57 protein-coding genes (2 of these 57 running past the window's edge) are annotated in these 57,171 nt (G+C 61.6%); 35 read left to right on the top strand and 22 right to left on the bottom strand.

The window, feature by feature from the left end; genetic code table 11:
- Positions 1-485, top strand: partial view of a hypothetical protein gene (locus VFO29_10730; GenBank protein ID HET9393976.1) — the 3' portion only. 181 nt of this gene lie to the left of the window's left edge; 485 of the gene's 666 nt are visible here — the last part of the coding sequence; its start codon lies off the left edge, out of view; it ends in the stop codon at positions 483-485.
- Here VFO29_10730 and VFO29_10725 read toward each other — a convergent pair whose 3' ends face one another.
- Genes VFO29_10725 through VFO29_10705 form a run of 5 tightly spaced genes read right to left on the bottom strand, consistent with a single transcriptional unit; the run spans position 486 to position 6,582 of the window.
- The gene (locus VFO29_10725) at positions 486-647 is read right to left on the bottom strand and encodes a hypothetical protein (protein HET9393975.1); all 162 of its coding nucleotides are present in this window, start codon (positions 645-647) and stop codon (positions 486-488) included.
- Between the two features lie 48 nt (positions 648-695).
- Positions 696-3,104: a hypothetical protein gene (locus VFO29_10720; protein ID HET9393974.1), complete on the bottom strand. Its 2,409-nt coding sequence runs from the start codon at positions 3,102-3,104 to the stop codon at positions 696-698.
- A gap of 8 nt (positions 3,105-3,112) precedes the next feature.
- Positions 3,113-4,267 (bottom strand): LptF/LptG family permease, encoded by a 1,155-nt coding sequence (locus VFO29_10715; GenBank protein HET9393973.1) that lies wholly within the window; start codon positions 4,265-4,267, stop codon positions 3,113-3,115.
- Between the two features lie 15 nt (positions 4,268-4,282).
- Positions 4,283-4,756 (bottom strand): transglycosylase SLT domain-containing protein, encoded by a 474-nt coding sequence (locus tag VFO29_10710; GenBank protein ID HET9393972.1) that lies wholly within the window; start codon positions 4,754-4,756, stop codon positions 4,283-4,285.
- A gap of 50 nt (positions 4,757-4,806) precedes the next feature.
- Positions 4,807-6,582 (bottom strand): aromatic amino acid ammonia-lyase, encoded by a 1,776-nt coding sequence (locus VFO29_10705; GenBank protein HET9393971.1) that lies wholly within the window; start codon positions 6,580-6,582, stop codon positions 4,807-4,809.
- Between the two features lie 184 nt (positions 6,583-6,766).
- On the opposite strand from VFO29_10705, the gene mraZ reads away from it, so the two are divergent.
- The 18 genes from mraZ (at position 6,767) to VFO29_10615 (ending at position 25,782) form a co-directional block, all read left to right on the top strand.
- Entirely contained in the window at positions 6,767-7,210 is a 444-nt protein-coding gene (gene mraZ, locus VFO29_10700; protein HET9393970.1) for a division/cell wall cluster transcriptional repressor MraZ, read from the top strand.
- A gap of 15 nt (positions 7,211-7,225) precedes the next feature.
- Complete coding sequence (rsmH, locus tag VFO29_10695) at positions 7,226-8,098, top strand: 16S rRNA (cytosine(1402)-N(4))-methyltransferase RsmH (GenBank protein ID HET9393969.1); 873 nt, start codon at positions 7,226-7,228, stop codon at positions 8,096-8,098.
- Positions 8,099-8,101: 3 nt separating this feature from the next.
- The gene (locus VFO29_10690; GenBank protein HET9393968.1) at positions 8,102-8,521 is read left to right on the top strand and encodes a hypothetical protein; all 420 of its coding nucleotides are present in this window, start codon (positions 8,102-8,104) and stop codon (positions 8,519-8,521) included.
- Between the two features lie 13 nt (positions 8,522-8,534).
- Positions 8,535-10,325 (top strand): penicillin-binding protein 2, encoded by a 1,791-nt coding sequence (locus VFO29_10685; protein ID HET9393967.1) that lies wholly within the window; start codon positions 8,535-8,537, stop codon positions 10,323-10,325.
- Positions 10,322-11,755, top strand: a complete 1,434-nt coding sequence (locus tag VFO29_10680; protein ID HET9393966.1) for a UDP-N-acetylmuramoyl-L-alanyl-D-glutamate--2,6-diaminopimelate ligase — start codon at positions 10,322-10,324, stop codon at positions 11,753-11,755. The genes VFO29_10685 and VFO29_10680 overlap by 4 nt, the downstream gene beginning before the upstream one ends.
- Positions 11,752-13,122, top strand: coding sequence for a UDP-N-acetylmuramoyl-tripeptide--D-alanyl-D-alanine ligase (murF, locus tag VFO29_10675; protein ID HET9393965.1), 1,371 nt, complete (start codon positions 11,752-11,754; stop codon positions 13,120-13,122). The genes VFO29_10680 and murF overlap by 4 nt, the downstream gene beginning before the upstream one ends.
- The gene (locus VFO29_10670; GenBank protein HET9393964.1) at positions 13,119-13,820 is read left to right on the top strand and encodes a coenzyme F420-0:L-glutamate ligase; all 702 of its coding nucleotides are present in this window, start codon (positions 13,119-13,121) and stop codon (positions 13,818-13,820) included. Before murF ends, VFO29_10670 begins: the two co-directional genes overlap by 4 nt.
- A complete protein-coding gene (gene mraY, locus VFO29_10665; GenBank protein HET9393963.1) occupies positions 13,817-14,818 on the top strand; it encodes a phospho-N-acetylmuramoyl-pentapeptide-transferase in 1,002 nt (333 codons plus the stop codon). The genes VFO29_10670 and mraY overlap by 4 nt, the downstream gene beginning before the upstream one ends.
- A gap of 76 nt (positions 14,819-14,894) precedes the next feature.
- Positions 14,895-16,274, top strand: coding sequence for a UDP-N-acetylmuramoyl-L-alanine--D-glutamate ligase (gene murD, locus VFO29_10660; protein HET9393962.1), 1,380 nt, complete (start codon positions 14,895-14,897; stop codon positions 16,272-16,274).
- Complete coding sequence (gene ftsW, locus VFO29_10655; protein ID HET9393961.1) at positions 16,271-17,425, top strand: putative lipid II flippase FtsW; 1,155 nt, start codon at positions 16,271-16,273, stop codon at positions 17,423-17,425. The genes murD and ftsW overlap by 4 nt, the downstream gene beginning before the upstream one ends.
- Positions 17,425-18,537: an undecaprenyldiphospho-muramoylpentapeptide beta-N-acetylglucosaminyltransferase gene (murG, locus tag VFO29_10650; GenBank protein HET9393960.1), complete on the top strand. Its 1,113-nt coding sequence runs from the start codon at positions 17,425-17,427 to the stop codon at positions 18,535-18,537. The genes ftsW and murG overlap by 1 nt, the downstream gene beginning before the upstream one ends.
- A gap of 2 nt (positions 18,538-18,539) precedes the next feature.
- Complete coding sequence (gene murC, locus VFO29_10645) at positions 18,540-19,898, top strand: UDP-N-acetylmuramate--L-alanine ligase (protein HET9393959.1); 1,359 nt, start codon at positions 18,540-18,542, stop codon at positions 19,896-19,898.
- The gene (gene murB, locus VFO29_10640) at positions 19,895-20,842 is read left to right on the top strand and encodes a UDP-N-acetylmuramate dehydrogenase (GenBank protein HET9393958.1); all 948 of its coding nucleotides are present in this window, start codon (positions 19,895-19,897) and stop codon (positions 20,840-20,842) included. The genes murC and murB overlap by 4 nt, the downstream gene beginning before the upstream one ends.
- On the top strand, positions 20,839-21,783 hold the full coding sequence (locus tag VFO29_10635) for a D-alanine--D-alanine ligase (GenBank protein ID HET9393957.1): 945 nt from the start codon (positions 20,839-20,841) through the stop codon (positions 21,781-21,783). Before murB ends, VFO29_10635 begins: the two co-directional genes overlap by 4 nt.
- A gap of 7 nt (positions 21,784-21,790) precedes the next feature.
- Positions 21,791-22,222 (top strand): hypothetical protein, encoded by a 432-nt coding sequence (locus VFO29_10630; protein HET9393956.1) that lies wholly within the window; start codon positions 21,791-21,793, stop codon positions 22,220-22,222.
- Positions 22,222-23,604, top strand: coding sequence for an amidohydrolase family protein (locus VFO29_10625; GenBank protein ID HET9393955.1), 1,383 nt, complete (start codon positions 22,222-22,224; stop codon positions 23,602-23,604). Before VFO29_10630 ends, VFO29_10625 begins: the two co-directional genes overlap by 1 nt.
- A 36-nt stretch (positions 23,605-23,640) precedes the next feature.
- Positions 23,641-24,597 carry a hypothetical protein gene (locus tag VFO29_10620; protein HET9393954.1) on the top strand — a complete coding sequence of 319 codons (957 nt, stop codon included), beginning with the start codon at positions 23,641-23,643 and terminating at the stop codon, positions 24,595-24,597.
- A 9-nt stretch (positions 24,598-24,606) separates the two neighbouring features.
- Complete coding sequence (locus tag VFO29_10615; GenBank protein ID HET9393953.1) at positions 24,607-25,782, top strand: citrate/2-methylcitrate synthase; 1,176 nt, start codon at positions 24,607-24,609, stop codon at positions 25,780-25,782.
- Here VFO29_10615 and alr read toward each other — a convergent pair.
- Both alr and VFO29_10605 read right to left on the bottom strand, forming a co-directional pair.
- Positions 25,779-26,900 (bottom strand): alanine racemase, encoded by a 1,122-nt coding sequence (gene alr, locus VFO29_10610; GenBank protein HET9393952.1) that lies wholly within the window; start codon positions 26,898-26,900, stop codon positions 25,779-25,781. The two genes, VFO29_10615 and alr, sit on opposite strands and share 4 nt — an antisense overlap.
- Entirely contained in the window at positions 26,897-27,289 is a 393-nt protein-coding gene (locus tag VFO29_10605; protein HET9393951.1) for a hypothetical protein, read from the bottom strand. The genes alr and VFO29_10605 overlap by 4 nt, the downstream gene beginning before the upstream one ends.
- A gap of 210 nt (positions 27,290-27,499) precedes the next feature.
- Here VFO29_10605 and VFO29_10600 point away from each other — a divergent pair, with 210 nt between their 5' ends.
- The 6 genes from VFO29_10600 to VFO29_10575 all read left to right on the top strand — a co-directional run bounded on the left by VFO29_10600 (position 27,500) and on the right by VFO29_10575 (position 35,555).
- Positions 27,500-28,537: a carboxypeptidase regulatory-like domain-containing protein gene (locus VFO29_10600; protein ID HET9393950.1), complete on the top strand. Its 1,038-nt coding sequence runs from the start codon at positions 27,500-27,502 to the stop codon at positions 28,535-28,537.
- 15 nt (positions 28,538-28,552) lie between these two features.
- Positions 28,553-30,109 (top strand): hypothetical protein, encoded by a 1,557-nt coding sequence (locus tag VFO29_10595; GenBank protein HET9393949.1) that lies wholly within the window; start codon positions 28,553-28,555, stop codon positions 30,107-30,109.
- Complete coding sequence (locus tag VFO29_10590; protein HET9393948.1) at positions 30,106-32,352, top strand: EAL domain-containing protein; 2,247 nt, start codon at positions 30,106-30,108, stop codon at positions 32,350-32,352. The genes VFO29_10595 and VFO29_10590 overlap by 4 nt, the downstream gene beginning before the upstream one ends.
- Positions 32,353-32,518: 166 nt before the next feature.
- On the top strand, positions 32,519-32,824 hold the full coding sequence (locus VFO29_10585; protein ID HET9393947.1) for a co-chaperone GroES: 306 nt from the start codon (positions 32,519-32,521) through the stop codon (positions 32,822-32,824).
- 20 nt (positions 32,825-32,844) lie between these two features.
- A complete protein-coding gene (groL, locus tag VFO29_10580) occupies positions 32,845-34,524 on the top strand; it encodes a chaperonin GroEL (protein ID HET9393946.1) in 1,680 nt (559 codons plus the stop codon).
- Between the two features lie 71 nt (positions 34,525-34,595).
- A complete protein-coding gene (locus VFO29_10575) occupies positions 34,596-35,555 on the top strand; it encodes a hypothetical protein (GenBank protein ID HET9393945.1) in 960 nt (319 codons plus the stop codon).
- A 51-nt stretch (positions 35,556-35,606) separates the two neighbouring features.
- Here VFO29_10575 and VFO29_10570 read toward each other — a convergent pair whose 3' ends face one another.
- Positions 35,607-36,041 carry a DUF1761 domain-containing protein gene (locus tag VFO29_10570; GenBank protein HET9393944.1) on the bottom strand — a complete coding sequence of 145 codons (435 nt, stop codon included), beginning with the start codon at positions 36,039-36,041 and terminating at the stop codon, positions 35,607-35,609.
- Positions 36,042-36,174: 133 nt separating this feature from the next.
- On the opposite strand from VFO29_10570, the gene VFO29_10565 reads away from it, so the two are divergent.
- The gene (locus VFO29_10565; GenBank protein HET9393943.1) at positions 36,175-36,696 is read left to right on the top strand and encodes a hypothetical protein; all 522 of its coding nucleotides are present in this window, start codon (positions 36,175-36,177) and stop codon (positions 36,694-36,696) included.
- 86 nt (positions 36,697-36,782) lie between these two features.
- Positions 36,783-37,172 (top strand): hypothetical protein, encoded by a 390-nt coding sequence (locus tag VFO29_10560; GenBank protein HET9393942.1) that lies wholly within the window; start codon positions 36,783-36,785, stop codon positions 37,170-37,172.
- Here VFO29_10560 and VFO29_10555 read toward each other — a convergent pair.
- A complete protein-coding gene (locus VFO29_10555) occupies positions 37,153-38,487 on the bottom strand; it encodes an amino acid permease (protein ID HET9393941.1) in 1,335 nt (444 codons plus the stop codon). The two genes, VFO29_10560 and VFO29_10555, sit on opposite strands and share 20 nt — an antisense overlap.
- Positions 38,488-38,540: 53 nt before the next feature.
- Between VFO29_10555 and VFO29_10550 the strand changes: the two genes are divergently transcribed.
- From VFO29_10550 to VFO29_10540, 3 genes are read left to right on the top strand one after another with little or no spacing between them, the layout of a single operon-like run.
- Complete coding sequence (locus tag VFO29_10550) at positions 38,541-38,915, top strand: Hsp20/alpha crystallin family protein (GenBank protein ID HET9393940.1); 375 nt, start codon at positions 38,541-38,543, stop codon at positions 38,913-38,915.
- 17 nt (positions 38,916-38,932) lie between these two features.
- Complete coding sequence (gene lon / locus VFO29_10545; protein HET9393939.1) at positions 38,933-41,359, top strand: endopeptidase La; 2,427 nt, start codon at positions 38,933-38,935, stop codon at positions 41,357-41,359.
- 2 nt (positions 41,360-41,361) lie between these two features.
- Positions 41,362-42,582, top strand: a complete 1,221-nt coding sequence (locus VFO29_10540; GenBank protein ID HET9393938.1) for an alanine--glyoxylate aminotransferase family protein — start codon at positions 41,362-41,364, stop codon at positions 42,580-42,582.
- Here VFO29_10540 and VFO29_10535 read toward each other — a convergent pair.
- The 5 genes from VFO29_10535 to VFO29_10515 form a co-directional block, all read right to left on the bottom strand.
- Complete coding sequence (locus VFO29_10535; protein ID HET9393937.1) at positions 42,515-43,045, bottom strand: CvpA family protein; 531 nt, start codon at positions 43,043-43,045, stop codon at positions 42,515-42,517. The two genes, VFO29_10540 and VFO29_10535, sit on opposite strands and share 68 nt — an antisense overlap.
- On the bottom strand, positions 43,042-45,402 hold the full coding sequence (pheT, locus tag VFO29_10530) for a phenylalanine--tRNA ligase subunit beta (GenBank protein HET9393936.1): 2,361 nt from the start codon (positions 45,400-45,402) through the stop codon (positions 43,042-43,044). Before pheT ends, VFO29_10535 begins: the two co-directional genes overlap by 4 nt.
- On the bottom strand, positions 45,402-46,433 hold the full coding sequence (gene pheS, locus VFO29_10525) for a phenylalanine--tRNA ligase subunit alpha (protein ID HET9393935.1): 1,032 nt from the start codon (positions 46,431-46,433) through the stop codon (positions 45,402-45,404). Before pheS ends, pheT begins: the two co-directional genes overlap by 1 nt.
- Before the next feature lie 291 nt (positions 46,434-46,724).
- On the bottom strand, positions 46,725-47,486 hold the full coding sequence (locus tag VFO29_10520) for an RNA methyltransferase (protein ID HET9393934.1): 762 nt from the start codon (positions 47,484-47,486) through the stop codon (positions 46,725-46,727).
- Entirely contained in the window at positions 47,470-47,682 is a 213-nt protein-coding gene (locus VFO29_10515; GenBank protein ID HET9393933.1) for a hypothetical protein, read from the bottom strand. Before VFO29_10515 ends, VFO29_10520 begins: the two co-directional genes overlap by 17 nt.
- Before the next feature lie 49 nt (positions 47,683-47,731).
- On the opposite strand from VFO29_10515, the gene VFO29_10510 reads away from it, so the two are divergent.
- Together VFO29_10510 and VFO29_10505 are read left to right on the top strand one after the other, a co-directional pair.
- Positions 47,732-48,271: an NUDIX hydrolase gene (locus VFO29_10510; GenBank protein ID HET9393932.1), complete on the top strand. Its 540-nt coding sequence runs from the start codon at positions 47,732-47,734 to the stop codon at positions 48,269-48,271.
- A gap of 94 nt (positions 48,272-48,365) precedes the next feature.
- On the top strand, positions 48,366-48,644 hold the full coding sequence (locus tag VFO29_10505) for a hypothetical protein (protein ID HET9393931.1): 279 nt from the start codon (positions 48,366-48,368) through the stop codon (positions 48,642-48,644).
- Here VFO29_10505 and rplT read toward each other — a convergent pair.
- From rplT to VFO29_10470, 7 genes are all read right to left on the bottom strand, one after another.
- On the bottom strand, positions 48,641-49,000 hold the full coding sequence (gene rplT / locus VFO29_10500; protein HET9393930.1) for a 50S ribosomal protein L20: 360 nt from the start codon (positions 48,998-49,000) through the stop codon (positions 48,641-48,643). The two genes, VFO29_10505 and rplT, sit on opposite strands and share 4 nt — an antisense overlap.
- 1 nt (position 49,001) lies before the next feature.
- Positions 49,002-49,163 (bottom strand): 50S ribosomal protein L35, encoded by a 162-nt coding sequence (locus tag VFO29_10495; protein ID HET9393929.1) that lies wholly within the window; start codon positions 49,161-49,163, stop codon positions 49,002-49,004.
- A 37-nt stretch (positions 49,164-49,200) separates the two neighbouring features.
- The gene (infC, locus tag VFO29_10490; protein HET9393928.1) at positions 49,201-49,773 is read right to left on the bottom strand and encodes a translation initiation factor IF-3; all 573 of its coding nucleotides are present in this window, start codon (positions 49,771-49,773) and stop codon (positions 49,201-49,203) included.
- 178 nt (positions 49,774-49,951) lie between these two features.
- Entirely contained in the window at positions 49,952-51,931 is a 1,980-nt protein-coding gene (locus VFO29_10485) for a hypothetical protein (GenBank protein HET9393927.1), read from the bottom strand.
- Positions 51,928-53,430 (bottom strand): hypothetical protein, encoded by a 1,503-nt coding sequence (locus tag VFO29_10480; protein HET9393926.1) that lies wholly within the window; start codon positions 53,428-53,430, stop codon positions 51,928-51,930. The genes VFO29_10485 and VFO29_10480 overlap by 4 nt, the downstream gene beginning before the upstream one ends.
- Positions 53,431-53,463: 33 nt before the next feature.
- The gene (locus VFO29_10475) at positions 53,464-53,772 is read right to left on the bottom strand and encodes a hypothetical protein (protein HET9393925.1); all 309 of its coding nucleotides are present in this window, start codon (positions 53,770-53,772) and stop codon (positions 53,464-53,466) included.
- A 43-nt stretch (positions 53,773-53,815) separates the two neighbouring features.
- On the bottom strand, positions 53,816-54,148 hold the full coding sequence (locus tag VFO29_10470) for an energy transducer TonB (GenBank protein ID HET9393924.1): 333 nt from the start codon (positions 54,146-54,148) through the stop codon (positions 53,816-53,818).
- Between the two features lie 186 nt (positions 54,149-54,334).
- Here VFO29_10470 and VFO29_10465 point away from each other — a divergent pair, with 186 nt between their 5' ends.
- Positions 54,335-54,784: a tetratricopeptide repeat protein gene (locus VFO29_10465; protein ID HET9393923.1), complete on the top strand. Its 450-nt coding sequence runs from the start codon at positions 54,335-54,337 to the stop codon at positions 54,782-54,784.
- Here the strand turns inward: VFO29_10465 and rocD are convergent.
- On the bottom strand, positions 54,768-56,027 hold the full coding sequence (gene rocD / locus VFO29_10460) for an ornithine--oxo-acid transaminase (protein ID HET9393922.1): 1,260 nt from the start codon (positions 56,025-56,027) through the stop codon (positions 54,768-54,770). The two genes, VFO29_10465 and rocD, sit on opposite strands and share 17 nt — an antisense overlap.
- On the opposite strand from rocD, the gene VFO29_10455 reads away from it, so the two are divergent.
- Positions 56,026-56,883: an alpha/beta fold hydrolase gene (locus tag VFO29_10455; protein ID HET9393921.1), complete on the top strand. Its 858-nt coding sequence runs from the start codon at positions 56,026-56,028 to the stop codon at positions 56,881-56,883. The two genes, rocD and VFO29_10455, sit on opposite strands and share 2 nt — an antisense overlap.
- On the top strand, positions 56,876-57,171 hold the 5' portion of the coding sequence (locus VFO29_10450; protein HET9393920.1) for a DNA-3-methyladenine glycosylase I. 274 nt of this gene lie beyond the right edge of the window; only the first 296 of its 570 coding nucleotides appear in the window; its start codon is at positions 56,876-56,878; its stop codon lies off the right edge, out of view. The genes VFO29_10455 and VFO29_10450 overlap by 8 nt, the downstream gene beginning before the upstream one ends.

The raw sequence follows: 57,171 nt of genomic DNA, 5'->3' as shown, positions 1-57,171 counted from the left end.
CGTATGCGAACGGCTATCTCAACAACTTCGCGAACTATTCGTTCGCGATTGTGGTGGGCGGAAACGGCACGTCTTCACAAGTCCAGGTCATCCAGTACGTTACGCAGTCCGGAACGGCCCCATTACCGACAAATGTTATTTACTCGTCGCTGCAGTTGCAGTTTACACAACCGGCCGCCAATCAATTTATCGTGACCTTCGACCGGAGGTTATTCAACGGCGTTGTCGCGACGCCGACGCCGACCGGTCCGAACCCGAATTTGTGGTACGTCAACTGGTTTACCACCAACGGCACGTTTCAGCCGATCGACGCTCCGGGCTTAGGCGGCCCGCAAGACACCTCGTTTACGTTTCCGCCTTCAGGGACGCCCGGCATCGACGTCAGCACTACCTTCGATCAGCAGTGGACCGCCGTCGCGGGCTGGCCTCAAGTGAATCCGTCCAGCGCGCAGATTATCGGCGGCGAAATCGTTAATACGAAGTAATTACTGCACGTCGCAGGGCGGATGGCCGCAGTTGCAAGCGTCCATCTCGATGCCGCCGCTATCATCGTCCTTGCACGACGCGCTGCAGTATTCTTCGGTCTCCATCTCCGCGGTCAACGTGCAATTGCACAAGTCGTGGGCGCACTCGATCGTCTGTTGCATGGAGTGGGTATACCCAGCCCGAACGGGCTCGCCCTCGGTGGTTCCTGATCAGAAATTTAAACTGGTTGGAATGATCGATCCGGACGTGTTCAAGCCGAATGAGGCGGCGCGCGACGGAAAGGCAAGCAGACTCAACGTGACGTTGACCTGGCGCGCGGCCTGGTTATATTGCACTTGAATGACGTAGCAATCGCCCACGATGTGGCTATACCAGATGCTCTTGTTGATGATGCGTGCCTTGTTCTTCCAGTCGATGTCGCCGATGAATTGCAAGGTCGAGCCGCGCCCGAAGGGCGTCGAGAACTGAACGTTGGTGGTATAGAAGCCTTGGCCCGAACCCGGCGTGAACGCGCCGCCCAACGCCACGTACGACCGGCGGGACGGCCGCATGGTCAGCTGATATTGAACCGGCTGCGCCCGCCGGTTGAAGCTGGTTCCGAAATTGAGTGCGAAGTTGTAGTAGTCGCCGTTAAAGAACCGCAATACGTCCGCCGCATTCTTGTAGTTGAACGACGATTGTAAGTCGAGCTGCGAGAACGGCAGCGACGGCGGCCCGTTATAGTTCGTCTCAGCGTACGTGATCGAGTTGACGATGTGATTTCCGATCGGCGTGGAGAGCGTCATGTTTTGTGCAACGCTCGCCTTCATGTCCCCCGTACCGTAGGCGAACTGATGGACGTTCACGGTCGCGCTGAAGTCGCTGCCCAGGAAGCGATAAAGCGCGGGGCCCATCGTAACGAACAAGTCGGCGCGCGACGTGGAAAGCGGAGTCTGCGGTTCGTTGTAGTTGCCGATCGTGAGTTGCGTGGACAGCGGAAAGATAAAGCGCGGCAAGAAGGCGCGCGGCCGCACCTGCAGCTCCGGCTCTTTGACAAGCCGCGACGGCGTCTTTGTAAACTCTTTGTCGAAGGTGAGCGTATAGTCGGCGGCCCTGTTCGCCCAGTGAAAAACGTCGTTTACCGTCGCCGCCGAACTGTTGCTGATATTGTTCAGCGTTTGGGCTCGCGTCAGGCTGAAGTTGAAACTATTTGTGACCGCGGCACCGTAGATGCGCGTATCCGTAAAGCCGTAATTGTCGGTGCTCGACTGACCCTGGATCGCGCTTCGCGCAAAGCTGTACCCTTGGGAAGAATTCAGCCCCGTATGAGTGACCGCCGCGTTGATCGATTGATTGGGCGGCAGGTTCACGAGCGGCCCGAAGTTGCTCACGTATTGAAAACCGAATCGCCCCTTCAACGTCTGTGAAAAATTCTCGATGTCGGAGGCGTTGATGTTGTAGTTGGGTTTTTGTACGCGCCGGTCGCGGACCAAATAGTAATCAATTGAGGATTGCCGCTTGCCGCTCTTGGCGGCCAGAAACGCGGTGTAGCCCAACGCCCATCCGGTGCGCGAGTAGTATTCGACGCGGTAGTATCCGTAATAAAATTGGTCGCGTCCGAACCCGGGCTTGGCCTTGATATAAAAACCTTGCGTCGAATTGTAGCCGATTTCGGGGAAGAACGACGGCCGCTGACGTTCGTCTTCGACGCGCCGTAACGGAATGATGACCTTCGGCAAATAGAACACCGCGGCAGCGCCGAGCCACAGCACGGCTTTGCTTATGACCATCCGATCGCCGGGATATACGTCGAGCGTGCGGCCGGTCAGGTGGTACCCGGCACGCGGGCGTTCGCACGTGGTGACGTTGGCATAGTCGCCGTGCGCGACGCCGTGCTCGTCCGATTTCAGATCTTTGGCGCTGAAATAGACTAGGCCGCGTTCGACGCCCTGCGAACTCTCGCCATGGCCGTTGATGAGCTCCGCTTGCTGTGTAAGCGCGTCGAACTTTATCACCTCGGCATGGTAGGTCGACGTCTTTGTGTTGTTGATGATGTAGGGGTTGCCCGAGATGGTGATCGTCCGGATGCCGTCCCAGTGCGCTTTGTCGCCGACGAGTATTTCGTCCTGATAGAAAATGTTGACGTTGCCGATGGCGTCGCCGGGCGCGTTTGGTTTAAGCATATTGCCGACGATTTTATCGGCAATGATCGCGCCGTAGCCCGGCTGTAACGTCGGAGCTGCGATCGGGTTCGGCGACGCGGACGGCGTGGGCGATCCGGCGGGCACGATCGATGGCGTGCCCGATGGATGCACGATGTAGACGGGACCGGCGCTGGCTTTTGCCGCCGGCGTCGGCGTCGGAACCGGCGGCGGCGTCACCGGTGAACTGCGCGGGAAGGGAGTCGTATAGATCTGTCCGGGTGTCAGCGGCGCGGGCGCAACTGTTGGACCCGCCGAGGGTGAAGCGGTTGGTGCGGGAGTCGGAGTAGCAGCCGCCACCAGTGCGCTCGTCCGCACAGCGCACGACTGCGCGCTGAGCAATCCCACCACGTTTTCGGCGCGCACGGGTTGGGCGCGCAACGGCATCGGCACGGCGCCGGCGAGAAAGGCCGCGAGGCAAACGATTCCGCGAAACACTGAGGCGCTTAGTGCTCTTCGTACCAAAGCAACGCCAAGCCGCCGACGGCAAAGACGATATTCGGCAACCACGAGGCAAAGTACGGATTCATCTTGCCCGTGCTCGCCAATGCGGCGCCCGCCTGGAGCAGCAAGTAATACGCGAAAAATCCCATGACGGAGAGCGCCATGCCCGTCAGCCGTCCCTTTCGGCCGAAGATGATCGCGAGCGGCAACGCCAGCAGCACCGCAACCAGCGCTGCAAACGGCAATGCAAGTTTACTGGCGAGACTGAGCTCGAGATTACCCAGCGTTTCACCGCCGACGCCTTGAGCGCGCAGCGCCTTCACGCGTGCGCTCAATTGCGCTGAGTTCATCGTCCAGGCGTCGTTGTTTTCGCTGCTCATGAATTCGCCCGCACTCTCCCCCAGCGGCAGACCGACGGTTGCCTGCGAGCGGTCGACCTGCGACGTGAGATAGCCTTGCGGGTTATAAAATGAAAGAATGACGTTGTTCAGTACCAGGGTTGCGCCTTCGATGTGCGCAGTCTTAGCTTGAATCGTCTGGTTCCAGAATCCGCTGCGTCCCGGCTTGAATATCTGCACGTTCGCCATAGTTTTTCCGTCCGGCAGAATGCGGCCGACGTAGAAAACATTGTTCGTATCCGGATCTTTGCGGAAGAACTGCGGTTCGACCGGAAGCGACGACGTGTGGTAAATGATCTGATAGAACGTTCGGGTCGAAAGATCGACCGATCGGGTTGCCACGAATTCGTTCATCAGCCACGCGACGAGAAACGTGGCGAATCCGAAGAGGAGCGGCGTCAGACAGAGACGCCAGAGCGAGATTCCCGAGGTGCGGATCGCATTGATCTCGTTGTCGGCCATCAGCCGCCCGATGCCGAGCAGCGTCGCGAAAAGCGCGGCAAACGGAAAAGCCATCGGAATAGATTGCGGCACGCGAAAGAGTACGTAACGAAAGACTAAGAAGAACGGCGCGTTTTCGGCGAGGATGAACTTCGCCGACAAAAAGAATATGTTGAATCCCCAGAAAAGAAAAAACGCCAGAAACGAGATGACGAACGGCCAGAAAAACTCTTGCAGGATGTACGAATCCAGCAGCGGGAGGCGCAGCGTGCGGAGCGCGTTAAGGGGCGCGGGGCGTGCTCCGGAAATGGAGGCCATCCGCGCTATCGTTCTCTAGTAGTTGCGGTAAGCCGTCAGAACGCGGTCCACGTAGGCTTGCGTTTCGGCGTAGGGCGGCACGCCGTGATACTGATCGACGGCGCCGGGGCCGGCATTATACGCCGCCACCGCCAGCTCAACGTTATTGCCGTAGCGTTTCAAGAGCCGGTGCAAAAAGCGCGTTCCGCAGTCGACGTTTTCCGCCGGATCGAACGGGTTGTCGATTCCGCAGCCCGCCGCTGTGCCGGGCATCAACTGCATCAAACCTTGTGCTCCGGCGCTGCTGATCGCCGACGGGTCGCCGGCGGATTCGGCCATGAGGACAGCGGTCGTAAGACCGGCTGGAACGCCGTTCCGCGCCGAGGCGGCACTCACCAAATTCTGGATCTGCACGGGGCTCAGGGCGTGCGGCGCATAGGGAAGATAACCCGCTCCGCTACAGCCGCCGAGCAAGCTCAGGAATACCGCAGTCCCGAGCAATCTTTTCATGGGTTAGAGGACCCTCTTCTAGATGGTATCGATCCGGCCTTCGACCCTCATTACAACGAGGGCGCCTGCGGGGGCGTTTCGGCCGGGTAGAACTCCGCGGCCGGGTGCTCCCGCATGAAAGCGTATGCCGCTTCGCCCAGAGGCCCCGCGGGCCGGTCAGCCGAGTCCCACGGCACGGCCTTTCGCAGGGCGGTTAACGCTGTGGCGGGCGCGGTTCCGAAGCTCCGTGTCGCGTCTTGCCGTTTGCGCAAGTCCATCCAGTAACTTGCGTTGAGCAGATCGAGCCCCAGTAGTTGCATCGTCGTCTCCACTGCCGAGCGGGCGCGCGCCAGCTTCAGACGCGTATGTCCTTGCAGATCTTCAACGCCGGCGACAATAGCATCGCCGTTGGGCGAAATGGGATTCATCGAATCCGCGATCTGCTGCCAGAGATCGGCGCGCAGGTACGGCGTGAAGGCTTGCATCGGGGGATCGGCCGGCGTGCGGCCGAGCACGTCCGCCGGGCTGACGACAGTAAAGAACGTGTTGGTGAAGCGATCGATGCGCTGCGCGACCGCAACATCCATATTTGCCAGCGCGATTGTGAGCGCTTCGACGCTGTTCGCGAGCGGATACGGATCCCAATTCGCAGTGGACAGTACGTAGCCGTGCTGTCCGTGGCTGTGCGGACCGCCCTTGACGTAGTACTGCATCATCGCCGGCGTGCTCATCTCCCAAGAATCGGTGGGCGAAGCGCCTACGAGCACGGCTGGATTGTGATCGGAAGAGTTCATCTGTAGTTGAAGATCGTCGCGCAGTCGCCCCCACGCTTCCCATGCCGACCCTTGGCGTTGCGGCGATGCTCGCAGGCTTTCCGGATCTTGGATAATGCGCAGCGGATCGCGATCGAAGAGGTAGCTCCCTTTGAGTATGTTCAGAACGCGGTGCGCATCAAAGTTCAACCATTTGAATGGCCGGTTTGCCTGGACGGGCGCTGCAAGCGGCGTAACGGTGCTGTTCATGCCGAGCAGGTCCATCGCATAGATGAGGTCGGCCCATTCCAGCGTGAGGCGCGCATCATTCACAAGTAGTGCAGCTTGCGCGGCCGCATAGGCGTTGGTCGAGGTCAGCGCGCCATCGTCGGCGGCGCCCGGCTGCAGGGGTTTTAAGCCGGCTCGCTCGAGCGCTTGCGCCGCGGACATGCGCACGCCGCGATAGTATGCATCGCCACTGCCGACCATGGTCGCGCCGATGTTGCCCATCGTCGCGAGATCGCCCTCGCCAACCGTGCCCCGCGATTGCACGACCGGCGTCACGCGTTTGTTCAGGAGGTCTTGCAGCATCTGCGTGAGCTGCGGGCTGGCCGCTTCGTACGTCATCGTGTTGACGCGAATTGCCATGATCGCGCGCACGAGTTCTTCATCAGAAATCTCCGGACCATAACCTTGCACTGCACCGCGCCGCAAAGCATCGAGCTGCTTCTTGGCGAGCAGCGCCTTATTTTGCGGCGAGTCCGGATCGCCGCTGAAGATCACCACGTGACGATCGGGCCCGTCGCCACGATTGAACCAGTAGACCGGAACGTTTTCGGTCGCGGCTTCCATCAGCAAGCCGTATGCGTCGGCGGTGCGCTGCTTGGCTTCCGCACTCAGCTGAACGCGCGCACCGTACCGCGCAATCGCGATCACTTGATCGACCGTCAGCGACTTGCCTGTCAGAACGATCGTGCGATCCGCCATGACCGGATCGATCGGAGTATATGACGGAGCTGCCGCGGCCCGCGCTTGCAGCAGAAATCCGGTGAACAGAATGATGGAGCCGATCCTCAAGGCGCGGCTAGCGGGCATATTGCTTCCCGTTCGTTCGAAAAGTTTGCGATAACTGCGGCAACGCGCCGGCGTTTTTATGCGGCAGGCGTATCGAACATCAGTTCGATCAGTAATCTCCAGTGGTTTCTTAATCTTGCCTTCACCCTGCTGAGGGCGTATAGTGGTGCAAAGTGGTGCGTAGTGGTGACCGAGGGAGGGAAGGTTGCACGCGGATTTACCGCGCTTTTCAGGTTCGGTGGAGCATGCCCTTGACGACAAGGGCCGCCTCATCGTGCCCGCGCGTTTCCGCGAGCGGCTAGGGACCGGCTTCGTACTAACCATCGCTCAGCCGGACCCGTGTCTCGCCCTCTATCCGCAGGCGGCCTGGGCTGACTTTTGCAGCCGGCTCGAGGGCGCCCCGCGGAAAGACGAGCGTTTCCGCCGCCTCGTTCGCCATATTTTTGCTCGCACCGAGGAGGTCGCATGCGACGTCCAAGGACGGCTGCTGATTCCGTCGGCGCTGCGGACTTACGCCGGCATAGAGCGCGACGTCGTTTCGGTCGGCTCGCTCACCCGGGTGGAGATCTGGGCCAAAGAGCGCTACGCCTCGCACGCCGCGCCCGATTCCGAGGCCGGTGACTTAATGGCGGAGCTGGGGCTTTATTGATGACGGGCTGGGGCGATGCAACACATTCCGGTTTTTCACGCGCCGGCCTTAGAGTGGCTGGCGATCAAGCCATCTGGGATCTACGTGGATGCGACCTTCGGCGCGGGTGGCCATTCGCGTGGCATCCTCTCCCGCTTACGGGGTGGGCGTCTCGTTGCGCTCGACGCGGATCCTACCGCAGCCTCAATCGCCGCAAGTATAGACGACCGCGCCTTTACCTTTGTGCATGCGAATTTCCGCGAGCTGCCCGCGGTTCTGGATCGGCTCGATATCGAGTCGATCGATGGCGTGCTTTACGACTTGGGGGTCTCCTCGATGCAGTTTGATGAAGCCACACGCGGCTTTTCGTTCCGCGAGTCGGGTCCGCTCGACATGCGAATGAATCCGCTGGCCGGACGCAGTGCGTACGACGTGCTGATGAGCGCCAGCGAAACGGAACTGGCCGAAATATTTTTTGACTACGGACAAGAGCGCGCTTCGCGGAAAATCGCGCGCGCCATCGTGCGCCGCCGCAAGGCCGGCTCGTTCCCGGGAACGACGCTGGAATTCGCGCGCATGATTAGCGGGTTGATGCATCGCTCCGGCACGCGCGAACGGATCCATCCGGCGACGCGGATCTTCCAAGCTCTGCGGATCGCGGTCAACGACGAGCTCGAAGCGCTGCGCGAGAGTTTAGACGGTGCCGTCGACCGGCTGCGCGGCGCCGGACGCATCGTGGCGATCAGCTTTCATTCATTGGAAGATCGCATCGTCAAGCGCAAGTTCTTGCAAGACGATCGTCTGGAAGTCTTAACGCGGAAACCGATCGTGCCCGATCAAGACGAGATCGAACGCAACCCACGCTCCAGCAGCGCGAAGATGCGCGCGGCCGAACGGAAGGCGAGCTAACTGATGGTGGCTTTTCAAGCGCAGACCAGAGTGCGCAACGTCCGCACGGCCAAGCATGCGACGCATCTGCGCAAGTCGCACGCGTCGCGCTCGCGCTACTCCGGCATCGTGCGTTTTAGCGGCGTACTCGGGGTGGTATTATGCGGCGTGATGTTTTACGTCATGCTCATGGCGAATCTGACGAGTTTGAACTATTCGGTTTCGCGCGCCGGACGTCAGCGCGCTTCGCTGCAGGCGGAAACGGCACGGCTCGAAGACCGCCTGGCGGCGCTCCGCTCCGATGACCGCTTGTCGAAGATGGCCTCACAGTTGCACATGCGCGAACCCGCGCAGTTTGCAATGGTGACGCTGCCGCCCGCTTCGCCGCAGGGACGATCGCGTCTGTTCCTCTCGAGTTTGGCGAGCTGGTTCGGCGCCAAGTAGCACCGGAAACCGCATGCACGGCCGCACCTTCTCACGCGTCGGACCCCGCCGCGCCAAGATACTGTTTTATGGCGTAGCCCTCATCGCGCTTGTCTTGGCGTGGCGCCTGATCGACGTGCAAGTGCTCAAAGGCCCGATCTATGCAAAGCAAGCTTTGCAGCAGCGCAGTGATACCGTCGACGTTTTCGCCCGGCGCGGCAGCATTTTGGATCGCGACGGCAACGTGATGGTCTACTCGTTACCGTCGGAGAGCATTTACGCCGTGCCGCACGATCTGGGGAACGCGGCAACGACGGTCGCGCAGCTGCGGCGCGTTCTCGGCAAACTTTCGGACTCGACGATCGCGCAGCTGCAAGATCGCACGCTGCAGTTCGCTTGGGTCGCGCGAAAGATTCCGCATGACCAAGCCGATGCGATCGCCGCCCTGCAGCTGCCGGGCGTTTCCGTCATGGAAGAGGACACGGGGCGCCGCGTGGATCTCGTCGGCCAAACCGCTTCCACGCTCTTGGGCTTCGTCGGCATCGATGAGAACGGCTTAGCCGGTATCGAGTATACGTTTGACGATCTGCTCAAGGGATCGTCCGGACGCGTTACGCTGGAAGCCGATGAATTCGGACATCCGATTCCGTTCGGGCGCGAGCGCGCCATTAAACCTGCGAAGCCCGGCATGACGCTGGAGCTCACCATCGATCCGTATCTGCAATTCGTGGCGGAGTCGGCGCTGAAGAAACAGGTCAACACGTTTCACGCTCAGAGCGGCACCGCGATCGTCATGGATCCCTCGACCGGCGAGGTGCTGGCGCTGGCCGACTTGCCGCACTTCGATCCCAACGTCTTCTGGAAGTTCTCGCCGGAGACGCGCCGCGAGCGGGGCGTTCAGGACGCGTACGAACCCGGCTCTACATTTAAGCTCGTGACGGCGGCGGCCGCGCTCGAGAGCGGCAAAGTGACGACGTCCTCGTATTTTCCGGCGCGTAATGCGATTGAGGTGGGCGGCCGCGTCATTCACAACGCCGAGGACGACATGCCGATTCGCGGAAGCAGCGAGACGCTTGAAGACATCGTCGCCTATTCGCACAACGTCGGCGCCGCCGAAGTGGGACTGTTCATCGGCGGAAGACCGTTTTATTCGATGGAGCGGCGCGCCGGTTTCGGCGATCCCACGCACGTAGGATTCGCCGGCGAAAATCCCGGTATCGTGCCGGCGCCGGCCGAGTGGAGCGACAGTTCGCTGGCGACGATGGCATTCGGGCAAGGCGTGTCCGTCACGCCGCTGGCGATGGCGCGCTACTACTGTGCGATCGCAAACGGCGGTCTGTTGATGCGCCCGAGAATCTTACGCGCGGTCTTTGATGCGCAAGGCCGCCTGGTCTACCAGTACGGCCCCGAAGTCGAGCGGCGAGTTTTTTCGCGCCGTATCGCCGACACGCTGAAGCGCTTCCTGCGGGCGGTGGTCGTGCGCGGCACGGGCAATCCCGCCGGCCAGGTTGCGGGCTACACGACCGCCGGCAAGACCGGAACTGCTCAGGTGGTAAACAACGGCCAGTACGAAGCGGGTGCGTACATTGCTTCCTTTATAGGGATGGTTCCGTACGAGCATCCGCGCTATCTCATCTTCGTGAAGGTCGAGCGTCCGCAGGGCGCGATCTACGGTTCGGTCGTGGCCGCGCCGGCGTTTGCCGAGATCGCGCGCCAAGCAATGCTGCATTCCGGAACGCTCCCGGCAACCCCGCGTCCCAAAGGGGCGCCCAAACCCAAGGCGCGCTTGGTACGGCCTGAAAAAACGGCGAATCTCGCGATATGAACGAACCGGGCGTGCCGCTGGAGTCGCTGCTGGAGGCGCTGCCGCAGAACATCACTTCGCTGGCGATCGATTCGCGCGCCGTCACTCCCGGCGCGCTCTTCTTTGCGCTACGCGGCGAACATACCGACGGTCACCGCTATATCGGTGAAGCAGTAAGGCGCGGCGCGATCGCGGTCGTTTCCGAAGAGCGCGTCTCGCTTCCAAAAAATGTCACCGCGATCGTCGTATCCGATTCCGCGCTCGCGCTCTCGAAGATCGCCGACGCATTTTACGGATCGCCTTCGCGGGAGATCACCGTCGCGGGCGTGACGGGAACCAACGGCAAGACCACCGTCACGCAGATGATCGCGTCCATCGCGAATGCGGCAAATCTGTCGGCGGGAATCATCGGAACGATCGGCACGACCTATGCGGGCGTCGAGCGGCCGCTCTCCAACACGACGCCGCTGGCCTCGGAGTTGCATGCGCTGCTCGCGCAGATGCGCGAAACCGGCGTCAAGGTCGTGGCTATGGAGGTGAGTTCGCATGCGTTGACGCTCGGGCGTACCGCGGACGTGCGCTTCGCCGTCGGCGCGCTCACCAACGTCACGCGCGACCATCTGGATTTTCACAAGACGCCCGAATCGTATGCCGCGGCCAAACGCCAGCTCTTCGAATTCGCGGAGCGCTGCGTCTTCAACGCCGATGACGCGCATGGAGCGCGCTGGGCCGGCGAACTCCGCCAAAAGAAACCCGTACTCACGTATGGTTCGCAGCAGAGCGCGGATTTGCGTGCGGAAGCGATCGCGTTGCACCCGGACGGCAGCACGTTCAAGCTGGACGGCTTGTCTTTTGAGATCCGGATTCCGGGGCGGTTTAACGTCGCCAACGCGCTGTGCGCGGTTGCCGTCGCGCGCACGATCGGAATATCCGATGAAGTCGCGGCGCGCGGACTGTTCTCGCTCGAACGGGTGCGCGGCCGGATGGAGCGAGTCGGCGACGGACCGGTTCAAGTGATTGTGGATTACGCGCACACGCCGGATGCACTTGAGAACGCGCTGCGCGCGCTTCGCGAAACGGCTTCGGGACGGCGAATCGTCGTGTTCGGATGCGGCGGGGACCGCGATCGCGGCAAACGGCCCGAGATGGGCGCAGTCGTGGCGCGCCATGCAGATTTTGCTTACGTGACGTCCGACAATCCGCGCACCGAGGATCCGGTCGCGATTATCGATGCGATCGTGCCGGGCTTGGGTCAAGTCCCGCATGCCGTAGAACCCGATCGGCGTAAAGCGATCGACTTGGCCGTGCGCAGCGCGCAACCCGGCGACGTCGTGCTCATCGCGGGTAAGGGACACGAGAATTATCAGATCGTCGGATCGGAAGTCTTGCCGTTTGACGATGCCGCCGAAGCGCGCCGGGCGCTGGCCGAGCGGGAGCGCGTGCACTCGTGACGCTCACCTTTGACATGGCGGCTGATGTAACGGGCGCCGAAATCGTGGGGCGCGACCGCGCGCCGAAAATGGTGCACGTTGTGACCGACACGCGGACGTTGCGCGCCGGCGATACGTTTCTCGCCCTTCGCGGTGACCGGTTCGACGGACACGCCTTCGTCGGCGAAGCGTTGAAGAAGGGCGCCGCGGCGCTCGTGCTCGACAACGAATCGGCTCGCGCCGATGGCGCGCCGGCGCTGATCGTGCGCGACACGCGCCGCGCTTACATGGCTTTGGCCGCGGCAGCGCGCGTTCAGTTTACCGGTCGCGTCGTGGCTATTACCGGCAGCAGCGGCAAGACGACGACCAAACATTTGCTGGCGCAGCTCATCGGCACGCACTTCGACCAGGGGCTCGTTGCCGCTTCGCCCGCAAATGAGAACAACGAAATCGGCGTCAGCAAACTCATCTTATCCACGACGCCCGAGCAGCAGGTGCTGATCGTTGAGATGGGTGCGCGCCATGCCGGCGAGGTTGCGGATCTGGTCTCCGTCGCCGCGCCCCACATCGGCGTGCTGACGAATATCGGCGATGCGCACTTGGAGATCTTTGGATCGCGCGAGGCGCTGGCTGCGACGAAGTGGGGCCTTTTCTCGCAGGGCGCGCAAGCGGTGCTCAACGCGCAGGATGAAATCTCGCGCTCCCGCGCGCCGGAGCTGGATGTGCCGCCGCTTTGGTTCGGCGACGGCGAACCGTCGATGCCCGGCGTTTGGGTGCGCGACGCGCACACGCTGGTGCTGAATCACAGCGGCGTGTCGCAGACGCTTCCGATCGATGTGCCGTTTCCGGGCGCGCATAATCGCGCGAATCTTGCGGCCGCGATCGCCGCTGCGCTGCTGCTCGGCGTAAACGCCGAAGAGCTGGCAGGCAACGTGGCCGGTTTATCGCTGCCGGCCGGACGCTACGAAGCCATCGAGCTCGAAGCCGGACCGCGCCTTATTTACGATGCGTATAATGCAAACGCAAGCGGGACCATCGCCACGCTCAACGCGTTCGCGTCGGAACGCGGACGGCGCCGGATAGCGGTGCTTTCAAGCATGGCGGAACTCGGACCCGACGCGCCCGCGATTCACGAGCGCGTGGGATCGCACGCCGCCGGCTTGAACATCGATGTACTACTGGTTGGCGGTGATTACGCGGCGTCGCTCGCCGCGGGAGCTGCGAATGCGGGTTTTCCGCGCGAGCGCATCATTTCGTTCGGAAGTAATGAAGAAGCGGCGAAGTGGCTGCGCGACCAGGCGACCGCGCAAGACGTCGTGCTTTTAAAAGGCTCGCGAAAATACCGGATGGAGGAGATCGTCGAAGCCTTTAGGAGCGGCGCGGCGTGAGCGGCAGTCTGCGGATCGATCGCCCCGAGCTGCCGGCCGGCATGGTCGCAATTCCAATCCGCACACCGCTGGTTCATCCCGGTGACGACTTACTCGCACTGGTCGAACGGGCGGTTACGGGAATCGCGCAGCCCGGCGACGTGCTCGCCGTTTCGGAGACAGCGCTCGCGATCGCGCAGCGTCAAGCCGTGCGTGCCGAATACGTGCGGCCTTCGCGGCTCGCGCTGTTCTTGTGCCGGCATGCGGGCGCGATGGCCACCGTCAGTCAGCCGGAGTCGCTGCAAATCGTCATCGACAACGTCGGCACCGGCAAAGTTGTGTACGCCGCGATCATGCAAGTGCTGGGACGTCTCGTCGGTAAGCGCGGAATGTTTTACGAAATTATGGGCGAGGCGATCGCCGCCATCGATGGGTATACCGGCACGATGCCGCCGTTCGAGCGAATGATCGTGTTCGCACCGCAGAATGCAGACGCGTTCGCCCAGTCGGTTTTCGAACGTACCGGCGTTGCCTGTACGATCGTCGATGCGAACGATTTGCAGAAAGCCAAAGTGTTGGGCGCGTCTTCAGGCGTGAACCGACAAGCCGTTTCTGATGCGCTGCTTTCGAATCCGCATGGCAATGGCGACGAGCAAACGCCGATTGTGGTTCTCAAGTGGCGTAGCAGCGGTTCGAACCCGCTGATGGAGCCGGCATGACGCTCGACGACTGGCGAATCTTCGGCGTTGAAGCCGCCCTCGGATTCATCATAACAGCAATTGTCGGATTCGTTCTTTTGCTTTTGCTGCGGCGGTTGGGCGTCAGACAGACAGTCTACGAGGATGCACCCGAAACGCACCTTGTGAAAACGGGAACGCCCACGATGGGCGGGCTTGCGATTTTGGCCGCGATCGTACCCTTTTGGTTTTTGAGTTGGGATCCGGGGACGCGGGCACTACTATTTCTAGTATTCGCGTGCGCGGCAATCGGTTTTATCGACGATCTTCTCGGAATCCGGTTCGGCAAGAATCGAGGTTTGCGCGCAAGGACAAAGCTGTTGTTGACCGCGCTGGTGGCCGTGACGTTTCTGCGACTTGCAGCCGATTCGGATTACCACGTCAGCATGGGCAGAATTTTGTTTCCGCAGGACACCCTGTTTCACGCTGGAGGGTTCGAGTTACACGTCGCGCACTGGCTTTGGCTGCTGTTGGGCGTCGTGGCAATCACGGGTACAATCCACGCTGTAAACCTTACGGACGGTCTGGACGGACTAGCCACGGGGTCGCTTATTCCGCCGTTGATTGTTCTTTGGGTAATTGCAATCGGCATGTCCATCCCGGCTGGGGATAATTGGCCAATAATTCTTCCGGCCGCGATTGGCGGACTGATGGCGTTTTTGCTGTACAACGCTTTTCCGGCGAAGATGATCATGGGCGATACCGGTTCGCTCGCGCTCGGAGCGCTGCTTTCGGGTGCAGCGATCCTGACCGGCGAGATGTTGCTGCTAGTCATCATCGGCGCCGTTTTTGTGGCCGAAACGCTGTCGGTGATGTTGCAAGTTGCATATTTCAAACTCACGCACGGCAAGCGAATTTTCAAGATGAGCCCACTGCATCATCACTTCGAGCTCTCGGGCTGGCCGGAAACCAAAGTCACGACGCGATTTTGGATCGCATCGGCGATTTGCTCTGCCGTCGGACTGGCGATCGTACGATGACGCTCTGCAGCGCCGCCCCTCGATACCTCGGGGTCCTTCGATACCTCAGGATGACACCGCGGCGCAGGATGACACCATGAACTTTGCGGGCGGGGAAAAGATATTGGTCATCGGGCTCGGGCGCAGCGGCCAAGCCGTCGTCGAAGTTTTGCGCGCGCGGGGCGCCGAGATATTCGCCACCGACGAAAAGCCGCGAGCAGAAATCGCCGGCGCGGTCGCGCAGATCGAAACGCTAGGCGCGAAATTCGTGCCGCCGGAAAACCTGGCGGGCTTGACGGATCTAGCCTGCGCCGTTTTGTCACCGGGCGTTCCGCTCAACGGCGAACTCGTGCGCCGCATACAAAGCGCCGACGTGCCGGTCTTTAGCGAGATTGAGGTCGCCTACCGCCTATGCAAGGCGCCGATTATCGCAATTACGGGCACCAAGGGCAAATCCACGACCGCGGCCTTGACCGGGCATCTCTTGCGAGCGGCGGGCAAGGACGTGCGCGTCGGCGGCAACATCGGTAATCCGCTCATTCGCGAAGTTGTCGGAGCGCCGGCCGAGAGTTGGGTCGTTGCAGAAGTCTCCTCGTTCCAATTGGAAACGATTCGCTCATTCCGGCCCCGCGTCTCGACGATTCTAAATATCTCGCCCGATCACTTAGATCGCTATCATTCGATGGACGAGTATATCGAAGCGAAATACCGGATATTCGCCAACCAAAACGAGCACGACGCTTTTATCGGAAACCTGGACGACGAGCGGCTCGCCGCACTGCACTGGCATACCGGCGAAGCGCGCATTCGCGCCAAGCAGCTCTGGTTCACGCTGGGTGACGACAGCCGCCGCGCGACGATGTATCTGCGCGGCGAATCGCTGATGTACTCGCCGGTAACCGGCGATCCCCGGCCGCTCGAGATCGCGCGCCGCGACGACATTGCGCTCGCGGGCGTGCACAACGTCCAAAACGTCATGGCGGCATCGCTGGCAGCGCTGGCGGCCGGACTCGAACCGCGTTCGCTTCGCGAAGCGATCCGATCGTTTAATCCGATGGATCACCGTTTGCAACCCGTTGGCGACGTGGACGGTGTGCTCTATGTGGACGATTCGAAAGCCACGAACCCGGGCGCCGTCATCGCGGCCTTACGCTCGTACGACAAACCGATCGTGCTGATCGCCGGCGGCAAACCGAAGAACACGGACTTCACCGAACTCGGCCGGATCATCGACGAACGGGCGCGCGCCCTCATTGTGATTGGCGAAGCCGCCGACGACATCGCGGCGCACGTCTATCGCATTCCGACCGAGCGCGCGAATTCAATGGAAGACGCCGTGCGGCGGGCTCAAGCGCTGGCGAAGCCGGGCGACGTCGTGCTTCTCTCGCCGGCCTGCGCGTCGTTCGACATGTTCGAATCGGCTGAAGATCGCGGGCGCAAGTTTACCGACGCCGTCTTGGGAAGTCCCGCCCGATGAAGTCTGCCGCAGCGAAACGCGCCGAGCGCGCTCAGGAACTGCCGCGTTCATACGTCGCCTCGCCTCCCGACACGTGGCTCTTTATTGCGGTCACGAGTCTGGTCGCGATCGGCTTGGTGATGATCTTCAGCGCCTCGAGCGCACAAGCGTACGCCGATCATCACGACACGGCATACTATGTGAAGCGCCAGGCAATCTATTTGGTTGTCGGCCTGTTCCTCGCATATTGGGCCTACCGGATCGATTACCGCAAGCTGCGCGCGTTCGCGCCATACGCGCTGCTCTTGTGCATCGCGGGGCTGCTGACGGTGTTTGTGCCGCACATCGGCATGACGGTCTCGGGCGCGCGCCGGTGGATCGGCGCCGGAGCGTTCTCGCTCCAGCCGTCGGAGTTTGCCAAGCTTGGTCTGGTCATCTACCTTTCCGCGGCGCTGGCAAGCCGCGGCGATCGCATCACCTCGTTGACGCGGGGACTGGCGCCGCTGTGCGTGCCGGTCTTCTTGACGGCGATGCTCGTGCTGATAGAGCCGGACATCGGGACGTCGAGCTTAATTATCTTCACCGCGTTTGCGATGTTCTTCGCCGCGGGCGCCCGCATAGAACATCTGCTGATGGTCGTTGCGGTCACCGTCCCGCCGGTGGCGATCGCGATTATGAGCAGCCCGTACAAACGCGCGCGCATGCTGGCGTTCTTGCATCCATTTAAAGACGCGCAGAACACCGGCTTTCACATCGTGCAGTCGCTGCTCGCACTGGGCAGCGGCGGGCTGTTCGGCGTCGGTTTGGGAGAATCGCGCGCGAAGTTCTTCTATCTGCCCGAGCAGTACACGGATTTCATCTTCTCGGTGCTGGGTGAAGAGCTCGGGCTGATCGGCACGGCAACGGTGCTGATTCTGTTCGGGACGCTTGCCTACCGGTCTATCCGCATTGCGATCGCCGCACCCGATCGCTTCGGATTCTTCTTGGCAACGGGCTGCGCCGCCATGATTGTGATTCAAGCCTTCGTCAACATCGCGGTCGTTACGTCATCCTGGCCGGTGACGGGCGTACCGCTTCCGTTCATTTCGTTCGGCGGCAGCTCGCTGATCGTGTCGCTGATTGCGGTCGCGTTGATCATCAACGTCGGCCGGCATCGGCGACTCAACCCCTAATGCGGGTTGCGTTTGCCGGCGGCGGAACGGGCGGGCATCTTTATCCCGCGCTTGCAATCGCCGATAAACTACGCGACCGCAGCTCGATTCTGTTTATCGGCAGCGCGGACGGATTGGAGACGAGCGTCGTTCCGGAGGCCGGGTACGAGCTGCAAACAATTGAAAGCAGCCCGCTGCAGCGCGGCAACACGCTTGGCACGGTTGCGACGGCGGCGACGAACATGGTCGGCGTGGCGCAGGGGCTGCGCGTGCTCTCCGTCTTTCATCCCGATATCGTGATTGCGACCGGCGGGTACGTGTGTTTTCCCGCAATGGTTGCCGCGCGGATCATGCGCACGTTCGGACAGTTGCGCGCACCGCTCGCGCTGCTCGAACCCAACGCGCGGCCGGGTTTGGCGAATCGCATGCTGGCGCCGGTGGTAGACGAGGTGTGGGGAGCTTTTCCGGACGCCGATCCGGTGTTTGCCGGAAAATATGTCTACACCGGAATCCCCGTGCGCGCGTCGCTGCTGCATCCCAACAACCGGATCGAAGCGGCGCGGCGCCTTGGACTCGATCCGGCGCGGCGCACGATTCTCGCCGTCGGTGGGAGCCAGGGGGCGCGCACTATTAATGAAGCGATCTCGGCGTTGATGACGCGGCGCGCGCTCCCGCCGAACTGGCAGATCTTGCACGTGTGCGGCGAGCGAGACTACGAGTACATGCAAGCTGCGGAGCGCCAGCCTTTTGGCGACAACAAGGTCGTGCTCGTACCGTACCTGCACGACATGGCCGACGCGTATGCGCTCAGCGACTTGGCGATCGCGCGCGCGGGAGCTTCGACGGTGGGCGAGTTGGCGGCCCTCGGGATTCCGGCAGTGCTGATTCCATATCCCTACGCCGCCGAAGACCATCAATCGTACAACGCGCAGACGCTGGCCGCGCGCGGAGCGGCCGTCGTGATCGAGGACCGGAATCTCAACGCGGACTCGCTGTGGTGGACGCTGCGCGACATGATGCAAACCGAACGGCTGGAGCAGCTTCGCTCGGCAGCTCGCTCGCTCGCCAGCCGCGACGCCGTAGCGACAATTCTCGCGCGGGTGGAGGCCCTCGTCCCCAAGAACAACGGCTAATCTTGCGGACATTGCACTTCGTCGGAATCGGCGGTATCGGTATGAGCGCGATCGCCCGCATTCTGCTGCTTCGCGGCGAGCGCGTCACCGGATCCGATGCGATCGATTCGCCGCTGCTGGACGAACTGCGCGCCGCCGGCGCGACGATCTCGGTCGGGCACGACGCAACGCATGTGAACGGCGCGAGCACGGTGATAGTCAGCTCCGCGATCGATCCGGAAAACCCCGAGATCCAATCGGCGCGCGAGCGGGGCATTCCGGTCGTGCGCCGCGGCGAGATGCTGGCGCGGATCATGGAAGGACGCAGCGGCATCGCGATCTGCGGCACGCACGGAAAGACCACGACGACTGCGATGACCGCTGCCGTGCTTCACGGCGCGAACATCGACGCGAGCGTCGTGCTGGGCGGCATCGACGCCGGAACGGGAAGCAACGCGCACGACGGCACCGCGCCCTGGTTCTTAACCGAAGCCGACGAGTCCGACGGATCGTTCACGCTTCTGGATCCGGCGATCGCAGTCGTGACCAACATCGAGAACGATCATCTTTCATCGGATGCCGAATTACCCAAACTCGTTGCGTCATTCGAAGAGTTCTTGTCGAAGGTCGCACCCGGCGGTACGGCAATCATCGGCGCGGATAATCCGCTGACGCGTTCGCTCGCGGAAGTCGAGCGATCCGCGCGCACGGTGACGTTCGGTATCGCCACCGACGCCAACGTGCACGCATCGAACATCCGGTTCGGCCAATCACAATCAACGTTCGACCTGTTCGTCGACGGCGCGCGTTTGGGAACGATCGAGTTGCAAGTGCCGGGCGCGATGAACGTGGAGAACGCGCTGGCGGCCATCGCCGTCGGACTTGCGCTTGAAATCCCCTTCGACTCGATTGCGAAATCGCTGCGCGCATTTGCCGGCGTGCGCCGGCGCTTCGACGTGCTGGCGAAGACGCCGCGCATGATTGTCGTCGACGATTACGCGCATCATCCGACGGCGCTGCGCGAAACGATCGCGGCCGCGCGCCGCTACCATCACGGGCCGGTCGTGGCTGCGTTCCAACCGCACCGGTACACGCGCACCGCATACCTCGCGCCGGCATTTGCCGAAGCGCTCGCGGACGCCGATCGCGTCTATTTGGCGCCCATCTACGCCGCCGGAGAAACGCCGATCGAAGGCGTTTCGGAGCGGCTCATCGGCGAACGCCTCGAAGCCGCGGGCGTGCCGCTGTCATACGTGAAGTACGTCCACGACCTGCGCGAAGTCTTGCAGCGCGAGACGCCGCAAAACGCGCTGGTCCTTATGCTCGGCGCCGGAAACATCACCAAGGTCGCAGCCGATCTGGCGCACGACGTGTCGGCGTGATCGCCGCCGATGACGCGCTTCGGAGTCTGTTAGACGCGAGCGATCGCGAAAAGCTGGAAAGCATTTGCGGCGATCGTGTGCGGTTCGACGAACCGCTCGGACCATACACATCGTGGAAGATCGGCGGCCCGGCCGATGCTTGGGTCGTGATCGAAAGCGAAGCGCAGCTCGCCGCCGTCATGCGCTTGTGCGCGCGGCGCAAACTGCCGTGGTTCGTGTTAGGAAGCGGGAGCAATCTCCTGATCGGCGACGGCGGCATTCGCGGTTTGGTTTTGCGGCTGGCCGGAGAGTTCGCTAACATTGATGTGAAGGAAGACGGCGCGCACGTAGTCGCACACGCCGGTGCGTCGGCCGCTATGTCGCTGCTCACTGCCAAAGCCGCGTCGGCCGGCGCGGTCGGCATCAGTTCCCTGGCCGGCATTCCGGGCAGCGTCGGCGGATCGCTACGCATGAACGCGGGCACCGATCGGGAGATGGGCGATTTCGTAAGCGAAGTGTGGGTGCAGTCGCCCGCCAAGCCGCAAGCGCACCCGGTTTCAGTTCAGTATTATTACCGGCACACGTCGCTGGCGCGCGACGCGATCGTTTCGCGCGTCACGTTAACCTTCGAGCGCGGCGAACCGCAGGCAGTGCGCGCCGAAATGCAGAGCCGGCTCGTGCGGCGCAAAGCGACGCAGCCTGTCGCGCTGCCGAACGCGGGCTCGTGTTTTCGCAATCCGCCCGGCGATAAAGCGGCCCGCCTCATCGAGGCGGCGGGCGCTAAGGGGTGGCGCGAAGGGGGCGCGGAAGTCTCGCCGCTGCATGCAAACTTCATCAACAACCTCGGTGGCGCAACTGCGAAAGACGTCGCGGCCTTGCTAGCGCGCGTTCGTCGCGCGGTCGCCGAGAAGTTCGGCGTGGAGTTGCAACTCGAAGTGCATCTTGTGGGCGTCTTCATCGAATGAAAAAGAAAAAGGCCCGCGTGGCCGTGGTGATGGGCGGATCGAGCGCCGAGCGCGAGATTTCGATCCAGACCGGATCGGGCGTCATGCGCGCGCTCGAATCGCTCGGATACGCGGCGCAGTCGCTGGATTACGACCGGCGCTTCATCGATGCGATTCGCGACGTCGCACCCGACGCGGTCTTCAATGCGCTGCACGGACCTGGCGGCGAGGACGGACAGGTGCAAGGCATCCTCGATTATCTCGGCATTCCGTACACGGGCAGCGGGTTGGAAGCGGCGGCGCTGGCGATGGACAAACATCTGACGAAGAAGCTGCTGTCGGGCGAGGGTCTGCCGACGGCCACCTGGGATCTCTTCGACCTCTCCGGCGGCACGTTGCCGCTTTTGCCCGGATCGCTGAATCTGCCGCTCGTGGTCAAGCCGCGCTTTCAAGGCAGCAGCGCGGGCGTTTCGATCGTACGCACGCACGAAGAGTGGACGAAGGCTATGATCGCGGCTGCCGGAGAGTACGCGGAGATCATCGCCGAGGAGTTTATAGCCGGACGCGAGTTCACGTGCGGCATATTGGGCGAGGAAGCGCTGCCGGTCGTCGAGATTGTTTCGAACGCCGGCGAGTTCTACGACTTCGACTCGAAGTATCAGGCCGGTGGCAGCACCCACATCGTGCCGGCGGACATCGACCCCGATCTCGCCGCGCGCATCGGCATGCTGGCACTTTCAGCTCACCGCCTACTCGGGCTGCGCGACTATTCGCGCACGGATTTCATCGTGAGCCAGGAAGGGCGTCCCTATATCTTGGAAATCAACACCCTACCCGGCCTGACGCCGACGAGCCTCTTGCCCGACGCGTGCAACGCGCTCGGCATCGGTTACAACGCGTTGATCGACCGGCTCTTGGGCTACGCGCTCTCCCGCAACGGGGAACGCGTTCTTACGAAATGAGGTAGACATGCGCGGCTTACTCTTTATCGCTACCGCCATCATTGCTGTTTTCGCAGCATCTTTTCCGGCAAGCCTAACATCCGCCAAACCCGCGTCGCCCATTCAAATCGATTTCTGCCACATCGCCTACGCCACAGGCCCGAACGTCGTGCCGAGCGCGGCGATTTCTCTCACCAAGAGCTCCGGCCCGCTGGAGATCAAGTTCGTCAACGAAGGCGATAAGGTCGCAACTATGGTGCGATTCGGCGTGAAGATCGGCGACGAAACGGCCGGAGTACGCGACGTCGGCACGTTCTCGCCCGGGATCACCATCCATCACAAGTTCCAGGATTTTAGCGGACGCACGAAGTTCATCTTCGCGCACGAGCCGCAGCCGAAGTGCAGCGTGCAGTACATCAAGTTCGCCGACGGCTCGACCTGGAGCGCCGAAGAAGAGTAATGTTCGACTGCCGCTGCCCGCACGTTCCGCACTCCGATAAACTCTTTGCGGAGGTCGAGCTGCTCTTCGCACGGCGCTCGTTCTTGCTCGGCGCCGCGGCTGCCGGTGCGGCGATGCTTTTGCCGTGGCGCGCCCGCGCGGCCGAGCAGGTAACGGTTCTCAAAGCTGCCCGGCTGTTTGACGGACAAGAAATGCACGCGCCGGGCATTCTGGTAATTAAAGGCGATCGTATCGTATCGATGCACGCGGGTGACGCCGGCAGCGACGCGCAGGTCGTCGATCTCGGAGCGGCAACGCTGATGCCGGGAATGATCGACTGCCACACGCACGTCGCGGCGCGCGTGGTGCCCGACACGTACATGCTCGCGCTGATGCCGCCGAAGACCGCGGCCGACAACGTTGCCGAGGCCGCACTCTACAGCATTCGCAACGCGCAGCAAATGTTGCGCAACGGGTTCACGACTGTACGCGACGTCGGCGGCGGCGCCGGGATCGATCTGGCGCTGCGCAACGCCGTTGCCAACGGTGCGTTTCTGGGACCGCGCATTCTTGCGGCCGGGCCGAGCCTTTCAATTACCGGCGGACACGGCGACACCAACGACTTGCCGGAGTTCGTGCACGTCGATCAGCCGATCGAAAGCGGAGTGTCGTACGGGCCGTACGGCTTCCGAGAGCGCGTGCGCGAGCACGTCAAACGTCACGTTGACGTCATCAAGATATTGGCGACCGGCGGCGTGCTGTCGTACGGCGACGTCTGGAACATCCCGCAATTCAATCTGGACGAAGTGCAAGCGGTCGTGGACGAATCCACAAAGTTCGAGCGGAAGGTCGCGGCGCACGCGCACGGCGACAAAGGCATCGCGATCGCGGTCGACGGCGGCGTTCATTCGATCGAACACGGAACCGGCGTCAGTGAAGCGACGCTGAAAAAAATGGAAGATCGCGGCACGTATCTCACGCCGACGATCTGGGCGCTCGATTCGATTCTGCAGCCCGGCAATCCGAACAAAGTCTCCGCGAACGGAATCGAAAAAGCGCACCTGGCCGCGACGCTGCGCAACGAGGGCATGCAGCGAGCGATTTCGAGCCGCGTGAAGATTACGTACGGAACCGATGCCGGCGTCTTTCCGCACCGCGAAAACAATAAGGACTTCGCGCTGCTGGCGTCCATGGGAATGCGGCCGATCGATCTGCTGCGATCGGCGACGAGCCACGCCGCCGACCTGCTCGGAACGAGCGACCGGGGCACGCTGGCGCCGGGCAAACTCGCCGACGTCATTGCGGTCGGCGACGACCCGGCCTCCAACATCCGCACGCTCGAGCGCCCGTCCTTCGTCATGCTCGGCGGCCGCCGGGTGGACACCTCGCGCCTAGAGGCGTAACATTCCGGTCCTTCTCACGCGTTATACAGGCCGAGTATGCTGAAAAATTCCCTGGCCGCGCTTCTGGCGGCGGCCGTCCTGACCGTTTCGTTTAACCCCGTGCGTTCGTCGGCCCAATCGAAGCCGGAACCGACGGCGAGCCCGGCGCCCCAGGCGACGCTGCCGCCCTACCAAAGTGTGCCCCCGGTGCGGGTGCTCGGTATCATCCGGCGCGTCTTCCGTTCGCACCGTCCGCCGCCGCCGTACGAGACCTACACGATGATCCGCACGCAGTACACGAATTACGCTCCCGAGCCGGGCGCATCGCCGTATCCGGATCCGCTTGGGTCGTACACGACGCACTATTGGGTGCGCAACGTCGACCGCGCCGCCCTGACTCGCCGCATCTACCGCGACGACGCTGAAGGCCAAGCGGTCTTCGACCGCCCGGCGCTCAACGAAGCCACCGATCCCGGGCCACCGACTGCCGACGTGTTCGCGCCGGCGCCGATCCACCAGCATATCGATCCGACGTCCTACGTTCCGACGCCGGAACCGACCAGCGAGCCGCTCAAGACAATCGGCTCCGTGGTTGCCATCGGCGAGTCCGACTACGACGTGCCGCAAATGACCGTGGAAAAGAATCTCTTACATCTGGTGCTCAAGCCGCGGCGCGATCCCGAGCGGAACGTCCTGCGCGAGATCTGGGTCGACAAGAAGAGTTACGAACTGCGGCGCATCATCGCCCACGACCGCCTGTTCACCGGCGACCAGGGGATCTTTCCGGTGACCTTCACCTATACGCTCGGCTATTTGAGCGGCCAGTTGGTCGTCACGCACCTGCACGGAATCGTGGGGGCGCGCACCGAATCGAACGGTGTGCAGACCGTCTACGGCGGTGACGGCGCAATCGTGGATTTTGACTTTCAAGACATCACGTTCCCCAGCTCGCTGCCCGGGTGGTATTTTAATCCTCGGGAATACGGTCAGCACGTCCCAGACGTACCTATCTAAGGAGAGACCATGAGTACAACCGGAATCGTCGTCGACCGCGGCCTTGAAGGCGTGGTGGTCGGAAGCACGCTGCTCTCCAACGTCGAGGGAAGAGAAGGCCGCCTCACCTATCGCGGCTACGACATCCACGACCTGGCTCCCAACGCCTGTTTCGAAGAAGTCGTGCATCTGCTGCTCTACGGACATCTGCCCACCAAGAGCGAGCTCGAAGCTTTAAAGAAAGAACTCGGCGCGCACCGCATGCTGCCCGAGCCGCTGATCAACGCGATGGAACGCGTGCCCAAAGATGCGTGGCCGATGGACGTGCTGCGCACGATCGTTTCAGGTCTGGCAATTTTCGTGCCGGTCGATCCGCACGGCGCGCACGTTTCCGACGTGCATACCGCAATCGAATTGATCGCCAAAGTGCCGACGGCCGTCGCGATGTGGGATCGCATTCGCCGCGGACTCGAACCCGTCGAACCGCGTCACGATCTATCGCAGGCCGCCAACTTCCTGTACATGTGCCGCGGAAGCGAGCCGACGGAAGTGGCCGAAGACGCCATGGACACCTATCTCGTGCTATTGGCCGACCATTCGTTCAATGCGTCGACGTTCTCCGCGCGCGTCACGGCATCGACAAAAGCCGATCTCTACGCCGCTGTTACATCGGCGATCGCAACGCTGGAGGGCGAAGCGCACGGCGGAGCCGCTAGCGCGGTCGGACGCGTGCTGCTCGAAGTCGGAAAACCCGAGCGCGCCGAAGCGTACGTGCGGGAAGTTCTGGCCCGCGGCGAGCGCATCATGGGAATGGGCCATCGCGAGTATAAGGTGCGCGATCCGCGCGCGCAGCATTTGGAAGCGGTCGCGAAAAAGCTCAGCGAGATTTCAGATCCGAAATGGTATCAGATCGCGCGCGCGCTCGAAGACGCGTCCAACGTCGTGCTGCAAGAGAAGAAACCCGGCAAGAACATTTACGCCAACGTGGACTTCTACACAGCGCCGCTGTTCTACAGCCTCGGATTTCCGGGCGACGAATTCACTCCGATCTTCGCGTGCGGGCGCATCGCGGGCTGGACGGCGCACGTCTTGGAACAGCTGGCGGACAACCGGCTCATCCGTCCGCAGGCAACGTATTCGGGGCCCGAAGTGCATGCGTTCGAACCCATCGAACAGCGCTCCGGCAACGGCTCAACAGCGCACTAGCGTTCGTCGTAGATTCGCGTAAGCTCGGACGGTAAGCGCGCGACGATCTCGTAGTTGATCGTCTCGGCCCAATCCGCCCAATCGTCTGCCGTCACGCTTGCATCACCTTGGTTCCCGATAAGAACCACCGGATCGCCCGGCCGCGCCTGCGTCGCTCCGAGATCGATCATGGTCATGTTCATGCAGACTCGCCCGGCGATGGGACAGCGCTGCCCGGCCACCAAGAACGCCCCGCGGTTGGAAAGCAGTCGCGGAATGCCGTCGGCATAGCCCAGCGGAACGACGCCGATGCGCATCGCGCGCGGCGCCTTGTACGAGCCGCCGTATCCAATCAGCGTCCCCGGTTCTACTTTGCGCACCGCAATCACGCGGCTCTCAAACGAAAGCGCCGGCTGCAGGCTGAATCCGCCGTTTACCGACGCGCGCGTTTCCTTCGAGGGCCACAATCCGTAGAGCGCAATGCCGAAGCGCACGAGATCCAAACGCGTCTGCGGCCAGAGCATGGCCGCGGCCGACGCCGCGATATGACGTAGCGGTGCGTGCGACTTTCCATCAAAGTGCACGGCGTTCAACACGCTTTCCAGCGTTTGCAATTGACCGAGCGTGAACGGTGAATCGAGATCTTCGGCCGACGCGAGATGTGAGAATATTCCGGCGACCTCAATGCCGGGCGTTTTCAAAGCGCGTTCGATCGCTTTGGGTGCGTCGCGCGGATCGAGTCCTAAGCGCCGGATTCCGGTGTCGACTTTCATGTGCACGCGAAACGCACTATTGTGCCGGCGCGCAATGCCCGCTACGGTGTCAAGATAGGTCGTTGCGTCCCAAAGTGTGATCTGCAGCTGGCGCGCGAGCGCTTCTTCCAGATGCTCCACCGGTGTAGGGCCGAGTACCATAATTGGTACTTTGACGCCGGCTTCGCGCAGCGCGAGGCCTTCTTCAACCGCATAGACGCAGATCGCGTCTGCAAACTCTTCTATCGCTAGCGCAACGCGAACGAGTCCATGTCCGTACGCATTCGATTTTACGACGAAAGCGGCTTTCGCGGGAGCCGCGAGGTCGCGCAGCGTGCGGGCATTATGGCGCAGCGCGGCGATTGAGATTCGCAGCGCGCCGATCATCTGCGGCTCGAAAGCAGGCGCGTGACCAGCGCGACCGGCAGTCCGAAGAACAAGCAGCTCGCGAATCCGCCGTAGGCAACTTCCAGCACGGTTGCCGTTCGCTCCGCCGCGACGCTGTAAAGAACCAACTGCATCACGACGTATGCCACGATGCCGTACACCACCCCGGACAGGACCGGCTGCGTATTGAGCTGCGGGCGAGTCTGCGCCAGATAGGCGTAACCCAATCCCCAAGCCAGGCAGACCGCGGCGTAGAGCGCGACGGACACGGCGCCGGGGCGGCCCGCCGCGGGGTAGATGAAGAGCCCAAAGAGCACGGCGCCGCTCAAGCCGGCGGCCGTTCCGCGCCAGGCGACCGCGGGCCAATCCAACGGTGGGTTCGTCACCATTCGGGCCTTTCGGTCAGCCTCACGGGCCTGCCTCGCGCGCATATCGGCCGCGCAGGGCTTAGGGAATAGGGCCAATAAGTGCACCTTTACGTAGGTTTAACGGACTATTCTTGAAATTGGGCCATTCGGCTCAGTTTTCCAGGATGGAGTTAACCTGCAAACGTGATATATTGCCAGCAAGCGGGTTGACCGAGGCGGAGGTTTAGGGTCTTGAGACGACATTTTTCAGCGTTATGCGTAACGCTTTTGGCCTTTGTGCCGGCGGCGTGCTCTATGCATGGGCAATCGTCCACGCCGGCGCTCCTTGCCTCAAACAACAACCCGCCCGGCGTCATCACTCCGCTCGACACTCACGGCGGCATCGCCACAAGCTTCCTGATCGGCGACGCCGCGCCCACCCTCTCCGGCAAACAACTCGCTCACTTCAATCTCGCCATTCGCGAAGTCGACGCCACCGACGGCTCCGGCCGGTTCCTGGTCGTCGCTCAGTACAGCAGCCCGCTCATCGTCGACGTCCTGCAATACCAAGGCGGATCCGGTGCGGCCGTCGGTCAGACTAGCAACACCCAGCGCACGTACGGCCAGATTCGCTTCGTCGTCGACCCGGCGGCAAGCCAAGCCATTTATGCCGATAACTCGACCGCGTCGCTCAACTTCGCCTATGGCCGGAACACCTCGAGCGATTCAGGCGCAGGCAACTCGACGCGGACCACGTCGGCCGGGCACGGACTCGTTGCGATCACCAACACGCAGAGTTTCACGATCGGCGCGAGCGCTGCCGAGCTCGTGAACATCGACTTCAATCTTCTCGAATCGCTCTCCACCGGCAACGACACCGGCGGCGGCATCTCCAGCGGCGGCATCACGCCGATGGACACCAGCGGCGGCATCGCCACTAACAGCATCTCCGTCCGCCCGACGCTCTTCGTTGCAGGCAACTCGAACTCGGGCCACATCACCGGTACGGTGGTTGGTTCGAACGGCAACGGCGTGAGCGGTGCAGTGGTCGTCGCGATCGGATCCTCGGGCAACGTCGGCAACACGGTTGCGACGGATGCCTCGGGCGGATTCGACCTTCACACGCTGCCGTCCGACACGTATCAAATTCGAATCTACAATTCATACACCAATGCGGCGGGCGCGCACTCTTCTGCGAAAGGCTCGGCTTCGAAACGTGACGTCATCTTTGGTCCCGCAATAACTGTGGGTCCAGGCCAAACGACTTCAGCCGGAACCATTACGGACTAGATCGCCGATATGCATATGCAAGACTCACGCCTCGTAGAGACGGGCGTAGACGTCGCAGCAGCACTGCAAAACGCGACCGAACTGGCGCGCCGCGCGCGCCGGGACGAAGCGCTGGCATTGCTGACGCATTGCGAGGACTGGCCCGAGCCGCTCAACGAGCAGGGTCTGCTGGTTCGCGCGGAAGTCTTGGCGCGCCGCGATCCCGTTCTGGCTCTCGAAACGCTGGCCGCGCACGCTGATGCCTTTACGTCGCCGGCAGGGCGCTTCGGCTACTTCGTAAGTTCCGCGTTTTCGTACGTCAACAGCCGCAACTTTGATGGTGCGCGCGACATGCTGGCCAGCGCGCAAGACCTCGTTGGAGAAGATTTGTCGCGTGCGTCGCGTTTGGGTTACGAACGCTCGCGCTTGGCTTGGGCCACGCGCCAGTACGATCCCAACAGCGACGACATCGCGCTGGCAATGAGCGACCCTGCTCCGGCTTCGCAGTTCCGCGCGCTTGCACTGCGTTCGTGGATGCACGCGGGCCTGGAAGATTATGCGTCGCAACTGAAAGACTTGCTCGCCGCCTTCCGGTACTTTGAAGACTCGAAAGCCACGTGCGATGTCACGTCCGTCGCTATCTCGCTACATGTCTTGCTGCGGCTGTCGGTTGAGCTCGGCGATAACGATGGCATGCGCGCGGGCGAAATAGCATACGAATCGATCGAGTGGACGCCCGACATTCAAGATCTGCAGTTCATGAGCGTTCGCGCGCTGGCATGGCACGCGTTCCATCAGGGCGATCCTGGCCGCGCGCAGTGGCTCTTCAAAGATTCGAAGGCGCTGGCGCCGACACTCGCATGGCAAGTCATCGCACACGTCGACCGCGCATTCGTCGCCCGCATGAACGGCAACGAAGCTTGGGCGGCCGAAGAACTTGCGTTGGCGCACACCTTGGCGCGTGACGTTGAGTGGGATGCGACGCACGGCGAGGAACGCCAAGCGCTGGTGATGCTGGCCGAGCTGTTTGCGTCCACCGACATGGCGCAAGCGCAAGGGTATGTGTCGACCTATACCAGACTTGGCCGGGACAGCCTAGACCCGACGCTCGCAGCCGCGCACGATCGCCGCACGATCGCGTACGAAAAATACGCCGCCGGCCGCGTGCAAGCAGTGCTCGGCAATGTGAAACTGGCGAAGGACTCGCTCGAGTTCGCCTTTGACGTCTTCGCGCAAATCCGCCATCCGTATCGCGCCGCACTGGCCGCTGCCGCATTGTTCGAACTGACGGAAGACGGACAGTGGCTCGATAAGGCTCGCTCGCAGGCCGCGCACTTTGCCAAGAGCCCGCTTTACCGCCGGTTGTCCGAATTGGATCGGGTCGAGGAGCAGCGCGTTCTCTCCGGGCTTACGCCGATGCAGCGCCAGATCGCCATCGCGCTTTCGCAAGGCACCGAGCTCGACGCCCTGTCGCAACAGTTTAGCCGTAGCACATTTACGCTTGAAAAGCAGATCGAGATAATCTTTGCCGCTCTGGGCGTGCAATCGCGTCATGCGTTGCGTGCCGAGCTGCGGCAACGTAAGATGCTGTGAAACCCGCCGGCCCGGCGGGCCTAGTTTCCCGGCTAATCATCTTCGCCGCGCTGACCGCGCTGTGTTTCATTGCGTTCCTTGGCGCGGCGCTGGCCCAACTGCCGCGCCTCATTCTCGAGATTTACGCCGGCGTCGGCATCGTCACGATTACGATCGCGGGCAAATTGCTGATCAGCGACGGCATGGCGTCGATTCGCGGATTAACCGAACGGGGCTACAACGTTGTCGAGAGCATTCCCGACGGCTTTTACATCATCGATAAAGACTGGCGTTTCTCGCACGTCAACGAGCCCGCCGAAGAGTTGCTGCGCAAAAATGCCGGCGAGCTGATCGGCGCGCGCATACAAGACGTGCTGGATCCGCTGGGTTCCGATCTCGTTCCCGAAATGCTTAGCGTGCGCCGGCAGGGTCTTCCGCTGGAGCGCGTCCAGCACTTCCAGTCAACGGATAAGTGGATCGAAATTCGCATTCAGCCGGCGCGCGACGAGTTGCTTGTTCATCTGCGCGACGTCACGGAACGTAAGAAGTCCGAGCTGCTCTTGAAAGCCACCGCCAGCCTGCGGCTGCTGCTTTCGCAGCTGCCCGCCGTCGTCTGGACCGTCGACACGGATTTGCGGCTCACGTCGATTAGAGGCGCGGCACTGGCGGATCAACGGCTCTACGCTGACGACCTGATCGGAGCTCCGTACGGCGCAAGCATCGACGATCCCGAACAGCGGCGCGCGTGCTTAAACGAGTTGCGCCGTGCGCTCGCGGGCGAAGCGGTGCGTTATGAAACGCGGCAAAACGGACGCTGGCTGCAAAACGACGTCGAACCGCTGCGCGACGCCGAGGGCGGCGTCATCGGCGCGATCGGCGTGATGCTGGACGTCACCGACGTGCGCGAGAGCGCCGAACGTTTCGCCAAACTGGCGCGTCAAGACGTGATGACGCAGCTGCCCAACCGTCTGGCATTGGAAGAATCGTTGCCGCTGCTCATTGCGGAAGCCGCCGCCAAGGGCGGACATCTGGCGGCGCTCTTCATCGACATCGATCGTTTTAAGACGATCAACGACACGCTCGGACACCGTGTGGGTGACGAATTGCTGCGCAGCATTGCATCGCGCTTGCAAGAGCGTTTGATCAACCGCGCGACGATCTACCGCTCGGGCGGCGACGAATTCGTCGTCGTGATCGAAGGGATCGGCGATCAGCGGACGGTCGTTTCGGTTGCGACGGGCGTCGTCAACTCGTTCCACGAGCCGTTCTTGATCGGCAGCCGCGAGCTCTTCGTAACCGCGAGCATCGGCACGAGTCTCTTCCCGCAGAACGCGCAGACCGCCGACGAACTGATCGCATTTGCCGACTCGGCGATGTATCGCGCGAAAGAAGCCGGGCGCAACAACGTCAAGTCGTACGACGGCACGATGCACGCGCGCGTGCTGGAGCGCATGGGCCTGGAGCAAGATTTGCGGCAAGCGCTCTCGCGCGGCGAGTTGTCACTGCTGTTCCAGCCAATCGTCGACATTGCGAGCAAGCGGATCGTGACCGCCGAAGCGTTGGCGCGCTGGAAGCACCCGACTCTTGGCGAGCTTCAGCCCGAAGTCTTTATTCCGATTGCGGAAGAGAGCGGAACGATCGTCGAGATCAGCCGCTGGGTGCTGACGCAGGCGTGCAGTACGGCGGTGCGGATCCGCCAAACCGCGGCGCCCGACTTCCGGGTCTCCGTCAATCTTTCGCCGCGCGACTTCTACGAACAGGATTGCGCCGCGACGATCGGCGCGGTGTTGGCCGAAACCGGCCTGCCCGCCAGCGCGCTCGAGCTCGAAGTGACCGAAAACATCGTGCTGAACGATCTGGCCGTCGCGACGTTGCTGCGGATCCACGCGATGGGCGTGCAGATCGTCGTCGACGACTTTGGCACCGGCTACAGCTCGCTCAACTACATCAAACGCCTGCCGGTGCACGCCATCAAGATCGACAAGGGCTTCATCGACGACGTCACGCGCGACCCGTACGACCAAGGCATCGTCAAAGCCATCGCGACCCTCGCGCAGACCTTGGGACTCCGCGTCATCGCCGAGGGCATCGAGACCGACGCCCAATGGGAGTTCGTCCGGTCGCTGAATTGCGATCAGGCCCAAGGATTTCTCTTCCACCGGCCGCTGGCGCGCGGCGACCTCATGGCCCGAATCGCCGAACAAGAGATGCAGCAGCCGCCCTCGACGACCCCCCGCGTCGTCAGCATCTACAGGGGCAACTAGCCCGAACCAACTCGTCCCCTTGGGCCGAAGCGAGCGTCGGCACGCCCTCACACAAAGCCCTTGCAGTCTCCACCCCACTCTGCTAAGATTTCGGGGCTGGCAGTCTCCATTTGAGAGTGCTAGTCCCAAAAATTGCGCATTCTGACCGAAAAATCGTGGAGGTTTTGTGGATTTCCAGCCCGGCGGCGACCAACTACTGATTGAGTTGGCTGAACAAGAAGAAAAGACGGCAAGCGGCATTTATCTGCCAGACACGGCTAGGGAGAAGCCCCACAAGGGGTTCGTTCGTGCCGTTGGCCGCGGCCGCGAAAATGATGACGGCAAGTTACTGCCGATGCACTATAAGGTTGGCGATTTTGTACTCTTCAAAAAGTACACCGGCAGCGAGATTAAAATCGACGGTAAAGAGTACGCTGTCATTAGTGAAAGAGATATCTTGGGTACATTTTCCAAAGTCCCGGCAAGCGTTTAAGGAGCGTTTTAACATTAATTATGGCTGCAAAAGAATTAGTATTTGACGAAAGCGCCCGCCGGGCGCTCGAGCGCGGTGCCAACCTGTTGGCAGACGCGGTAAAGGTAACGCTGGGACCAAAGGGTCGCAACGTTGTTCTCGACAAGAAATTCGGCTCACCGACGATTACAAACGACGGCGTGACCATCGCTAAGGAAATCGAACTACCGAATACGTTCGAAAACATGGGTGCGCAGCTCTTAAAAGAGGTAGCGTCCAAGACGAATGATGTAGCCGGGGACGGCACGACGACCGCCACGGTACTGGCACAAGCGATAATCCGCGAAGGTCTTCGCAACGTTACCGCCGGCTCGAATCCGCTGCTGATCAAGCGCGGAATCGAAAAAGCCGTGGAAATCGCCGTTGAGAGAATGAAAGAGTTTTCTAAGAAGGTTGAAGATACAGACACGGTTGCGCAAGTTGCTTCGATTTCAGCGAATGACAAAGAGATTGGTGACCTAATCGCTTTGGCGATGGGCAAAGTTAGCCAACGCGACGGCAAGGTCACGACTGAAGGCGTGATAACGATAGAAGAATCCAAGTCGATGAAGACGGAGGTCGAAACTAAGGGCGGAATGCAGTTCGACAAGGGCTATATCTCGCCTTATATGGCTACTGACATGGAGCGGATGGAAGCAACATTGCACGATCCATACATACTGGTGACGGAGCGTAAGATCTCAGCAATTGCTGATATCTTGCCACTGCTCGAGAAGATCGTGCAAACGCAGAAACCACTACTGATAATCGCGGAAGACGTCGAGGGTGAAGCGCTGGCGACACTGGTTGTCAACAAACTTCGGGGTACATTCACGACGGTTGCCGTTAAAGCTCCGGGCTTCGGCGATCGACGTAAAGAGATGCTCAAGGACATCGCGACCCTTACTGGTGCGACCGTTATCTCCGAAGAGCTCGGACTCAAGCTCGACAAGACAACGCCCGAGCAGCTTGGTAGCGCTAAATCGGTCAAAGTTAATAAGGAAGAGACGACCATTGTTGACGGTTCAGGCAAACCGGATGCGATCAAGGGCCGAATCGAACAGATCAAGCAGCAGATTGAGGACACCGATAGCGACTTTGATCGCGAGAAGCTCCAAGAGCGGCTGGCAAAGCTATCGGGTGGCGTCGCCGTCATCAACGTCGGTGCGGCAACCGAAACCGAGCTCAAAGAAAAGAAACATCGGATCGAGGACGCGCTTAGCGCGACCAAGGCTGCGGTCGAAGAGGGCATGATACCAGGTGGCGGCGCATCGCTCGTTCACGCTATAAAGGCAATAGAGAAATATCAGCCTTCAAAAACCAACGGTGCAGCGCTTACGTGGGCCGATGAAAAGATCGGCATCGAGATCATCAAGCGAGCTCTTGAAGAACCCCTTCGGCAAATAGCTGACAATGCGGGCTTTGAAGGGTCGGTCCAAGTTAATAGCGTTCGCAATAAGGATAACCCCTTTGGGTTCGACGCGATGACTGGAGAGATCGTAGACATGTTTAAGGCCGGCATCGTCGAGCCGCTCAAAGTGACGCGCTCGGCGCTTCAAAACGCGGCTTCGATCGGTGCGATGATCCTGACGACCGAAACGCTGATCGCCGACAAACCCGAGCCGAAGAAAGAGCCGGCAATGCCCGGCGGCGGCATGGGCGACTACGGCGGGATGATGTAGAAGCATCTTCGCTACTGAAAGGCCCCGCATAATTGCGGGGCCTTTTTCTTTGGTCGCTAATATTGGCTAAAATGTTCGTCATCGCATGGATCGCCTCGGTTGTTCTGGCCTCGTCGGCTACGCCGCTATTCGTTCCGCCCGCAGCGCTGCACGAGTTGAAGCGCGATCCGGGGACGGCTGATTACATGCGGCGCGGAGGTTATACGTTCGTAACGGAATATCGCAAGACGATTCATCAACGCATCGGGAGCGCCATCATCCCGCGCTCGATTCTCATCGTTATTGCAACCGCCCCGTCGGATGGCTTCGACGCGCAAGGATACGCCCAAGCTCGCTTGATGCTGGCGAACCGGCACGGGCTAAAAACGATCGCCAGCAGTGCCGCAAGATTGTGCCGCGGACAAACAGGGTGGCTGACCACGCTTTCACAGCCCGGCAGTGACACCCCCGTTACGACGCTCTTCGCAGCGTCGGGAGAGACGATGTACGTCGCACAGCTGAGCCTTCCGAAATCCGTTGCCGATTCGTTTGGCGTGCTTCGCTCGCTCTACACGCTTTGTCCACCCGAACCTGCCGTCTCACAAACCCAAGGGATGCAAGGTCCTTTGCCGTTTACTCCGCCGGCGGGTTGGCAACGCGGGAATGTTGCGTCTGCGCCAACCACCGCGACATTTCAGACGGCCGGAGTTTGGCTACACGTTACAAACAGCGCAAAGGCCTCACTCGAATCGCTCTTCCTCGTGAAGGCTCCGGCGCTGCCGCAGTCTATGCTCGCGCAAGACGAAACCGAGCACCAGGTCGAGAACTTGAAGGAGCAGATCCCGGGCGTGCAGGTTACGCAGACTGTTCAAAAACTGTGCGGGGGATCGTCGGACGGATGGCTGCTGACGTACACGAGCGGCACATTCGATGTAGAACGAATGTATGCGTATGGAGCTGCTGCTTCGTACATTCTCACGTACAACCGCCGGCGCGGAACGGCCGAGAATCCGGCTGCACGCGCGGCGATGAATTCTTTATGCGCGCGCTAAATTAAAAAGGCCCCGCAAGATTGCGAGGCCTTTTTGTATCATTGGAGACTGTTAGACCGCTGTCGTGCCGGGCTTGCTCCACGCGCCCATGATGTAGCCCATGATTGCCATCGCTAGGGTTACGAAACCGGCGTTGATTGCCCAAAGGCCAACCGGGAGGCTGCCCCAGATGACGCCCAGGAACGACATGGATGCGAACACACCGATCCCGATGAACAGGCCGAAGCCGAAACCGCGAGCAGCCGGATTCGGATCGGGACGCATTGCGAGCGCTATCGCAATGACGTAGCTAAGGAACCAGCCCAATAAGAATGTTTCGATCAAGGGCACGGTCATGCTCGCAGGCATCCCCGGGGCTTTGCCGGTCATCGCGGCGATCTGTGCCATGTACATCTTTCCAAAGATGAACGAGTACCAGAGAAAACTGAGTACGAAGAAAATGATCGCCGAAACGAAGACGGCCACGTGATTGATTTTTGGACTCATTACGCCTCCTAAAGGCAGTGAGCGATTGCAGCTCCCCTTCGCTTGCTTGGTCAGGCGCCCTGCCCCAATGAGGGAAAGAGCATAGGGACTTACTAAAGCATGGGACCTGCCTTTTTTGGAGGACAAGCAAGCAATGAAACTCTTTCGGACGATTCTGGCCTCGGGCATCGCACTGAGCGCGGCGGCGGCTCTAAGCGCGTGCGGCGGCTCAACGACGACCACCTCGACCAGCACCGCAGCTAGCGAAGCCCCCGGCGAATACGGCGGAGCCTCGAAGGCGCCCGCCGGAGGCGCTATGAAGGCGTCGGCCGGAGGCGCGATGATGGCTTCCGGTATTAGCGTTACCTTCGCCCCGCAAAACGGCTCGAAGCAAAGCGGCTCCGGTTCGGTCACGAACAAGAGCGGCGGCGTGTGGGTGACGCTCACAGTGACGAACGAACCCAAGGGCGCTTCGGAGCCCACGCACATTCACCAGGGAACCTGCGCGAAGCTCAACCCCGCTCCGTGGAAAGTGTTGGCCAACACCGTGAACGGCAAGTCGTCAACGCTGGTCCCCGGCCTCACGGTGGCGCAGCTCAAGAAAGGGCCGTACGCCATCAACCTGCACAAGAGCCTGAAGCAGCTCAGCGTGTACGTCTCCTGCGGTAACCTCTAGACACCAAACTCGCGGAGGGCGAGCGCACCGCCCTCCTGCATTCCGCCCGCCTCCGCGCTATAATAAGAGCGGGAGGACGAACGCCTATGGCGATCCGATGTGCTCTCGCGCTGGCTGCGATCCTTTTGCCGGCAGCGATTTTTTCTGTGCCCGCTCAGGCCGCGAGTTCGGCCGATCTGACTGCCGCGATCAAGAACATGCCGGCTCAGTCGGACAAGCTCCGAGCGTTGATGAGCAACTTAAGCGTCTCGCAGTTCCATTTCGTCAACGCCGGCGGTGAGGTAGACGCCGCCACGCTGCACAAGAATGCGGCCGCTATCGCGGATCTCCGCGATACGCTCAGCCACGCAACGCTCACCGACAATGACGGCGTGGTGACGACGATGAAAAAAGTGCTGGTGAGCAAGAACCTGACGCTCGATCAGATCGTCGCGATCTACGTCGGCGGAACTCAGATTACAGTGTTCTACCAGTAGGTACGCGGGCGCGAAGGAAAAGAAACAGGTAATAAAACGGCACCGCAAGTGCAAAGAGCGCGAACGTGGCGGCGGCTCCTTGCCATGAGGTGATATAACTCGTCAGGGTGATCCCAAAGGCGATCAGCATAAAGAGCGCCGTCGTATACGGGTGGAACGGCACCGAAAATCCATTGTCCGCCGGTTTGTCCCGGTCGCGCGCGCGAAACACGAACACGGCGATCGCGGCGAGCGTAAAGAACAGAAAGTCCACGCCGATCACGTAATTCAAAATAGACGCATAGCCTTTCCAGAATGTGATGACAATCGCGACGACGCCTTGGAGTGCAATGGCGACTACCGGCACGCGCGTCTTCGGATGGACCCAGGCTATCGACTTGAAGAACAGCCCGTCTTCAGCCATCGCGTGGTAGACGCGCGGCGACGTCAGGATCTGATTGCTCAGGAACCCGAGCGTCGAAAGTGAAATGATGGCGGCCATGAATTGAGCGCCGCGCGCGCCCATAAAAGCGCGCGCCACTTCGGATGCCGGCGCATCGGTGTGCATGAGTCCGCTCACACCTAGGACGCGCAAGCACACGACGTTGACGAGCAGATAGAGAACGATGACGCCGGCGACGCCCCACAGCAGACCGATGGGTAACGACCGCTTCGGGTCCTTCAATTCGCCGCTCATAAAACTCGCGGTCTGCCAGCCGCTGTACGCGAACATCACCGCGACCATCGACGCGACCATTGCACCGAGTAAGCCGAGCGTCGTTCCGGTGCTCGGCGTGGCGGCGGCGGCAGCAGCGGATGGATGCGTCAAGAAACCGGCGACGATCAACACGACTATCGCGCCGATCTTCAGCACCATGAAACCGTTCTGGACGTTTCCGCCTTGCCGCACGCCCAGACAATTGACGATCGTAAAAACGGCCAAAACAAAAAATGCCAGCAGCGGCTGACTGACGTTCTGTCCGGTGAGCGCCGGATAGTATCCCGCAAACGTGAGCGCGGCCGCGGCCATGCCGCCGCTCTGCGAGACCAGCAGCAGCGTCCAGCCGTACATGAACGCAACCATCGGATGAAACGCGTCGCGCAGGTACGCGTAAAATCCGCCGTCCTGGGGGCGGCGCGCGGCCAGTTCGGCGATCACGAAGGCGCCGAGGACCGAAATGATTCCGCCCGCAATCCACACGCCGGCAATCGCCGCCGGCACCCACACGATTTTGGCGACGACCGAGGGATTGCGGAAAATGCCCGAACCGATAATGCCGCCCATCACGATCAAGGCGGCATCGAACGGGCCTAAGCGGCGCGCGAGTTTGGTCAGGCAAGGGTGTTTGGCGGGAAACCGAAGGAGTACCTAGAGGTTTATAAGCCCTGATGGATTGGATGTGCGGCTGGCAGCCCAACGTGGACGTGGTGATCGATGAAGGCTCGCGCACGCTTGTCGTGCGCGCCGAGTTGGCCGGAGCCGACAGTGATAGCCTGCGTGTTTTCCTGGACGACCAGCGCCTCTACATCTCCGGCCGGCGCGCCAAAGCCGCGCGTCTGCGCGGCGGATCGTTCGTGCAGAAAGAGATCGCGGACGGCGACTTCGTGAAGAGCATTCGCTTGCCTGTAGCCGTAGCGCAAGAGGAGATCACCGCCACTTACGAAGATGGGCTGCTCACGATCGCGCTGCCGATTTCGCCGTACGAATATATTCCCGCAGCGCGCACGGAGATTCGCATGATTGTCAAACGGGTGCTGGCATAATGGCCGCGGTTGAAGTAGTGACCAAAACCATCGGTCTTTTGCCGCTGCAAGACGCCGTACTCTTTCCAAACACGGTCATTCCGCTGGCAGTTGTGAAGCGTCCGGGCATTCAGCTCGTTGAGGAAGCGCTGCGCGAGGGCAAGCCGATCGGCTTGACGCTGCTCAACAATCGCGACATCGAGAATCCCGGACCCAACGACGTGCACCGCATCGGCACGATCGGTACCGTGCAAAAAATGCTGAAGGTTCCGGACGGAACGCTGCGTTGCATCGTCGCCGGCCAAACTGTCTTCAAGATCGAACAGTTCACCGCGACCGAACCGTATCTCGTGGCGGAATACGAAGAGCTGCCCGACGTTACCGTCTCTTCCGAAGAGCTGGTCGCGATGCAGCGCAATCTGGGCGGCCTCTTTCAGAAACTGCTCGGATACTTGCCGCAAGCGCCGCGCGAGATGGAGATGGAAGTTCAAAACATCTCCGATCCCAATTTGCTGACGTACTTTGTCGCGTCCACCATGCGGCTGGACACGGCCGACCGCCAAGCGGTGCTCGAGGAGCGCAACACCGAGAAGCGGATGCGCAAACTGACGATGCTCCTGACCAAGGAGCTCGAGGTTGTCGAACTCGGACACAAGATCCAATCCGACATCCAGCGCGAGATGGAGAAAAACCAGCGCGAGTTTTATCTGCGCCAACAGCTGCGTGCCATTCAGGAAGAGTTGGGCGAAGTCGATCCGCAGCAGGCCGAAGCCAATGAGTTGCGCCAGAAGATCGAAGAAGCCAAGATGCCCGAAGACGCGCGTAAGGCGGCGGATCGCGAGCTCGACCGGCTTTCGAAAGTGCCGCAGGCCTCGCCGGAGTACAGCGTCATTCGGACGTACTTGGATTGGCTCGTCCAGCTCCCGTGGGGTCAAGAGACCACGGACCACTTCGATATCAAGCGTGCGCGAACGATTCTCGACGAGGATCACTACGATCTGGAGAAGATCAAGGACCGCATCATCGAGTATTTGGCGGTCGGCAAACTCAAGAAACGTCTGACCGGGCCAATTCTGTGCTTCGTTGGACCGCCCGGTACGGGCAAGACGTCGCTCGGACAGTCGATCGCGCGGGCGATGGGGCGCAAGTTCGCGCGGCTCTCGGTCGGCGGCGTACGCGATGAAGCCGAGATCCGCGGACACCGGCGCACGTACATCGGCGCGATGCCGGGCACAATCGTGCGCGCGATTCGAGACGCGGGGACGCGCAATCCCGTCATGATGATCGACGAGATCGATAAAGTCGGCGCCGATTTCCGCGGCGATCCGCAGTCTGCGCTGCTGGAAGTCTTGGATCCGGAACAAAACAACACGTTCCGCGATCACTATCTCGATCTGCCTTTCGATCTGTCGCAAGTGCTCTTCGTCTGTACCGCCAACAGTTTGGACACGATCAGCCCGCCGTTGCGCGACCGCATGGAGATCATCCAGCTGGCGGGGTATACCGAGCTGGAGAAGCTGCAGATTGCCAAACGCTATCTCGTCCCAAAACAGCGCAAGGCCAACGGACTAAAAGATTCGCAAGCGCAGATTAACGATGCGGCGCTCCGCTCGATCATCGTGGATTACACCCGCGAGGCGGGCGTGCGAAACTTGGAGCGCGAGATCGGAACGATCTTCCGCAAGATCGCGCGCAAGATTGCCGAGGCGCCGCGTTTCAAGGGCCGGATAAAAGCCGATTCCTTGGCGGAATACTTGAACAAGCCGCTGTTCTACAGCGAGGTCAAGAAACGCGTCGCGTCCGTCGGCGTCGCAACCGGCATGTTCTACACGCCGTACGGCGGCGATATTCTCTTCATTGAAACGACCACGATGCCCGGCACCGGCAAGCTGGTGCTGACGGGGCAGCTCGGCGACGTCATGAAGGAAAGCGCGCAAGCGGCGGTTTCGTTTTTGCGGTCGCGCTCCGCCGAGCTCGGTTTGGCCGACGACTACTTTGCCAAACACGATCTGCACATTCACGTGCCGACCGGCGCGACGCCGAAGGACGGCCCGTCGGCGGGCGTGGCGCTGGCGACCGCCATCGCGTCGCTGCTGACCGGACTCAAAGTGGATCCGGACGTCGCGATGACCGGCGAAATAACACTGACCGGGCAAGTGCTGCCTATCGGCGGTTTGAAAGAGAAAGTGCTTGGCGCCAAGCGGGCCGGCATCCGGAAGATCATCATGCCGAAACGCAACGAGATCGATCTCGACGACATTCCGAAGGAAGTGCGCGACACGATGTCGTTCGTTTCGGTCGAAGAGCTCTCCGAAGTGCTGCAAAACGCGCTCGGCAAACGCATCATCACGCCGGTCGAACTGGGCATTTCGCCGCAGCGCGCGAGCAACGTCGTGCCTATGCGCCGCAGCGCGCTCAAGCGCGTGCGCGCACCCGAACGCAAGCGGTCGCGTACGCGGCGTTAAGCGTGCGCAACCTGCTCTTCATTCCAGGGCCGGTCACCGTATCGCAGCGCGTCCTCGACGCGATGAAGCAGCCGCTGATCGATCATCGCGGCCCGGAGTTCAGCGAACTCGTCCAGCGGATTTACGCGGGCTTGCGTCCGCTCTTCGGAACGCAGCGCGGCGAGATCATTTTGTTGGGCTCGTCGGGAACCGGCGGTCTCGAAGCGGCGATCGTTAACGCGTTTTCTCCAGGCGAAACGATTCTCGCGGCGCCGATGGGAGTATTCGGCGAACGCATGATCGCGATCGCGCGCAGGTACGGCATCACGGTCGAAACGATCGAAACGGCGCCGGGCTATGCGCTCGATCCAAATGCGTTGGCCGAGAAGTTGGCCGGCGATACCAAGCGCCGCTACGCCGGCGTGTTGTTGACGCACAATGAAACGTCGACCGGCGTGCAGAGCGAGATGGCGGAACTGGCCGGCATCGTGCAGCAGCACGGCGCGCTGTCGATCGTAGATTCAGTCAGCGGTTTGGGCGCGTCGGATTTTCGCATGGATGACTGGGGTTACGACATCGTCGTCAGCGCCTCGCAAAAGGTGCTGGCCGCGCCGCCGGGAGCGGCGGTCTTGGCCGTCAGTCCCCGCGCATGGAAAGCCATCGACGCTTCGACGGCACCGCGTTTTTACTTCGACTTGCGCAAAGCTCGCGAGTTCGCAAGCCAAGGTCAGATGCCGTGGACGGCGCCGGTGAGCACGCTGTTCGCACTCGACGTCGCGCTCGCGCAGTACCATCGCGAAGGAGCGCCGGCGGTATGGCGCCGCTTGTCGACGTACGCCCGCGCCATTCGCGCCGCGTTCGATGCGTTGGGTTTGGATATTTTTTCGCAGCCCGGCGCCCACTCGGACACCGTTGTCACCGTCAAGGTTCCATCCGGCGTTGACGCCGCGGGGCTGTTGCGCGGATTGCGGGAGAATCGCGGCGTGACGCTCGCCGGCGGTCAGCTCGATCTCAAAGGCAAGATCATCCGGATGGGAACGATGGGCGACATCTCGCAAACCGACGTGCTGGGCGCGATCGAATCGCTGGAGATCGCGCTGCTGGATTACGACGTGCCCGTGCAGATGGGCGCGGCCGGAAAAGCCGCATTGAGCGTTTTCCTGGACTTAGGAGAGTCTATACCCGATGGTGCGCAAAAACGTAATGCACGAACGGACGCGCAAACCACGGGAACGTCCCGATGATCGCGCCGTCGATACGATCGTTCGGCTGCGTTTCATAACCGACCAGCACCGAACGGTGTAAATCCGCGCGAATGTCCGGAGATAGCGGAAAGAAGAGCGCGACGTAGAGCAGCAGCCACACCAGCACCACCGCTTTCACGACGCCGACCAGCGCGCCGGCGATGGCATTGCCGAGGCCCAGGAAGGGCAGCTTCGTGATGTTGTTGAGCGCGCGCGCGACCAAGAGAATGGCGACGTACGTCGCCAGGCCGACCAGAAACATCGCCACGACGTGCGCCGAGCCGGGACCCAAGTGCACGACGTTTTCCAAGAACGGGTCCAGCGCACCGCGATAGAACCACGGAACGATCAGCGCGGCGGCCAGCGCGATCGCACCGCTCAACTCTAAGATGAATCCGCGCTTGTAGCCTTTGAGCGCCGCGATCAGCACGATTGCGGCGATCAGAATATCCGGCCAGCTCATTGCCGTACGGTGACGCCGAACTCGCGCTGCAAGGCCGTTACGGCTTGGCCGACGGCGGCGTCTGCTTCCGCATCCGTGATGGTCGCGTCGGATTTTTGCAGCGTAACCCTGATCGCCAGACTCTTCTTATCCTGGGCGATCTGCGGTCCACGGTATTCGTCAAATGTTTTCACCGACGTGCACAGCGGGCCGGTCGCGGTGCGAAGCGCGGCCTCGAGCCGCTGCGCCGGAAGATCGAGCTCGCACACCAGCGCGAGATCGCGATACGTGGACGGAAACTTCGAGGGCGGCTTGAACTGCGGGATGTCGTACGCCGGGACGTCGTTTATATGGACGCAGCACAAATAGACGGGTAAACGCACGCCGAACGCGCGTTGCATACGCGGATCGACCTGTCCGACGACGGCTACCTCCTTACCATCCAACAGAATGGCGCCGGTCTTGCCGGGATGATAGCCGGGGCGCTCGTCGGCGGCGGTCTCAAAGCGCTCGCGTCCGGTTAAAGTACGCAAAAATTCTTCGCAATCGCCTTTGGCTTGCAGAAAGTGCGTGTCGCGCCAAGCCGGTTCGTCGAGCGGTTCGGCGCTAAATCCGAAGAGAACGGCGGGGGTTTCCAGTGGCTGACGATCCTCGGCGTAGAACAGCCGGCCGACCTCGAAAACGCGCATCGGCGCGTCTATGCGCGCCAGATACGACAGCATCGCCGGCTCGAGCGAGTTGCGCAGGTAGCGCTGCTCTTCGCTCAGTGGATTGAGGACTTCCACCGGCGCCGGCGGTTCGACGCCCGCGCGCCGCAGTTTTTCGAAGACCTGCGGACCGTGCAGCGAGTACGTGACGATTTCGCGATATCCCAGATCGGCGAGCGTGGCGCCGATCTCACGCTCGCGCAGATAGTCGGTGCTGGCGATCTCGTGCGAACGCACGGGCGGAATCTCGGCGACGATCCGCTCGTAGCCCGCTATGCGCGCGACCTCCTCGATCACGTCGGCGCTGACCGAGACGTCCTTCCGCCACGGCGGCGGAATGACACGGAGTTTGCTCTCGCCCTGAAGTTGTACCTCGAATCCGAGGCGGTCGAGGTACTCGCGAATCTCCTGCGCCGTGAGTTCGAAACCGAGCAAACGTTTTATGTCGCGCTGCTCGACGTCGATGGGCGGCGCGGGAGAGAGTTGTTCGCCGAAGGCAACCGGCTGGTGCGCTTGCGCGCCGAATTCCGTCAGCAGTTGCGCGGCGCGGGCTGCGCCGAGCTCGGTGAGCATCGGTGCGAGCGACTTTTCATGGCGCGAGCCGGCTTCCGTCCGAAAACCCAGCTGCACGGCCGTGCGGCGAATGCGGGCGCCGTTAAAATTTGCCGATTCGAGCAGCAGCTCGCGCGTGGAACCGGTGACCTCGCTGCTTTTCGCGCCCATCAGGCCGGCCAAACATTCGGGCCCCGTTTCGCTTGCGATGACCAGCGCTTGCGGGCTGAGCTCGTGTTGCGATCCGTCCAGGGCCGTGAACGGTTCGCCCGCGCGCGCGTCGCGCACGATCAAATGATGGTGCGGGATCTTCGCGGCGTCGTAAAAGTGCAGCGGCTGTCCGGTCTCCAGCATCACGTAGTTGGAGACGTCCACGAGCTGGTTGATGGGCCGTTGTCCCGCGAGTGCCAGCCGGATGCGCATCCAGGCCGGCGAGATTCCGGCGTGCACGTTGCCGAAGAGCTGTGCGACGAACCGCCGGCAGTCGGGCGATTCGAGTGTAACGTCCGGCTTTGGTCCGCCCGCCTTCGCTCCCGGGTTGTCGAAGTTGGGAAGCCGCAGCGGTAAACCTTGGAATGCCGCGAGCTCGCGCGCCAAGCCGATAACGGACATCGCGTCCACGCGGTTGCTCGTCACCTCAACGTCGAGCACGGCCTCGCCGAGCCGGTAATATTCCACGACGTCCGTTCCGGGCTGCAGCGTTTTTTCAAACTGCAAAATGCCGTCTTCGAACCATTCCGCCGGCAGGGCGAGCTCGTCGGCGGAGATCATCATCCCTTCCGACTCGAGACCGCGCATCTTGCGGCGTTCGATCGTCAGCTGCGGCAAGCGCGCGCCGATGGTCGCGACCGCGATCGTTTGTCCGGCTTCGACGTTGGTTGCCGCAGTGGCGATGGTCAGCGGCTTGCCATCGCCGATCTCAATCTGGCCGACCTGCAAACGATCGGCGTTTGGGTGTTTACCAAGCTCCGCGATCCGGCCGGCAACGACGCCCGTGATGACGGGACGCATCTCGATGCCCGCGACCGGAAAGCCGAGTTCGGCGAGCATTTTGACGACTGCGTGCGGGTCGGCCGGAAGCTCGACGTACTCCCGCAGCCAGCCTAAAGGTACGCGCATTAAGCGAGCTGTTCCAAGAACGCGGGGTCGTTTTCGAAGAAGCGGCGGATGTCGTCGACGTCATAGCGCACGAGCGCCATCCGCTCGACGCCGAATCCGAACGCCCATCCGGAGTAGATATCCGGATCGTAGCCGACGTTGCGGAGCACGTTCGGATGCACCATGCCCGCGCCGCCCAGCTCGATCCATCCCGAGCCGCCGCACATGCGGCAGACGCCGCCCGCGCCGCGGCAGAGCGGGCACGTCGTATCGACCTCCGCGCTCGGCTCGGTGAACGGAAAGTACGATGGCCGGAAACGCAATTGCTGCTCCGAACCGTACAGCTCGCGGCACATCCCGGTGAGCATGCCCTTCAGATGTCCCATGTGCACGCCCTCGTCCACCAGCAGCCCTTCGCACTGATTGAATTGATACAGGTGGCGCGCGTCGACCGCGTCGCGCCGGTAGCACGTGCCGGGGACCACGACCGCGATGGGCGGACGGTGCTGCTGCATCGTGCGGATCTGCATCGGCGAGGTGTGCGGCCGCAGCAACAGATTGGGCGTCACGAAAAACGAATCGAAGCCTTCGCGCGCCGGATGATCCGGCGGAATGTTCAGCGCATCGAAATTGTAATAGTCCGGTTCGATCTCAGGACCGACGACAACCGCGAAGCCGTGGCGCTCGAAGTAGGCACAGACATCGTGCATGACGCGGCGCATCGGATGGATCGATCCGCGAGGCGGTGCAACCGCCGGATAGCTGACGTCTATGCGCTCGGAGAGCTTCGCGCCGACGTCCCGCGAGTCGACGGCATCCTGCGCGATGCGCAGCGCGCTCTCCATGGCGTCGACCGCCTCGTTGATCGCAGCGCCCGCGCCGGGACGCTCCGCAGGCGGAAGCTTGCCGATGCTGCGGCGCAGCGCGGTCACTTCGCCGCTGCGGCCCAAAAACGCGACGCGCACCGAATCGAGCGAGTGCGCGTCTCCCGCTTCGCGCAGCGCAGCTTCGAATCGGGCGCGCAGTTGCTCGAGGCTTTCGTTTAATGTCATTCTGTTGAGAAATAAAAACGCCCGGGGCTTATTTCCGGGCGCTTTGGAGTCTGCCTTTCGCTTTTGGTCAGGTGGGTACCGACGTTGGGTGCAGTTGCCGATAAATCAGATACGCGTTGATCGATCCCGTCGATTTGAAGAGTTTCCAGAAGAACTCGGACGTGGCCATCGGTCTCCTTCTGGGCGGGCTTGGTGGCCCGTCCCCCATGCGAATGCAAGCAGTATAGCATGCGACTTTTCCACAGGGTAGTCTTGACTTTTTGGCCTGTCTAGACTCTCTTGACAGACTCGTTACGGGACGCGCTTGGCCGCCTCGTAGAGGGCGATTCCGCCTGCCAAGGCCGCGTTCAAACTCTCAAGCCGGCCCTTCATGCTGATGGCCGCCAAGCGTGTGCAGACGGGCTCCCACTCCCCCAGACCGTGCCGCTCTTGGCCTACGACCAGCAGCGTTTTGGAGGCCCACTCGAGGGCCTCGATGGGCGCTCCGGCCGAGTCCAAGCCGGTCACGTCCCAGCCCTCTGCCGCGGCCGCGGTCTCCGCCGGGGACGCCACGGCCAGGCGGAGCCGGAAGAGCGAGCCCATGGAGCCGCGGACGACCTTGGGAGCGTACGGCTCGACGGAATGCGAGCCGAAGACGACGCCCGATACGCCGAAGGCCTCGGCCGCGCGCAGCAGCGTCCCGGCGTTGCCCGGGTCGCTGAGGCCGGCCAGGGCGAGCACGAGCCCTGGCTGCGCGAAGACCTCGCTCAAAGAGTGGAACGCGATCGGAGCGACCGCGACCAAGCCGGGGGCGGTCTCCAAGTCCGAGATGCGGCGCATCGTCCGCTCGTCCACGCGGTAGGCCGGAACGCCGGCCGCCTCCAGGTCACGCGCAGTCTGCGATGATTCTAGAGCCGCGGGGGTGCCGAAGAGCTCCTCGATCCGGACGCTGCTCCGCACGGCCTCGTGCAAGAGCGTCGCTCCCTCGATAGCAAACCGTCCCTGCTCGCGGCGCCCCTTTTTCGTGCGCAACGCGCGCACACGGTCCAGCCGCGGATTATGAGATCCGAGCATCCCGGCCTATGAAACGGGCGCGCAACGCAATGACGATGAGGCCCACGACGATCGCCGCAAGCGTGATGGCGATGCGATCGTTGAAGTGCGCGGACGCGGCCAATCTCAAGACGATCGCCGTAACCACGCCAAAGATCGCGCAAAAGATCAAGAGCCAGACGAGTTCTTGCCCGATGGAGGTCTGACGGCGGCGCACGCTTGCACCTGTACGAGGCGTGCGCGGCGTTCCCCGTCAATGGGTATGGATGAGCACAGTGCCGGACGCGCCCAAAGTCATCGCTAGTAAGGAAATCTACGCCGGACGCATCTTTCGCGTGCGGGTCGACACCGTGGAACTTGAGGGGAAGCGACACGAGGTCGAACTCGTTGAGCATCCGGGCTCTATCGCCATCGCTGCCTTGCCAAGCGATGGCGGAATCATCCTGATCCGCCAATACCGGCACCCGGCGGGCCGGAGCTTATGGGAGATTCCGGCGGGCACCGCTGAGCCTGACGAAGATCCGCTGGCCGACGCGAAACGCGAACTAAAGGAAGAGACCGGCTACTCGGCTGCTTCCTGGGAACTGCTAGGCACTCTCTATCCGACCCCCGGGTTTTGCACGGAATGCGTGCACTTGTACGCGGCGCGCGAGCTGCAAGCGGGCCCTCAACAACTCGAGCAGGATGAAAACATCGAGGTGCGGCAGGTATCGTTTCAAGACGCTTGGCGAATGCAAGCAAGCGGCGAGATCGTGGATATGAAGACGATGGTCGCGCTCCTATGGTTGAGCAAGCGACCCGCTTAACTAGATTTCGTCAAGAGTCGATAAACTAGGTACAAACCGTCCGCCGAATGGGTTTTAATAGAGGCGGCGGGTTCTTGTCATGGGAGGCTAGGCGGTGGACACTCCACGGGACGTTAATGCGGTCCTGAAATATCTTTTGAGCGAAGGGAATCGCGAGCATATTGCCGCGTCCGTTTTGGCGCCCGAAGATGAAGCCTACCTCAACAAACTCATCGCGGCCGTCCGCTCGGGAAAACGCGCCGTCCTGATCGTCGAAGACTCGGACGACAAACTGAAGTACATGTTCAGCAATGCGTCTCGCGCGGAAGCCGTGAGCATGCTCGGCAAAGTGATCGAAGCGACGGGCCGCCGGTTAGCCAACGGCGACGACTAAAGGCCTACAGCTTTTTTCGCTGTCTTGAGGAGCGATCCGAACGCCGAGGCGTCCGAGACCGCCAACTCCGCCAGCGTCTTGCGGTTGAGCGTGATGCCCGACTTCTTCAAGCCGTTCATGAAGACCGAATAACTCAAGCCCTCTTTGCGCGCCGCCGCGTTGATGCGGCTGATCCAGAGCGAGCGGAAATCGCGCTTGCGCACGCGCCGGTCGCGATAGGCATAGGACAGCGAGTGAAGCAGCGCTTCATTCGCAACCCGGTAATTGCGCCGGCGGGCAGCGCGGAAGCCCTTGACGAGCTTCATGACTTTGCGCCGGTGTTTGAGGCCGTGTACGCCGCGTTTGATTCGTGCCATGTTACACCAAGTACGGGATCGTCGGCGCCAAGCGCTTGAGATCGCCTGGAAAGACGGACTGATCCTTGCGGAACTTGCGTTTGCGCTTGCGCGACCGCTTGCTCATGATGTGGCCGCAGCCGCTGAATTGGTGACGGTGCGTCACCTTTCCATTAGCGCTCACCTTCACGCGTTTTGCTGTACCGCGGTGGGTACGAATCTTAGGCACTTTTTTTCTCCTTGGACTTCGCTGCCAGGCTGGTGAACTTCGGCGGACCGGTAGGCACCGCGCGAGGCGCGAGGATCATGAACATGTTCTTGCCTTCGAGTTTGGCGTCGCGTTCGATCGTGGCAATCGGCGTCATATCCTCAGCCATACGATCGAGCAATTTCTTCCCGAAGGACGTATACGTGATTTCTCGTCCGCGAAACATGATCGTGACTTTTATCTTGCTGCCGTCGAGCAGCAGACGCTCGGCCATGCGGGCCTTCGTCTCGTAATCGTGCGTCTCGATCTTCGGTCTGAGCTTCACTTCCTTGAGTTCGAAGCTCTTCTGTTTCTTGCGGGCGTCTTTGTCTTTTTTCGCCTGCTCGTACTTCAAACGTCCGTAGTCGCCGATCTTGCACACCGGCGGTGAGGCCGTGGGCGAGACTTCGATGAGGTCGAGCCCGGCGGTGCGTGCACGCGCCAGAGCTTCCTCCGTGGGCAGGATCCCAAGTTGTGCGCCGTCTTCGTCGATGACGCGAACCTGGCGGATGCGAATTTGGTCGTTTACTCTGAGCGGTCGAGCTATTGCGTTACTCCTGTTTGGACAAATAAAAAAGGGCGTTGCCGAACGTCAAGCAAGCGACCCCATCTTGTGGAACCGGCCGGCGGCTCCTTCGATGAAGACCGGATCGCCGCAAGGCATCCGGTGAGGGCGCAAGCCCCACTTCGGCTTACGGAGCATACCACAGCCTGACGGGGGAGCGTCAAGGCGCGGGCGAGATTGCCAACCCCGTGCCGCCGGCGCCGCTGGGAAGCGTGATGGTCCGTATGGGCGCGGTGTCGCCGGAAGCCGCCGGCGCGTAGACGACGATCGTCTTGAAGAGGTTGATGAAGAGGTTGCCTTGCGGGTCGAGGGCGATTTGGCCGAACTGGCTGCTCGGGAGCGTCGTGCCGCTGCCGCTCAGGGTCTTGATCGCGCTAAGGGTCACTGTGCCGCTGCCGGTTGGCCGGGCAAAGTACTCCACGAGTCCCGGATAGTTTCCAAACGCGTCGGCTTCGGCGTCGCTGTAGACGATCAGATTTCCGGTGCTATCGATCGCGATGCCGCTCGGGCGGTGCAACAGCAGCGGATTGGCGGTCATCACCGACAGAAGAGTGCCCGAAGACGAGTATTCGACGATCGAGTTTCCGCCGTAGTTCGTCACGTAGATGTTGCCGAGAGGATCGATCGCAAGTTGCTGCGGATTGCAAAGCGTACTCGCGCTGGGCGTGCCCGGACAGGGACCACCTGTCGTAATCCACGCCGGAGTAAGATTCTGATTTCCGCCGGCGCTGAGCGACGGCGCATCGAACCGCTCGAGCGTATTCGAGTTAGCGCCTCCGCCGCTGGTACTGCAATCGTTGCTGACGTACACGTTTTGTGAACGATCGGTCACGACGCTGGCCGTCCCGCAGAAACGCGTGTTGCTTCCTTGAATACGAAGCAATGGCGCGGGCGAAAGCGGAGCGGGCGCGCCGTCCGGCGGCTGCGCGTACACTGATATCGCCGGCGTGCTGCCGTCGCTCGAATACATTCTTCCGCCCGCGAACCAGATTGCTTGAACGCCGTCCAAGCCCGGATAACCCAAAGCAAGTTGGTATTGCGGCGGACCGCCGCTGCTGCACAAACAGTAGCCTGTAACCGTGTCCAGCAGCGGATTTCCGACGTAGGTGCTCGCGCCGGAGCTGCCCGTGCCGTCAAAGGCGAGCGCCGATCCGGTCGAGACGAACATCGACGTCGCACTTCCTGCGACGACGAGCGGCGTGGGATCCTGTGTGCCCGAGAGCGGCGTGGTGACGTCGAATGTTGTCAGCGTTCCGTTGCCGGTGCTGCGCGGCCCGCAGCTGTTTGCCGCGATGACGTAACGCGCGAGCGTCGAGCCGCTGCCCGTTTGCGCGGTTGCAATGGATTCTATTCCGCACAGATTGGTGTCGGCGATCGTGCCGGCGAGATGATATCCGCTAGCGTCGTGAACGTATTCCCCGATCTGTGCCGGCGATGCGACGAACACGTCGCCGTCGGCATCCGCACCGAAACCGCGAACGTCGGTGGGGAAGCTTCCGCCGGTGATCGTCGCTATAGGCGTAAGGTTGCTCGGGCCCGAGGCGCCCACCGGACTGTACTCCGTGACCGCCGCGGGCGCGCTGTGAACCGAGTCCGGCTGATTGAGTGCAAAGACGTCGCCGCTCGAGTCGACGGCGACGCCGGAAGGGCCCGAGAGCGCGGTGCGCGTTCCTGCGATGGACCACGCGAGCGCATAGGCGCCGCCGGACTGCGGCACGAGCTTGAGGATCTGATCGCAGATCGGATCCGAGATATAGACTGCACCGGAAGCATCAATTGCAATTCCGCCGAGCTTGCAGATTTGCGAATTCGCGATCGTTGCGGATGCGGTTGACGTAAACGGTTTATAGACCGTGATCGCGTTGTTGGTACCGGCGACGTACAAATTTCCCGCGGTGTCAAAGGCCATCGCGTTGGGCGTTAAACCGCCTTGTACGATTACCGTCGGGGTGGGCGAGCCGTTTGCATCGGCAGCGAAGCGCATAACGTTTGCCAGGCGTACGTTGGCGACGTAAACCGCGGATGTTCCACCGCTCACCGGAACGCTTGGCGGCGTGACGCTGCCTGCGCTGCCGCCGCCGCATGCCGTTAACAGGCAAGCCGCCGGAACTAGACTCGCGAGCGCGCGCGCGGCGATCACCAATACGTCAGGGTGACGTTGTCAACCCATTCTTTGAACGGCGGCGGCGTATCCGTAGGTCCGGGCTGGTGCATGTCTTGCTGGAACTGCACTTCGAGGAACGTCTTGTCTTCGACGTGTTGCTGCACCGGGTGAAATGCGTTGTTCGGCGGCGGCGTTGTGGTAACGCCGTCGATCGTAAGGCTGACGTATTCAGTTTGTTGCGTATCGGGATGGATGCGATACACCCAGGTGAGGTGGTGCCAAACGTTCGGCATGAAGTTGTTGGTGTCGCAGGCAAACCCTGAATCGATCCAGCCTAAGCTGCCGCCGCCCCATATCTGCCACTTCGGTCCGCCGTTGACGTTATCCAGAATCAGGCATTGCGAAGAAAAGTTGTAGCGATAATTCGGCATTCCCATGTTGAAATCGAATTCAAGCGCCGTCATCGTCGTCGGCCCGGGCGTCGCCGTCGGATGCGCGCTCGGAACGGCCCAAACCGGCTGGTCTATATAATAGTAGAAATCCCAAATCGCATTGGTGGTCAGCGGCGCGGAGACGAGCGGCGGCGATTGGTACAATACGTCGCTCTCGTGCGGCGGCGGGGTTGACGGGAAGAGCGTCAATTGCGTGGAGTTGCCGCTGATTGAAGGCAGCGGCGGTTTTACGCCCGTGGTGATGTCCCACATCGACGGCGGCTGCGGCGGCGTGATCGGCCCGGTCGCGCACGGCGTTCCGGAACACACGAATGCGCTGCTCATCAAACTTTGAATCGCGACGATCGAGATCGGCGCCGGCGAGGGCGTGACGACCGGCGATGTCGACGGCGCCGGTGTGGGAGCCGCCGCGCTTTGATTCACCGCGTACACGGCCAGCCAGTATTGTTCGTAACGATTGAACGTTTGCGCGCTGCCGGTAAAGGTCAGCGTCGATCCCGATATCGCGGCGGGGCCCGCGAAGCCTTGCTGCCATCCGAGTCCCGGGCGTTGCGGATCGTACAGCGCCAGATAATATTTGACGCCGCTAAGAAACACGGCGGCCGGAACTTGTACCGTTAATGTGATCGACGACGGCGGCGGATCGGTCGGCGAGGGCAGCGGCGATACGTATGCCGGCATGCGCGCGTCAAACAGCAAGCCGTAATAGAACAGAACCTGCGCCGGGCTAACGTCAAGCGTGCTTCGGCCGGTGTCGGCCGGTTTAAATGTTATCGCGAGGGGAGCGATGCCCGAAGGCGTTGCGTTCTGCAGTGTCTGCGTCACTTGGGCGTATTGCTGGATGGCGCCGCCGAGCTGCAGTGTACCGCTGTATCCTCCGGCGACCGGGAGATTCGTCAGCGCATTCAGGTCGACGGTCTGTTGCACGGTGAATGCCGACTGCGATGTCACGGCGGGCGCCGGAACGGGCGTCACGAGCACCGTCACCGGCTGCAGCAGCGTCGTTGTGTTTCCGCCGCAAGCCGCCGCAATGGACGCAAACGCGGCCAACAAGAAAATGGGCAGGCGTCTGTAAGCCGGCATTTGCCGACCATAGCACACCTGGGATTCGGGCTGCTAGTCTGGAGCTGGCTCTTCCGTTAAGACCTTGCCAGTCTTGGGATCGACCTTCCGCTGGACGCGATCTTCGGTTCGCGCCACGACGACGCCGACCTCATCGCGAATCGAGCTGTAGCTGCCGCTTGGGCCTTGCGAGGGGCGCGGCTCGACCTGCCACAGCACGTCGCCTGTTTCACTGACGCCGAAAAGGTTTTGCGGATAGGATTGATCGGGAGGCACGTTCAGCAATAGCACGTTTACGCCGTCGATCTCGAGGCGTTGCTTTACCGGGTAGGCAGGCAGCGTGGGTAGAGCACCTTGTTCCATAACGAGGGTGTACCCGGAATCCGCGTCAGTTACAGACGGCCGGTCAGTGGGCTGGATCGAACGTGACCTTAAAAAGATAATTACCGGATGCCGGTTTGCAGTTTCTGACGCGCGGCGAGTACGTGGATTGCTGCGCAGCATGAATGGCGGCTTGATCCAGGTCGCCGTTGCCGCTCGATTTGAAGACGCGCAACCGCGCGATCTTTCCCTGTGGGCTGATGGAGACGCTAATAAAAACGGTGGCCGGGCCAACGACGACTCCCCGGGCCTTGTCCGGAAAGTCGGGCGCCACTTGAGCCGTTACGGTTGCGTCGCGGTTGCAATTGGCGGGCGCCGGCGTGTGCAGCGCGAGCAGAAGAGCGACGGAAGTCATCATGGTACACCTCTAACAGGGCATCCCGTTCGCAAGGCGTAGCCCTGCTCCTAGGGGGAAAAGGTAAAGACTATGATTTCCTGGCGCCACAACTTGGACCAAGCGCTGCAAGAGGCGAAGCGCGAATCCAAGATCGTTTTTTTCGACGTTTTCAACCCTGGTTGAGGGGGCTGCCAAGCGCTGGATGCCGTGACGTATCCTGAAACTGCAGTCGCCGAAATCGTCAACCGGACGATTCCCGTACAGCTCGACAACACAAAGCCGGAGAACGAGGCCGTTCTCAAGCGCTACCATCACATTTGGACGCCGGACATTCGCTTGCTGACTGAAGACGGCGACGAACTCTACAGTTGGCAAGGATACTTGCCGCCCGCCGAATTCGCAGCGCGCGCGCTGGCCGGTTTAGGGCAGGCGCATCTGCGGCTGCGAAACTGGGATCAAGCCGAAGCGCATTATGTCGAGCTGCTCAAACGTTTTCCCACGGCGCAAGCCGCGCCCGAGGCCCAGTATTACTTGGGAGTCACGCGATACCGGCGCGATCCCGAGGGCAACGAACTGCTGCACCAGTGGGCGATGCTGCGCGCCAAGTATCCCGACAGCGAATTCCGGCTAAAGCAGTCGTTTAAAGAGCTGCCGTAAGGGCGTCGCGCAACGCTCCCAACACCAAATCGATCTGTGCGTCGTCGATGATGAGCGGCGGCGCCAGGCGCAAGACTGCGTCGTGCGTATCTTTCGCGGCAACGCCGCGTTCCAATAAGAGTTCGGCAACGCGGCGGGCGGAGACATTCAGCTCCAGGCCGATCAGCAAACCGCGGCCGCGCACGTCTTTCACGGCGGGTGAATTGAGGTCGCGCAATCCGCGCATCAGCTTAGCGCCCGCGTAACGAGCTCGCGCGGGAAGGTTCTCTTCGACGATGACGTCCAGTGCCGCCATCGCAACGGCGCATCCCAGCGGATTGCCGCCGAACGTGCTGCCGTGATCGCCCGGACCGAACAGCGCCATCAGGTCGCGGCTTGCCAAGATCGCCGAGACGGGATAGTATCCGCCGCCCAGCGCCTTTCCGACGATTAGCACGTCCGGTTTCACGCCGTCGTGATCGCATGCGAACATGTCGCCGGTGCGTCCGAGTCCCGTTTGAATTTCGTCGGCCATAAACAGGACGCGATGTTCGCGGCAGAGTCCCCAGGCGCGCTTCAAAAAGCCGTCAGGCGGAACGATGACGCCGCCTTCGCCTTGAATCGGCTCGATGAGGATCGCGCACGTGCGGTCGTTGAGCGCCGCCGCGAGCGCATCATAATCGCCGTATGGAACCGGGACGAAGCCGGGCATGAACGGACCGAAGTCGTGGCGGTAACGTTCCGTGGTGCTGGCGCTGATGGCCGTGGTCGTGCGGCCGTGAAAGTTGTTTGCGAAGACGACGATCTCAGCCGAATCGGGTGCGACGTTCTTGCGTTCGTACGCATACCGCCGCGCGAGCTTGATTGCGGTTTCTACGGCTTCGACGCCGGTATTCATCGGCAGCGCCGATTCGAAGCCGCAGAGTTGCGTGAGGCGCTGCAAGAATGGTCCGAGTTGGTCGTTGCGCATTGCGCGCGACGTTAAGGAAACTTTTTTCGCCTGCTCGATCAACGCCGCGCGAATGTGCGGATGACAGTGCCCTTGATTGACGGCCGAATAGGCGCTGACGCAGTCGAGATAGCGCTTTCCGTCAACGCCGTAAAGCCAAACGCCCTCCGCCCTTTCGACCACAAGATCCAAGGGCTGATAGTTGTGCGCGCCATACCGTTCTTCGAGTTCGATGAACGTTTCGGCATTACGATGAAGTTCGTGCATCCAGGAATGCGGTTCCGTCCGCTTTAAGAGCGTTCCCTCTTTCGTCATGAATGATGCAGGCTACACGGCGGCGCAAGACGGGCTTGCGCAATTTCAGGCACGCGATCGCGCGGAGATCGGCGAACTGGGGCGTTCGCTGGCATTCCTTCATGGAAGGCGGACGCCGCGCTCGATCGTGTTGTTTCACGGCCTAAGCGCCAGCCCCGCGCAGTTTGTAGCCATCGCCGGCGCGCTGCATGAGCGCGGCCACAACGTTTTCGTTCCACGCCTTCCGCAACACGGTCGCGAGGATCGCATGTCGCCGGCGCTGGCGCAGATGACGGTCAATCAGCTGAAGGCATGTCTGCGCGATTCGATCGAACTTGCACGCGGACTGGGCGACGAAGTAAGCGTCGCGGGGTTCTCGCTTGGCGGATTGCTGGCGGCGTATGCGGCGCAGTTCGGCGAGCTGCACAAAGCTGTGGCAATCGTACCGTACTTGGGGCTCGTCTGGCTGCCGTCGAGATTCGGCGAGCGTGTCGCGCGCTGGGTGCTGCACTTTCCCAACCGCTTCTTTTGGTGGGATCCGTGGCTGCGCGAACGGCAGCTTCCGGTCCACGGATATCCGCGATATGCGACGCATGCGCTGGCGCAAGGTTTGAATCTCGCGAACGAGCTGATGGCTGCGGCGCGCACGGCGCCGCCCGCGACGAAACACATGATCGTCGCAATCAATACGCGCGAACCGGCGGTAAACAATCGCGCGGCCGTCAAACTCGCGCGCTTGTGGCAGGAGCACGGCGCCGCCGTTACCGTCGAACGGCTGCGCGATCTGCCGTTCGCGCACGACATCATCGAACCCAAGCGCTATCCGGACATCGCGCAGCGCGTGCTGCCGCGGCTGGTGGATCTGATCGATGGCTAAAGTGAGGAAGCGCTGCGCCTGGGCGAGCGGCGAGGCGATGATGGCGTATCATGACAAGGAGTGGGGCGTTCCGTCGCACGACGACCGCGTGCTCTTCGAATTCTTGATCCTCGAAGGCGCGCAAGCCGGCTTGAGCTGGAGCACAATTTTGGGCAAGCGTGAGCACTACCGGAAACTGTTCGCGAATTTCGATCCCAAGCGCGTGGCTCGATTCGGAATCCCGAAGCTCGAGCGCATCCTGAAGGACCCGGGCATCGTTCGCAACCGGCTCAAGGTGTACGGTGCGGT

Source organism: Candidatus Rubrimentiphilum sp. (assembly GCA_035710515.1).
Lineage (GTDB): Bacteria > Vulcanimicrobiota > Vulcanimicrobiia > Vulcanimicrobiales > Vulcanimicrobiaceae > Rubrimentiphilum.
Note: the sequence above shows the minus strand (reverse complement) of the source record. Positions and strands in the feature narration are given on the sequence as shown.

What these genes read in the sequence shown, in the direction of transcription:
- VFO29_10520 (HET9393934.1), bottom strand. Translation starts at nt 47,486, where the DNA reads ATGCTCGGATCTCATAATCCGCGGCTGGACCGTGTGCGCGCGTTGCGC.
- VFO29_10605 (HET9393951.1), bottom strand. Translation starts at nt 27,289, where the DNA reads ATGGTGACGAACCCACCGTTGGATTGGCCCGCGGTCGCCTGGCGCGGA.
- VFO29_10570 (HET9393944.1), bottom strand. Translation starts at nt 36,041, where the DNA reads ATGAGTCCAAAAATCAATCACGTGGCCGTCTTCGTTTCGGCGATCATT.
- alr (HET9393952.1), bottom strand. Translation starts at nt 26,900, where the DNA reads ATGATCGGCGCGCTGCGAATCTCAATCGCCGCGCTGCGCCATAATGCC.
- murD (HET9393962.1), top strand. Translation starts at nt 14,895, where the DNA reads ATGAACTTTGCGGGCGGGGAAAAGATATTGGTCATCGGGCTCGGGCGC.
- groL (HET9393946.1), top strand. Translation starts at nt 32,845, where the DNA reads ATGGCTGCAAAAGAATTAGTATTTGACGAAAGCGCCCGCCGGGCGCTC.
- VFO29_10535 (HET9393937.1), bottom strand. Translation starts at nt 43,045, where the DNA reads ATGAGCTGGCCGGATATTCTGATCGCCGCAATCGTGCTGATCGCGGCG.
- VFO29_10725 (HET9393975.1), bottom strand. Translation starts at nt 647, where the DNA reads ATGCAACAGACGATCGAGTGCGCCCACGACTTGTGCAATTGCACGTTG.
- rplT (HET9393930.1), bottom strand. Translation starts at nt 49,000, where the DNA reads ATGGCACGAATCAAACGCGGCGTACACGGCCTCAAACACCGGCGCAAA.
- VFO29_10475 (HET9393925.1), bottom strand. Translation starts at nt 53,772, where the DNA reads ATGGAACAAGGTGCTCTACCCACGCTGCCTGCCTACCCGGTAAAGCAA.
- VFO29_10635 (HET9393957.1), top strand. Translation starts at nt 20,839, where the DNA reads ATGAAAAAGAAAAAGGCCCGCGTGGCCGTGGTGATGGGCGGATCGAGC.
- VFO29_10560 (HET9393942.1), top strand. Translation starts at nt 36,783, where the DNA reads ATGGCGATCCGATGTGCTCTCGCGCTGGCTGCGATCCTTTTGCCGGCA.
- VFO29_10690 (HET9393968.1), top strand. Translation starts at nt 8,102, where the DNA reads ATGGTGGCTTTTCAAGCGCAGACCAGAGTGCGCAACGTCCGCACGGCC.
- VFO29_10680 (HET9393966.1), top strand. Translation starts at nt 10,322, where the DNA reads ATGAACGAACCGGGCGTGCCGCTGGAGTCGCTGCTGGAGGCGCTGCCG.
- murG (HET9393960.1), top strand. Translation starts at nt 17,425, where the DNA reads ATGCGGGTTGCGTTTGCCGGCGGCGGAACGGGCGGGCATCTTTATCCC.
- VFO29_10565 (HET9393943.1), top strand. Translation starts at nt 36,175, where the DNA reads ATGAAACTCTTTCGGACGATTCTGGCCTCGGGCATCGCACTGAGCGCG.
- VFO29_10715 (HET9393973.1), bottom strand. Translation starts at nt 4,267, where the DNA reads ATGGCCTCCATTTCCGGAGCACGCCCCGCGCCCCTTAACGCGCTCCGC.
- VFO29_10705 (HET9393971.1), bottom strand. Translation starts at nt 6,582, where the DNA reads ATGCCCGCTAGCCGCGCCTTGAGGATCGGCTCCATCATTCTGTTCACC.
- VFO29_10685 (HET9393967.1), top strand. Translation starts at nt 8,535, where the DNA reads ATGCACGGCCGCACCTTCTCACGCGTCGGACCCCGCCGCGCCAAGATA.
- VFO29_10710 (HET9393972.1), bottom strand. Translation starts at nt 4,756, where the DNA reads ATGAAAAGATTGCTCGGGACTGCGGTATTCCTGAGCTTGCTCGGCGGC.
- VFO29_10510 (HET9393932.1), top strand. Translation starts at nt 47,732, where the DNA reads ATGAGCACAGTGCCGGACGCGCCCAAAGTCATCGCTAGTAAGGAAATC.
- mraY (HET9393963.1), top strand. Translation starts at nt 13,817, where the DNA reads ATGACGCTCGACGACTGGCGAATCTTCGGCGTTGAAGCCGCCCTCGGA.
- VFO29_10615 (HET9393953.1), top strand. Translation starts at nt 24,607, where the DNA reads ATGAGTACAACCGGAATCGTCGTCGACCGCGGCCTTGAAGGCGTGGTG.
- rocD (HET9393922.1), bottom strand. Translation starts at nt 56,027, where the DNA reads ATGACGAAAGAGGGAACGCTCTTAAAGCGGACGGAACCGCATTCCTGG.
- rsmH (HET9393969.1), top strand. Translation starts at nt 7,226, where the DNA reads ATGCAACACATTCCGGTTTTTCACGCGCCGGCCTTAGAGTGGCTGGCG.
- VFO29_10575 (HET9393945.1), top strand. Translation starts at nt 34,596, where the DNA reads ATGTTCGTCATCGCATGGATCGCCTCGGTTGTTCTGGCCTCGTCGGCT.
- VFO29_10550 (HET9393940.1), top strand. Translation starts at nt 38,541, where the DNA reads ATGGATTGGATGTGCGGCTGGCAGCCCAACGTGGACGTGGTGATCGAT.
- VFO29_10455 (HET9393921.1), top strand. Translation starts at nt 56,026, where the DNA reads ATGAATGATGCAGGCTACACGGCGGCGCAAGACGGGCTTGCGCAATTT.
- VFO29_10595 (HET9393949.1), top strand. Translation starts at nt 28,553, where the DNA reads ATGCAAGACTCACGCCTCGTAGAGACGGGCGTAGACGTCGCAGCAGCA.
- ftsW (HET9393961.1), top strand. Translation starts at nt 16,271, where the DNA reads ATGAAGTCTGCCGCAGCGAAACGCGCCGAGCGCGCTCAGGAACTGCCG.
- VFO29_10630 (HET9393956.1), top strand. Translation starts at nt 21,791, where the DNA reads ATGCGCGGCTTACTCTTTATCGCTACCGCCATCATTGCTGTTTTCGCA.
- VFO29_10480 (HET9393926.1), bottom strand. Translation starts at nt 53,430, where the DNA reads ATGCCGGCTTACAGACGCCTGCCCATTTTCTTGTTGGCCGCGTTTGCG.
- pheT (HET9393936.1), bottom strand. Translation starts at nt 45,402, where the DNA reads ATGCGCGTACCTTTAGGCTGGCTGCGGGAGTACGTCGAGCTTCCGGCC.
- VFO29_10470 (HET9393924.1), bottom strand. Translation starts at nt 54,148, where the DNA reads ATGATGACTTCCGTCGCTCTTCTGCTCGCGCTGCACACGCCGGCGCCC.
- VFO29_10620 (HET9393954.1), top strand. Translation starts at nt 23,641, where the DNA reads ATGCTGAAAAATTCCCTGGCCGCGCTTCTGGCGGCGGCCGTCCTGACC.
- pheS (HET9393935.1), bottom strand. Translation starts at nt 46,433, where the DNA reads ATGACATTAAACGAAAGCCTCGAGCAACTGCGCGCCCGATTCGAAGCT.
- VFO29_10625 (HET9393955.1), top strand. Translation starts at nt 22,222, where the DNA reads ATGTTCGACTGCCGCTGCCCGCACGTTCCGCACTCCGATAAACTCTTT.